The 57,671-nt window shown below is 64.6% G+C and carries 49 protein-coding genes and 3 pseudogenes (1 of these 52 running past the window's edge); 23 read left to right on the forward strand and 29 right to left on the reverse strand.

All coding sequences use genetic code 11. The features are described 5' to 3' along the window. Nucleotides 1-33 precede the first annotated feature (33 nt). From NFI08_RS00005 to dctP, 3 genes are all read right to left on the reverse strand, one after another. Nucleotides 34-423 (reverse strand): DUF4168 domain-containing protein, encoded by a 390-nt coding sequence (locus NFI08_RS00005; protein WP_108132478.1) that lies wholly within the window; start codon nt 421-423, stop codon nt 34-36. Between the two features lie 292 nt (nt 424-715). Continuing rightward, on the reverse strand, nt 716-2,911 hold the full coding sequence (locus NFI08_RS00010; protein ID WP_349586248.1) for a TRAP transporter large permease subunit: 2,196 nt from the start codon (nt 2,909-2,911) through the stop codon (nt 716-718). A gap of 93 nt (nt 2,912-3,004) precedes the next feature. Further along, nucleotides 3,005-4,174, reverse strand: a complete 1,170-nt coding sequence (gene dctP, locus NFI08_RS00015; protein ID WP_083970293.1) for a TRAP transporter substrate-binding protein DctP — start codon at nt 4,172-4,174, stop codon at nt 3,005-3,007. Between the two features lie 674 nt (nt 4,175-4,848). Between dctP and NFI08_RS00020 the strand changes: the two genes are divergently transcribed. Then, complete coding sequence (locus NFI08_RS00020; protein WP_108448279.1) at nt 4,849-5,721, forward strand: DMT family transporter; 873 nt, start codon at nt 4,849-4,851, stop codon at nt 5,719-5,721. A gap of 16 nt (nt 5,722-5,737) precedes the next feature. Here NFI08_RS00020 and NFI08_RS00025 read toward each other — a convergent pair whose 3' ends face one another. The 8 genes from NFI08_RS00025 to doeA form a co-directional block, all read right to left on the reverse strand. Further along, a complete protein-coding gene (locus NFI08_RS00025; RefSeq protein WP_108132476.1) occupies nt 5,738-6,550 on the reverse strand; it encodes a DUF1206 domain-containing protein in 813 nt (270 codons plus the stop codon). Between the two features lie 61 nt (nt 6,551-6,611). Next, nucleotides 6,612-7,571, reverse strand: coding sequence for a cyclodeaminase (locus tag NFI08_RS00030; protein WP_349586251.1), 960 nt, complete (start codon nt 7,569-7,571; stop codon nt 6,612-6,614). A 58-nt stretch (nt 7,572-7,629) separates the two neighbouring features. Further along, nucleotides 7,630-8,664, reverse strand: a complete 1,035-nt coding sequence (eutB, locus tag NFI08_RS00035; RefSeq protein ID WP_108132474.1) for a hydroxyectoine utilization dehydratase EutB — start codon at nt 8,662-8,664, stop codon at nt 7,630-7,632. Nucleotides 8,665-8,940: 276 nt separating this feature from the next. After that, a complete protein-coding gene (locus NFI08_RS00040; protein WP_045992026.1) occupies nt 8,941-10,350 on the reverse strand; it encodes an aminotransferase in 1,410 nt (469 codons plus the stop codon). A gap of 109 nt (nt 10,351-10,459) precedes the next feature. Next, the gene (locus tag NFI08_RS00045) at nt 10,460-11,929 is read right to left on the reverse strand and encodes an NAD-dependent succinate-semialdehyde dehydrogenase (RefSeq protein WP_349586254.1); all 1,470 of its coding nucleotides are present in this window, start codon (nt 11,927-11,929) and stop codon (nt 10,460-10,462) included. 245 nt (nt 11,930-12,174) lie between these two features. Further along, nucleotides 12,175-12,660: an Lrp/AsnC family transcriptional regulator gene (locus NFI08_RS00050; protein WP_045992028.1), complete on the reverse strand. Its 486-nt coding sequence runs from the start codon at nt 12,658-12,660 to the stop codon at nt 12,175-12,177. A gap of 114 nt (nt 12,661-12,774) precedes the next feature. Further along, on the reverse strand, nt 12,775-13,788 hold the full coding sequence (doeB, locus tag NFI08_RS00055) for a N(2)-acetyl-L-2,4-diaminobutanoate deacetylase DoeB (RefSeq protein ID WP_045992029.1): 1,014 nt from the start codon (nt 13,786-13,788) through the stop codon (nt 12,775-12,777). 132 nt (nt 13,789-13,920) lie between these two features. Further along, on the reverse strand, nt 13,921-15,120 hold the full coding sequence (gene doeA, locus NFI08_RS00060) for an ectoine hydrolase DoeA (protein WP_108132472.1): 1,200 nt from the start codon (nt 15,118-15,120) through the stop codon (nt 13,921-13,923). Between the two features lie 210 nt (nt 15,121-15,330). On the opposite strand from doeA, the gene ehuR reads away from it, so the two are divergent. Together ehuR and NFI08_RS00070 are read left to right on the forward strand one after the other, a co-directional pair. Further along, nucleotides 15,331-16,737, forward strand: a complete 1,407-nt coding sequence (gene ehuR, locus NFI08_RS00065; protein ID WP_045992031.1) for a MocR-like ectoine utilization transcription factor EhuR — start codon at nt 15,331-15,333, stop codon at nt 16,735-16,737. Nucleotides 16,738-16,768: 31 nt separating this feature from the next. Then, nucleotides 16,769-17,713, forward strand: a complete 945-nt coding sequence (locus NFI08_RS00070) for a 2-hydroxyacid dehydrogenase (protein WP_349586258.1) — start codon at nt 16,769-16,771, stop codon at nt 17,711-17,713. Nucleotides 17,714-17,879: 166 nt separating this feature from the next. Here the strand turns inward: NFI08_RS00070 and yghU are convergent, their stop codons facing one another. From yghU to NFI08_RS00095, 5 genes are all read right to left on the reverse strand, one after another. Further along, a complete protein-coding gene (yghU, locus tag NFI08_RS00075; RefSeq protein WP_349586260.1) occupies nt 17,880-18,755 on the reverse strand; it encodes a glutathione-dependent disulfide-bond oxidoreductase in 876 nt (291 codons plus the stop codon). A 178-nt stretch (nt 18,756-18,933) separates the two neighbouring features. Beyond that, nucleotides 18,934-19,692 carry an SDR family oxidoreductase gene (locus NFI08_RS00080; RefSeq protein ID WP_045992034.1) on the reverse strand — a complete coding sequence of 253 codons (759 nt, stop codon included), beginning with the start codon at nt 19,690-19,692 and terminating at the stop codon, nt 18,934-18,936. Between the two features lie 122 nt (nt 19,693-19,814). Further along, nucleotides 19,815-20,921 carry an alkene reductase gene (locus NFI08_RS00085; protein WP_349586264.1) on the reverse strand — a complete coding sequence of 369 codons (1,107 nt, stop codon included), beginning with the start codon at nt 20,919-20,921 and terminating at the stop codon, nt 19,815-19,817. 285 nt (nt 20,922-21,206) lie between these two features. Continuing rightward, nucleotides 21,207-21,791 carry a TetR/AcrR family transcriptional regulator gene (locus tag NFI08_RS00090; RefSeq protein WP_108132469.1) on the reverse strand — a complete coding sequence of 195 codons (585 nt, stop codon included), beginning with the start codon at nt 21,789-21,791 and terminating at the stop codon, nt 21,207-21,209. 138 nt (nt 21,792-21,929) lie between these two features. After that, nucleotides 21,930-22,487: a DJ-1/PfpI family protein gene (locus NFI08_RS00095; protein ID WP_045992037.1), complete on the reverse strand. Its 558-nt coding sequence runs from the start codon at nt 22,485-22,487 to the stop codon at nt 21,930-21,932. 175 nt (nt 22,488-22,662) lie between these two features. Between NFI08_RS00095 and NFI08_RS00100 the strand changes: the two genes are divergently transcribed. From NFI08_RS00100 to NFI08_RS00130, 7 genes and pseudogenes are all read left to right on the forward strand, one after another. Beyond that, a complete protein-coding gene (locus tag NFI08_RS00100; protein WP_108132468.1) occupies nt 22,663-23,352 on the forward strand; it encodes a hypothetical protein in 690 nt (229 codons plus the stop codon). 348 nt (nt 23,353-23,700) lie between these two features. Continuing rightward, nucleotides 23,701-24,627, forward strand: coding sequence for a LysO family transporter (locus NFI08_RS00105; RefSeq protein ID WP_108132467.1), 927 nt, complete (start codon nt 23,701-23,703; stop codon nt 24,625-24,627). 143 nt (nt 24,628-24,770) lie between these two features. Next, a complete protein-coding gene (locus NFI08_RS00110; protein ID WP_231498612.1) occupies nt 24,771-25,898 on the forward strand; it encodes a LacI family DNA-binding transcriptional regulator in 1,128 nt (375 codons plus the stop codon). Nucleotides 25,899-26,046: 148 nt separating this feature from the next. After that, nucleotides 26,047-27,486, forward strand: coding sequence for an ATP-binding protein (locus tag NFI08_RS00115; protein WP_222515957.1), 1,440 nt, complete (start codon nt 26,047-26,049; stop codon nt 27,484-27,486). After that, nucleotides 27,483-28,190: a response regulator gene (locus NFI08_RS00120; protein ID WP_045994066.1), complete on the forward strand. Its 708-nt coding sequence runs from the start codon at nt 27,483-27,485 to the stop codon at nt 28,188-28,190. The genes NFI08_RS00115 and NFI08_RS00120 overlap by 4 nt, the downstream gene beginning before the upstream one ends. 191 nt (nt 28,191-28,381) lie before the next feature. Then, nucleotides 28,382-28,785, forward strand: a pseudogene (locus NFI08_RS00125) (type II toxin-antitoxin system RelE/ParE family toxin). Beyond that, the gene (locus tag NFI08_RS00130; RefSeq protein ID WP_108132465.1) at nt 28,766-29,086 is read left to right on the forward strand and encodes a helix-turn-helix domain-containing protein; all 321 of its coding nucleotides are present in this window, start codon (nt 28,766-28,768) and stop codon (nt 29,084-29,086) included. Before NFI08_RS00125 ends, NFI08_RS00130 begins: the two are co-directional and overlap by 20 nt. Before the next feature lie 280 nt (nt 29,087-29,366). Here the strand turns inward: NFI08_RS00130 and NFI08_RS00135 are convergent, their stop codons facing one another. Next, nucleotides 29,367-30,890, reverse strand: coding sequence for a DUF3360 family protein (locus tag NFI08_RS00135; protein ID WP_222515958.1), 1,524 nt, complete (start codon nt 30,888-30,890; stop codon nt 29,367-29,369). Nucleotides 30,891-31,181: 291 nt separating this feature from the next. Here NFI08_RS00135 and NFI08_RS00140 point away from each other — a divergent pair, with 291 nt between their 5' ends. After that, a complete protein-coding gene (locus NFI08_RS00140; protein WP_349586273.1) occupies nt 31,182-32,081 on the forward strand; it encodes a helix-turn-helix transcriptional regulator in 900 nt (299 codons plus the stop codon). 27 nt (nt 32,082-32,108) lie between these two features. Here NFI08_RS00140 and NFI08_RS00145 read toward each other — a convergent pair whose 3' ends face one another. Together NFI08_RS00145 and NFI08_RS00150 are read right to left on the reverse strand one after the other, a co-directional pair. Then, nucleotides 32,109-32,705 (reverse strand): LysE family translocator, encoded by a 597-nt coding sequence (locus NFI08_RS00145; RefSeq protein ID WP_349586276.1) that lies wholly within the window; start codon nt 32,703-32,705, stop codon nt 32,109-32,111. Between the two features lie 10 nt (nt 32,706-32,715). Beyond that, entirely contained in the window at nt 32,716-32,937 is a 222-nt protein-coding gene (locus tag NFI08_RS00150) for a hypothetical protein (protein WP_349586279.1), read from the reverse strand. Between the two features lie 47 nt (nt 32,938-32,984). On the opposite strand from NFI08_RS00150, the gene NFI08_RS00155 reads away from it, so the two are divergent. From NFI08_RS00155 to NFI08_RS00165, 3 genes are all read left to right on the forward strand, one after another. Continuing rightward, nucleotides 32,985-33,611 carry a hypothetical protein gene (locus tag NFI08_RS00155; protein ID WP_045994070.1) on the forward strand — a complete coding sequence of 209 codons (627 nt, stop codon included), beginning with the start codon at nt 32,985-32,987 and terminating at the stop codon, nt 33,609-33,611. A 416-nt stretch (nt 33,612-34,027) separates the two neighbouring features. Next, nucleotides 34,028-36,073 carry a choline BCCT transporter BetT gene (betT, locus tag NFI08_RS00160; RefSeq protein ID WP_045994071.1) on the forward strand — a complete coding sequence of 682 codons (2,046 nt, stop codon included), beginning with the start codon at nt 34,028-34,030 and terminating at the stop codon, nt 36,071-36,073. Between the two features lie 176 nt (nt 36,074-36,249). Continuing rightward, nucleotides 36,250-36,597: a DOPA 4,5-dioxygenase family protein gene (locus NFI08_RS00165; protein WP_045994072.1), complete on the forward strand. Its 348-nt coding sequence runs from the start codon at nt 36,250-36,252 to the stop codon at nt 36,595-36,597. A 3-nt stretch (nt 36,598-36,600) separates the two neighbouring features. On the opposite strand, the gene phnX is transcribed toward NFI08_RS00165, so the two are convergent. The 3 genes from phnX to exaC all read right to left on the reverse strand — a co-directional run bounded on the left by phnX (nt 36,601) and on the right by exaC (nt 40,321). Then, a complete protein-coding gene (gene phnX / locus NFI08_RS00170) occupies nt 36,601-37,434 on the reverse strand; it encodes a phosphonoacetaldehyde hydrolase (RefSeq protein ID WP_349586284.1) in 834 nt (277 codons plus the stop codon). Between the two features lie 148 nt (nt 37,435-37,582). Continuing rightward, nucleotides 37,583-38,611, reverse strand: a complete 1,029-nt coding sequence (gene adhP / locus NFI08_RS00175; protein WP_108448261.1) for an alcohol dehydrogenase AdhP — start codon at nt 38,609-38,611, stop codon at nt 37,583-37,585. A gap of 189 nt (nt 38,612-38,800) precedes the next feature. Beyond that, nucleotides 38,801-40,321: an acetaldehyde dehydrogenase ExaC gene (gene exaC / locus NFI08_RS00180; protein WP_045994075.1), complete on the reverse strand. Its 1,521-nt coding sequence runs from the start codon at nt 40,319-40,321 to the stop codon at nt 38,801-38,803. A gap of 147 nt (nt 40,322-40,468) precedes the next feature. On the opposite strand from exaC, the gene NFI08_RS00185 reads away from it, so the two are divergent. From NFI08_RS00185 to NFI08_RS00195, 3 genes and pseudogenes are all read left to right on the forward strand, one after another. Continuing rightward, nucleotides 40,469-41,167 (forward strand): response regulator, encoded by a 699-nt coding sequence (locus NFI08_RS00185; RefSeq protein ID WP_349586289.1) that lies wholly within the window; start codon nt 40,469-40,471, stop codon nt 41,165-41,167. Nucleotides 41,168-41,517: 350 nt separating this feature from the next. After that, nucleotides 41,518-45,303 carry a DUF6531 domain-containing protein gene (locus tag NFI08_RS00190; RefSeq protein WP_349586292.1) on the forward strand — a complete coding sequence of 1,262 codons (3,786 nt, stop codon included), beginning with the start codon at nt 41,518-41,520 and terminating at the stop codon, nt 45,301-45,303. 57 nt (nt 45,304-45,360) lie between these two features. Then, nucleotides 45,361-45,627: pseudogene (locus tag NFI08_RS00195) on the forward strand (transposase); the annotation flags it as partial. A 12-nt stretch (nt 45,628-45,639) separates the two neighbouring features. Here NFI08_RS00195 and NFI08_RS00200 read toward each other — a convergent pair. Beyond that, nucleotides 45,640-46,797 (reverse strand): IS30 family transposase, encoded by a 1,158-nt coding sequence (locus NFI08_RS00200; protein WP_349586295.1) that lies wholly within the window; start codon nt 46,795-46,797, stop codon nt 45,640-45,642. A gap of 47 nt (nt 46,798-46,844) precedes the next feature. Here NFI08_RS00200 and NFI08_RS00205 point away from each other — a divergent pair. The 6 genes and pseudogenes from NFI08_RS00205 to NFI08_RS00225 all read left to right on the forward strand — a co-directional run. Further along, a pseudogene (locus tag NFI08_RS00205) lies at nt 46,845-47,738 on the forward strand (IS3 family transposase); the annotation flags it as partial. An 87-nt stretch (nt 47,739-47,825) separates the two neighbouring features. Next, the gene (locus NFI08_RS22835) at nt 47,826-48,011 is read left to right on the forward strand and encodes a hypothetical protein (protein ID WP_502881047.1); all 186 of its coding nucleotides are present in this window, start codon (nt 47,826-47,828) and stop codon (nt 48,009-48,011) included. A gap of 4 nt (nt 48,012-48,015) precedes the next feature. Further along, nucleotides 48,016-48,300 carry a hypothetical protein gene (locus tag NFI08_RS00210; protein ID WP_349586298.1) on the forward strand — a complete coding sequence of 95 codons (285 nt, stop codon included), beginning with the start codon at nt 48,016-48,018 and terminating at the stop codon, nt 48,298-48,300. A 50-nt stretch (nt 48,301-48,350) separates the two neighbouring features. Continuing rightward, complete coding sequence (locus tag NFI08_RS00215) at nt 48,351-48,857, forward strand: RHS repeat-associated core domain-containing protein (protein ID WP_349588732.1); 507 nt, start codon at nt 48,351-48,353, stop codon at nt 48,855-48,857. Then, complete coding sequence (locus NFI08_RS00220) at nt 48,854-49,237, forward strand: hypothetical protein (RefSeq protein WP_349586301.1); 384 nt, start codon at nt 48,854-48,856, stop codon at nt 49,235-49,237. The genes NFI08_RS00215 and NFI08_RS00220 overlap by 4 nt, the downstream gene beginning before the upstream one ends. 246 nt (nt 49,238-49,483) lie before the next feature. Next, nucleotides 49,484-50,470 (forward strand): IS481 family transposase, encoded by a 987-nt coding sequence (locus NFI08_RS00225; RefSeq protein ID WP_349586304.1) that lies wholly within the window; start codon nt 49,484-49,486, stop codon nt 50,468-50,470. Nucleotides 50,471-50,654: 184 nt separating this feature from the next. Here the strand turns inward: NFI08_RS00225 and NFI08_RS00230 are convergent, their stop codons facing one another. The 6 genes from NFI08_RS00230 to ptsP form a co-directional block, all read right to left on the reverse strand. Further along, entirely contained in the window at nt 50,655-52,067 is a 1,413-nt protein-coding gene (locus NFI08_RS00230) for an ATP-binding response regulator (protein WP_349586307.1), read from the reverse strand. Continuing rightward, complete coding sequence (gene nosP / locus NFI08_RS00235; RefSeq protein WP_213229170.1) at nt 52,051-53,256, reverse strand: nitric oxide-sensing protein NosP; 1,206 nt, start codon at nt 53,254-53,256, stop codon at nt 52,051-52,053. Before nosP ends, NFI08_RS00230 begins: the two co-directional genes overlap by 17 nt. Before the next feature lie 97 nt (nt 53,257-53,353). Then, nucleotides 53,354-53,926, reverse strand: coding sequence for a putative antibiotic biosynthesis monooxygenase (locus NFI08_RS00240; protein WP_204248979.1), 573 nt, complete (start codon nt 53,924-53,926; stop codon nt 53,354-53,356). Between the two features lie 409 nt (nt 53,927-54,335). Beyond that, nucleotides 54,336-56,099 (reverse strand): PTS fructose-like transporter subunit IIB, encoded by a 1,764-nt coding sequence (locus tag NFI08_RS00245; protein WP_349586312.1) that lies wholly within the window; start codon nt 56,097-56,099, stop codon nt 54,336-54,338. Then, complete coding sequence (locus tag NFI08_RS00250) at nt 56,096-57,097, reverse strand: 1-phosphofructokinase family hexose kinase (protein ID WP_045994078.1); 1,002 nt, start codon at nt 57,095-57,097, stop codon at nt 56,096-56,098. Before NFI08_RS00250 ends, NFI08_RS00245 begins: the two co-directional genes overlap by 4 nt. After that, a protein-coding gene (gene ptsP, locus NFI08_RS00255; protein ID WP_349586315.1) for a phosphoenolpyruvate--protein phosphotransferase crosses the window boundary here: on the reverse strand, nt 57,094-57,671 show its 3' end. Its footprint extends 2,311 nt past the window's final position; the window shows 578 of its 2,889 coding nt (coding positions 2,312-2,889); the start codon falls outside the window, past its right edge; the stop codon is at nt 57,094-57,096. Before ptsP ends, NFI08_RS00250 begins: the two co-directional genes overlap by 4 nt.

Genomic DNA, 57,671 nt, shown 5'->3' on the forward strand with positions numbered 1-57,671 from the left:
CAGTCTCTTTGACTGGCGAGAGTGGCGGTCAGCTCACGACTGCGCCATCTCCTGTACGCGCTTCATCATGTCCGGGTTCTGCTGGATAGCCTGACCGATAGCGTTGAAGGTCTCGACCTCGAGCCCGCTCTGCTGGACGGCTTCGACCATCTTCTGGTTGGCCTCGGTACGCACATCCTGCTGGGCCTGCTGGCCTTCGGCTTCCTGCAGCTGCTGGGTGTAGTCCTGAGAAATCGCGGCGATCTCCTTGGAAGCGTCGGCGAATTTCTCGAGCTGGGCATCAGAGAAATTCTGCGCCTGAGCGGCAGCCTCGACGTCAGCGTTGCCTGACGCCTGCGCGTTTGCTTCCTGGGCATGGGCGGTGGCGCTCATCAGACCAGCAGAAAGCAGGGCGGCGGTGATCAGGGCGGTGAATCGTTGCATGAAGTCCTCCAGGAGGTGGTTGAGAATTCGTCAATCGCTCGCACAGTGTGACGACGCAGTTGCATGAGGGTTCCCCACAATCGTGTTACGAAATGCAAGCCATTTTCGCCTCCGCGTCGCCGGTCGGCGACAACCGCCAGAGGCCACGGCAGGCCATGGGGATAAGCGTCATGATACGCCACGCAATTCTTCGGCGAAGCACCGAAAAAGGCGTGTTGCCTGCCACTGCTGAACATCTTGCAAAAACGCCTCCGGCCAAGTCGGCCGGAGGCGTTGTCATGACACCGCCCGACTAGCCGTAGGCCAGGTTGGGCAGCCAGGTGACCAGCGCCGGGAACATGATCACCAGCAGCAGGCCCACCGCTTGCAGCGCAAGGAAGGGAAAGGACGAGCGGAAGATCTGGCCCATGGTGATATGCGGCGGACACACCCCCTTGATGTAGAACAGCGCATAGCCGAACGGCGGGCTGAGGAAGGACATCTGCATATTGACCAGGTAGATCACCCCGAACCACAGCGAGACGTCGGCGGGGTCCACCCCGGGCAGGCCAAATACCCCGGTGAAGTCCAGCCCCTTGATCAGCGGTACGAAGATCGGCACCGCCAGGAGCAGGATACCGACCCAGTCCAGGAACATCCCCAGCGCCACCAGCAGCACCATCATCAGCGCCAGCACCGCGTAGGGGCCAAGCCCTGCCCCGGCGATCAGCTCCTGCACGAAGGTCTGGCCGCCCTGCAGGATGTAGAAGCCGACGAAGATGCTGGCACCGAAGATGATCCACATGACCATGGCGGTCGCCACCAGGGTGGTCATGCAGGCGGCGTGCAGGTTGGGCCAGGTCAGCCGCTTGTGCATCGCCGCCACCACCAGCGCACCGAAGGTGCCGATACCCGCCGCCTCCACCGGGGTCGCCACCCCGGTGAAGATGATGCCGAGCACCAGCAACACCAGGGCGATAGGCGCCAGCATATTGCGCAGCAGGCGCAGCTTCTCGGCGGTGGAGACCCGGTCTTCCTCCGGCATCGGCGGCGCCACCTTGACGTTCAGGGTGCCCCTTAGCCAGCAGTAGAAGGCGTACATGCCGGCCAGCAACAGGCCGGGAATCAGCGAGCCCAGGTAGAGCTCGCCCACCGACTGCTGGGCGATGACGCCGTAGATGATGGCCAGGATGGACGGCGGGATGAGGATACCCAGGGTCCCCCCGGCCATGATCGATCCCAGCGCGATCTCGGGCTGGTAGTTGCGCTTGAGCATGGCCGGCAGCGCGATCAGGCCCATGGTCACCACCGCCGCGCCGATCACCCCGACCATGGCGGCCAGCAGCGTCGAGGCGATGATGGTGGCGATCGCCAGGCCCGCCTTGAGACCGCCCATCCACTTGTAGACCACATCGAACAGCTCTTCGATGATGCCGGCCTTCTCCAGTACCGAGGCCATGAAGATGAACAGCGGAATGGCCGAGAGCTGGTAGTTGGTCATCATCGGGAAGATGCGCGAAGGCATCAGGTTCAGCATGTGCTGATCGCCCACCAGGTAGAGGAACACCACCCCCAGACCGCCGGTAACGAAGGCCAGCGGTAGCCCCGCTACCAGCACCACCATCAGGGTGCCGAACATCAACAGGGTCAGCGCGCCGATACCCACCGTGGACAGCGAGTTCTCAAGGCTGAGCGCCAGGCTCTCGTAGTCGGTCAGGGCGATATTGACGATTTCGTGGATGGTGTAGGCGCCGAGGATCACCGCCAGCACCACCAGACTGCTGGCAAACACCGTCGATCCTTCGTGGTGCTCGCGGTGGTGACGATAGGCCTGGAGGTCCTTGATCAACTGCGCGATCCCCTGCAACAGCAGCAGCAAGGCACCGAAGAACAGCATGAACTTGACCGGGAAGTACTGCACCGCCCATTCGGTGAAGGACACCTCGTTGGCGTAGCTGTCACCGAACCACCAGACGTCGCTGACCGACTGCGAGAAGAAACGCCAGCCGGTGGTCAACAGCGCCAGGGTGAAGATGAAGAAGAAGATCGAGGTGACCAGGTCCAGCGCGGCCTTGTTGAGCGGCGCCGCCCGCTGGTAGAGGATATCGACGCGCACATGCCCGCCCTCGCGCAGCGCGAAGGCACCCGCCAGCAGGTACTGCATGCCGAACATCAGGGTCATCGACTCGTGAGCCCAGTTGGTCGGCGAGTTGAAGGCGTAGCGCAGCACCACCTCGTAGGTGAACACGAAGGGCGCGATCAGCGACCAGTAGGCCACGTAGCGCCCGGCAAAGCCGGAAATGCGGTCGATGCCGCGGGTCACCACATTGCCAGGCGCTGCGTAGGCCTGTTCGCTCGTCGCGACGGGGGTCTCGGCGGTATCGCCACCGCTCACCTCGCCACCCCGGCGGAAGCTTCGATCCACCAGCAGCATCACGATCAGCGGCAGTCCTGCCAGCACCGCCCAGTAGAGCCAGTGCGGCAGAACGAAATCAATCTGTAGATTCATTGACGCTCCTCCGCTGGTCGCCTGGCTTTTCGCCAGGCGACCACGGAATATTCATCGACGTCGACCGGGTCGCCCCGGTCGACACGTGCAGGCCTAGGCGTTGAGCTCGAAGTCCTTGATGTCCTCTTCGGTGATCAGTGCCACCGACGGATCGAGCATGGTGTTGAGGTGGGCACGGAACAGCTTGGCCGCGTCCGGATCCTTGTTGGCCCATTCGAACCACAGCGGGATCGCGGCGTCGCGGAAGCGGTCGGCGTCGTCCTCGGACAGGTGGATGATCTCGACGCCCTTCTCGCGGTACTTGGGCCAGGCCTCGGCGTTGGCCTTCTGGATGGCGGCGTAGTGCTCGCGGGAGTAGGCCGCGACCAGGTCGTGCATCAGGTCCTTGGTCTGGTCGGACATGCGCTCGTAGACCCGGCGATTGACCGCGATATCCATCAGGTCGACCGCCTGGTGCAGACAGGGAGTCGAGGGCGGGCCCATGATGATGTAGTCGGTCACCTGCCAGAAGCCCAGCTCGAAGTTGACCGCCGCACCGGTGTAGTCGGCGGCGTCGATGGTGCCCTTCTCCAGCGCCGGATAGACCTCGGAGCCCGGCAGCAGCGTGGTACGCGCACCGATCTTGGCGAAGGTCTCGGCGACGATACCGCCGGGCATGCGGATCTTCACCCCTTCGAAGTCATCGAAGCTTCTCAGCGGTACCTTGGAGTGGATCAGGTTGAGGTCGTGGTGGACGTAGCCCAGAAGCTCCTGACCCTGCTTGCGGTAGAGGTCCTTGGCGATGCCGAAACCGCCGTAAGCACCGAACATCATGTCCCACTGGTGGGGTACCGACAGGCCCATGGGATAGGCGGTGAGAAAGACCCCGGCGGGCATCTTGCCCGGCCAGTAGACGGTGAACCAGTTCTGGCCGTCGAGCACGCCGTTGCGCACCGCGTCGGCTACCTCGAAGGCACCGGCCACGGCTCCGGCCGGGAACGGCTCGATGGTGACCTCGCCGCTGGTGGCCTCGGCGACGCCGGCGGCCCACTCCTCGAAGATGCGGTAGCCGGTGGTGCCGGGCTGCCAGGATGACTGCATGCGGATGCGGATGCCCTGCTGAGCCTGAACGTTGCCGACCCAGGGTGCCGCCACCGCGGCGGCGGAACCAACCGCAGCAGCCTTCAGAAAGCGGCGGCGGTCCGGGGTCGCGATGCGTTCAGACAGGGAGGCCGTTGGCGAGGCCGTATCAAGGTCTTGCTGGGGCTTGTCTAGCCGGGACATGGCATAACTCCTGGTGGATCGGTGCGGTCTCGATCTGCCGCACCCGGTGTGTTGTTGTTGTCGATCCATGGCATCGTCATGAGCGCTCGAGGCACTTTCGCAGCAAGCTAGGCCCACCTGTTGCAAGCGATTTGCGCCGCTGCGCTCTTGAGCCGGGCGTTGCCCGTGCGCGTCCTTGCGAGGACCTCCTCGGGGCATGAACGGGACATCGCTTCGATGCAAGCGAGGCGTCCCCCTCCCGGGGCGTCATCGAAAAGAAAGCTAGCGAAAAGGCCCCCGGCGGCCAACGGCCCCATTCAACGCAACCTGTCTGCATTATTGGTCTGACCAGCGGCCATTTCGCCTATAAACTGCGCAAAAACAAGCATCGGCGTGGTCAGACCAATCTCACTTTCCCTCCACGACCTACGACCAAAGCACGAGAGCAACGCTTGGCAATCCCCTCCTTGAGGGAGGCGGGATAGGGCATCATGATTGAGCGATCGCCCTGCCGATGACATGAACCACAAGGAAGTCCCCGCGATGCCACCCTTAGTGATCACCGCCCAGCCCCCGCTTGCCGCATCGTGTGTCGGGTGGCCGCTTACCGCAGCTTTTGTCGGGTGCCCGCTTACCGCACCTTGTGCGAGGTGCCCGTGAGCCGCCCCGCCCTGCCGTCCTGGCTGTTGCCTGCCATGCCGCTGGTGTTCGTGGTGCTGTGGAGCACCGGCTTCATCGGTGCCAAGTTCGGCCTGCCCTACGCCGAGCCCTTCACCTTCCTGAGCATTCGCTTCGCCGCCACCCTGGCGCTGCTGGTCCCCATCGTCTGGCTGACCCGCTCGGCCTGGCCGTCGAGTCCCCGTCTGTGGGGGCATGTGGCGGTGTCCGGCTGTCTGGTTCACGGCGGCTACCTGGGCGGCGTGTTCTACGCCATCAGCCTGGGCATGCCGGCGGGACTGGCGTCCCTGCTGGTGGGGTTGCAACCCTTGCTGACCGCTGCGCTGGCGGGCCCCCTGCTGGGCGAGCGGCTGTCTGCGCTGCAGTGGATGGGACTGGCCCTGGGGCTGGCCGGGGTCAGCCTGGTGCTGGGAGGCAAGATGGACCTGTCGGCGCTGTCCTTCGAAGGGTTTGGCTGGCCGGCGCTGGCCTGCACCCTGGTGGCGCTGGTGGGGATTTCGCTGGGGACGCTGTACCAGAAGCGCTATTGCAGCGGCATGCCGCTGCTCGGCGGCACCGTGGTGCAGTACCTCGGGGCGCTGGCCTTGCTTGGCGCCGGCAGCCTGCTGCTGGAAACCCGCGAGGTGGAGTGGTCGCTGACCTTTGTGCTGACGCTGGGCTGGCTGGTGCTGGTACTGTCCATCGCCGCCATCATGCTGCTGATGATGCTGATCAAGCGTGGCGAGGCGTCCCGCGTCGCCAGCCTGTTCTACCTGGTGCCGCCGGTCACCGCGGTGGAGGCCTGGTGGCTGTTCGATGAAGGGCTGCCGCCGGTATCCCTGATCGGCATGGCGCTGGCCATTGCCGGCGTCGCCCTGACCGTGCGGGCCAAGAAGCCCCGGGCGTCCTGAACGGCCGCTTAAAGCGCTACACTTTCACCTTGCGAAAGCGGGCATTGATGACGCAGTAGGTACCGTAGTTCATCAGTCCACCGGCCACGGCGGCGAGCAGCCAGGGGCCGAAGGGCTGGGCGGCCAGGGTATCCAGGGTGCCGCCGAGCCCTTCGGCCTTGGCGGGATCGACCTGCCAGGCGGCCACCAGCAGGAAACTGCCGATCAGCGCGAACACCAGCCCCCTGGCGGCCAGCCCCCAGCGGCTGAGGCCCGAGGCCAGATCACGCTGGCGTTGGCTCATGTCCTGCTGACGCCAGCGATTGAGATAGCTGCGCGCCAGGGCGCGCCACGACTGGCGCAGCCCCACGCCGATAAAGATCGCCCCCAGGATCGCCACCAGCCAGACGCCACCGGGGTGCGACATCAGCATGGCGGTGCGCTCCTCTGCGCCGCCGGTGGTCTCCTGGGGATCGTCCAGCAGCTCGACACCATACCAGCCGAGACTTGCGTAGATACCACCGCTGATGACCAGCGCCAGGCGGGTACCCAGGGCCTTCCAGCTACGCCCCCGATGCTCGACATCGAACAGCCCCTGCAAGCCCCGCCAGGCGGCGTAGGCGTAGAGCCCCAGCACCAGGGCCCCCAGCATCAGGGTGCCGAAGGGCTGGCGAGCCAGGTGCGCCAGCGCCTCCTTGGTGCCAACGTTGTCGCCGCCAAGGCCCGCAGCGCCGAGTGCCGCCAGCACGCCGATCAGCAGGTACACCAGCCCCTTGGCGGTATAGCCCAGGCGGGCGATGATGACGATCAGTCGGCGCCGGTGGCGCAGCAGGCACTGCAACGAGGGCATGGGGGCTCCTGTCGGGATTAGGGTCCCCCATCCTCCCCAAAAATGCCTGATTCGGCAAAGCCTATCGTGCCGAATCCTCAGCCGACAGACGCGTCAGGGCGAACCCGGCGATGGCCGTGTCCTGGACACCGGTACCGGTCAGGTCGCATACCGTGATGGTGGCGTCCGACAGCCGCAGACGCTCGCCGCGGGCGATGACCGCGCCCAGTTCGTGGACCTTGAAGGGCACCTCGCGACCGACAAGGGCCTTGAGCTCGCCGTTGGACTCGCTCTGGGGCCGGGTATCGCAGACGAAGGCGTCCGCGCGGGTCAGCACGCTCTCGGCCAGTTCGCGCTTGTCGGGACTGTCGGAGCCCATGGCGGTGACGTGGACGCCCTCCGGCAGGTCCGCCGCCTCGAGGATCGGCGTCTGCGACGGCGTCGTGGTGACGATGATGTCGGCCGCTCGGCAGGCCTCGCGCACGCTGTCGTGGACGGTGACCTCGAGACCCGCAGCGCGCATGCGGGTAGCGTATTCCTCGGCGGCCTGGGACCTTCGCGCCCAGACGTCGATGGCGGTGATGTCGCGCACCAGCCGCAGCGCCTCGACCTGCTTGACCGCCTGCTCGCCGGCCCCCAGCACCGCGACCCGGCGGCTGTTCTCCCGCGACAGGTGCTTGGCGGCGATGGCGCCGGCCAGGGCGGTACGTACCATGGTCAGGTAGCCCTCGTCGAACAGCACCGCATCGACCAGCCCGGTGCGCGCGGAGAACACCATCATCAGCCCGTTGAGGCTTGGCAGCCCCAGCTTGGGGTTGTCGAAGAAGCCGGGGCTGACCTTGATGGCGAAGCGCTCGTTGCCACGAATATGGGCGGTCTTGACGTCGACCTCGCCGTTGGCCTCCTCGATGGCCATGGACAGGATCGGCGGTTGCACCACCTCGCCACGGCCCAGGGCGGCGAAACCGGCTTCCACCGCCGCCAGCGCGTCCTGGTCGATGGCGACCGCCTGGCTGATCTGCTCACGCTTGTAGAGTTGCATCCTTGGCTCCTGATCGGGTTGTTGCTGGGCTTGTCTGTCGGTTGGTGGCCTTGACGGTCTATCGCTGGCCTTGACTGGCGCAATCCGCCGCCAGGCGGCGCGCCTGATCGAGGGTATCCAGTGACACCCCGTTGCCGGAAAGCACCAGCACGACCCGCTCCCCCTTGACCTCGAGGTGGCCCTCGGCCAGTGCCGCCAGTCCCACGGCGGCGGCGCCTTCGACCAGCAATTTCTCGCTTTCGAGCATGTCCACCATGGCCTGGGCGATGGCGCCTTCCGACACCTGACAGTGGTCGTCCATCACCGCTTCGACCAGCGCCAGGGTGCAGCGGTTGTCGAGGCCGATGCCGCCGCCCAGCGAGTCGCCCAGGCTCTCGACCTCTTCCACCGCCACCGGCTTGCCGGCCTTGAGGCTCTCGCACATGGCCGCCCCCGCCGACAGACTGACCCCGCTGATTCTGGCCTGGGGTCGAACGCCCTTCAGCGCGGCGCCGATGCCGCCGAGCAGACCACCGCCGGACAGCCCGACGATGACCCGATCGACCCGCGGCAGGTCCTCGAGGATCTCGATGCCGATGGTGCCCTGCCCCGCCGCGATCAGCGGATCATCGAAGGGGGGAATCAGCGTCATGCCCTCTTCCTGCACCAGCCTCGCCACCTCCTCGAAGGCCTCGTCCTGGCTGGCGCCGACGCGACGCACCTCGGCACCGAGCGCCTCGATGGCAGCGACCTTGTTGGCCGGCACCAGCCGCGACAGGCAGATCACCGCCGGCACCCCCAGGCTGGAGGCGGCGTAGGCCACGGCGCGGCCATGATTGCCGGTGGACGCGGTGGTGACGCCCTGTGCCAGGGCCTCGCGTCCATGGCGCTCGATCAGTGCGGCGATCATGTTGGTGGCACCGCGCAGCTTGAAGGCGCCGGTGGGCTGCAGCGTCTCGAGCTTGAGATAGACCTCGGCGTCGAAGCGTTCGGACAGGGCCCGCGACAACACCAGTGGCGTGCGCGTTACCTGACCGGCGATGCGTCCCCGGGCCTTGAATATCTCGTCCAGGGTCACGCCGTGACTCGGGCAAGGGGGTGAATCCACCTTCATGACCTTCTCCTTGAACTCATATCGTGAAGACCGGTTGCCAAGGCCGGGAGGGCAGGCCCTGTCGGCGGTTCGGCGCTCGCCTACCTGTTCCGCGCTCGCCTATCTGTTCCGCGCTCGCCTACCTGAATGAAAACCGACAGGGGCCGCCTCCTTCAAGGAAGCGGCCCCTTTTGCACCTGCCAAGGTGCGGGCGTCAGGCCAGACACCGGCCTGGACTTGGACCAACCATCGGACCAGGCATCGGGCCAGGTATCAGACCAGGCATCGGACCAGGCATCAGGCCGTCTGCAGTACGCCTTCCTTGACCAGCTCGTCGGTGACCTTGTTCACCGCACGCTCGGCGCGGGCAACGATCTCGTCGACCTCGTCACGGGTGGTGACCAGCGGCGGCGCGAAGCCGAGGATGTCCCCCTGGGGCATCGCCCGGGCGATCAGGTTCTGCTCCAGCGCAGCGGCGGCGATGCGTGCACCGACCTTGTGGCTGGGATCGAAGGGACGGCGAGTCTCCGGGTCCACGGCGAATTCCAGCGCCGCCAGCATGCCGACGCCGCGGGTCTCGCCGACAATCGGGTGGTCGCCGAAGGCGGCCTGCATGCGGCTCTGCAGATAGGCGCCGGTATCACGGGCGTTGCCGGTCAGGTCCTCGCGCTCGATGATCGCCAGGTTGGCAAGGGCAGCGGCGCAGCCCAGGGCGTGACCGGAGTAGGTCCAGCCGTGGCCGATCGGGCCAAGCTCGCTGGTGCCCTGCTCCAGCACCTGCCACACGCGATCGCCGACGATCACCCCGGACAGCGGCTGGTAGGCGCTGGTCAGGCCCTTGGCGATGGTGATCAGGTCGGGCTTGATGCCGTAGGCATGGCTACCGAAGTCGGCACCGATACGGCCGAAACCACACACCACCTCGTCGGCGATCAGCAGGATGTCGTACTTGTTCAGTACCGCCTGGATCGCCTCCCAGTAGCCTTCCGGCGGCGGCACGATACCACCGGTGCCGAGCACCGGCTCGCCGATGAACGCCGCCACGGTGTCCGGGCCCTCGGCCAGGATCATCTCTTCGAGCTTGGCCGCGCAGTGGGCGGAGAACTCGCGCTCGCTCATGTTTTCCTGCTCGGCGCTACGCTGGTAGTAGTGCGGCGCTTCGGTGTGCAGGATGCCGGCCATGGGCAGGTCGAACTGGTCGTGGAAGGCCTTGAGCCCGGTCAGCGAGCCGGTGGCGAGACCGGAACCGTGATAGCCGCGCTGACGCGAGATGACCTTCTTCTTCTGCGGACGGCCAAGCACGTTGTTGTAGTAGCGCACCAGCTTGAGCTGGGTCTCGTTGGCATCGCTGCCGCCGAGGCCGTAGTAGACCTTGGACATGCCGGGGCCGGCGAGCTTGAGGATCTGCTCGGACAGGGCGATCTGCGGCTCGTTGGAGTGGCCCACGTAGGTGTGGTAGTAGGACATCTCCAGCGCCTGCTGGTAGATGGCCTCGGCCACCTCGGTACGGCCGTAGCCGATGTTGACGCAGTACAGCCCGGCAAAACCGTCGATGAACTCGCGACCGTCCTTGTCGACGATGTTGATGCCCTTGCCGCCGGTGATCACGCGGCCCGGTGCGTCGCCATGGGCGAAGTCACGCAGGTGGGTGGAGGCGTGGAAGGTTACCTTGCGGTCGCGGTCGATCAGGTCCTGATGGGTGCTCATCTCGTTTCCTTTTTTTCCTTGGACCGCCCTCACCGGGAGGGCGGCGTCATCTGTTCATCGAAAGGTGGCCGGCCCGCTGTCGGGCCGGCGATCACTGCCGCTCAGGGCATCAGCTGCCGGAGACGGAGCCCAGGGCGCCGAGGCAGTAGTACTTGGTTTCCAGATACTCGTCGATGCCGGTCGCGCCGCCTTCGCGGCCAAGGCCGGACTGCTTGACGCCGCCGAAGGGCACCGGCGGGCCGGTCATCTTCACCGAGTTGACCGATACCATGCCGAACTCCAGCGCCCGCAACAGCTTCCAGATGCGGCGGATATCGTGGGTGTAGACGTAGGCGGCAAGACCATACTCGGTATCGTTGGCCAGGGCGATCACCTCGTCGTCATCGCGATAGGCGGTGACACCGGCCACCGGCGCGAAGCACTCCTGACGCCACACCTGCATGTCCTGGGTCACCCCGGTCAGCAGCACCGGCATGAAGAAGTTCTCGCCCGGCGCCTGGGACTGGTCCCCGGCCACCAGGGTGGCACCCTTCGACAGGGCGTCATCCACCGTGGCGCGGGCATTTTCCACCGCCCGGCGGTGAATCAGCGGGCCGAGATCGACTTCACTTTCCATGCCGTTGCCCACGGTCAGCGCGGCCATGCGCTCGGTAAAATGCTCGATAAAGGCGTCGTGGATCGACTCGTGGACCAGGATACGGTTGGCCGCCAGGCAGTCCTGACCGGCGGTCTGGAACTTGGCCGCCACCGCGGCCAGGGCCGCATCCTTGGGGTCCATGTCGGGGCCGATGATAAAGGGCGCATTGCCGCCAAGCTCCATGGACACACGCTTGACCGTGGGCGCCGACTGTTCGAGCAGCAGGCGGCCGACCCGGGTCGAGCCGGTGAAGGATACCGCCTTGACGCGATCCTCGGCGCACAAAAGCGAGGACACCTGGGCGGCGTCGCCCAGCACCACATTGAAGATGCCCGCCGGAATACCGGCACGCTCAGCCAGCTCCGCCAGCGCCAGCGCCGAGAACGGGGTCTCGTTGGCCGGCTTGACGATCACCGGACAGCCGGCGGCCATGGCGGCGGCAGCCTTGCGGGTGATCATCGCCAGCGGGAAGTTCCACGGCGTGATCAGAAGCGCAATACCCACCGGCTCCTTGATGGTGCCCAGCGCCGCATTGGGGATGTGGCTGGGGATGGTCTCGCCGTAGGTACGCTTGCCTTCCTCGGCGAACCAGCGCACGAAGCTGGCGCCGTACTCGACCTCGCCACGGGCGTCGGGCATCGGCTTGCCCTGCTCCAGCGTCATGATGGTGGCCAGATCCTCGCGATGAGCCTGCAGCAGGTCGTACCAGGCCAGCAGCCGCTCGCAACGCTCGTCGGCGCGCAGGGCCCGCCACTGGGCAAAGGCCTCGTCGGCGACGTCGACACTAGCGCGGATCTGCTCGGGCTCGAGCAGCGGGATATGGCCGATCACCTCGCCATTGGCGGGGTTGACCACCGCTTCCTCGCGGCCTTCGTCACCGTGGGTCCACTTGCCGCCGATGTAGGCGTACTGACGAAACAGGCGCGGATCGCTGAGTTTCATGACACTACCTCCCCATGTGTGTCCCGCCGCAAGGTCAGGGGTGCGGAACACGAAAACGACGTCATGGCCAGCGCCATGTACTGCCGTCATGGTAAGGGAGAAGCCAGGGTCGGACTTTTTGAAGCGCCCGTCTGTCGATGGCGTTTTTTTTGTCCAGGCCCGCGAAAACGCGGTTTTTTCTGCAACGCCTGTTTTAGCAAAAACCTGCAAGCCGACAGGAACTTCCGGGCCTGTGCCGGTGACACTCAGAGCGCCCCGTTGGCCAGCTCGTCGATATCGACTCCCTCGCGAGGAGCCTTGACCGTCTTGGTGACGATATAGGTGAAGTAACGCTCGATGCCGACATCCGAGGTCAGCCAGTCGTCGATCAAGCGCTGGTAGGCGTCGATGGTCTCGGACTCGACCTTGATCAGGTAGTCGACTCCCCCGCCGACCGCCACACACTCGGTGACCGCGTCGGTGGCATGCACCAGCGACTCGAAACGCTGGAAGCTCTCGGCATTGTGGGCCTTGAGTTCGATCTGAACCCACACCGGGGTACGCCGGACCAGGGCGCTTGCGTTGATCCGTGCGCAGTAGCCTTCGATGATGCCGGCCTTCTCGAGGCGGCGGACGCGCTCCCAGCAGGGGCTCACCGACAGGTTGATGGCCTCGGCCAGGCGGGACTTGGTGATGCGGCCGTCGCGGGACAGGATGGAGAGGATCTTGAGGTCGTAGCGGTCGAGTTTCATGGCCGGGTTTGTGTGGTTGAACGGGACCGCCCCGCGAGAGGCGCTCGGCGGGGCGCTGATAACGAGAAACGGCGGGCGGGCTCGGGCAAGACGGTATCCCGAGCCCTGGCCCGTTCAGTCGCCCAGGGTCTCGACCACCTCGGCGATGACGGCGATGGTGTCGCCCATGTTCACCTGGGCGGGGAAGCGTCGAGCCGCCAGGATACCATCACGCTCGGCACGGTACTCGATCGGCTCGGCGCCGCTGCGGGTCATGTCGTAGACCCGGGCGATCACGTCGCCCTTGGCAATGCTGTCGCCGAGGGCGTAGGTCAACTCCAGAAGCCCGGTGTGCTCGCTTTGCACATAGCAGCTGGCATCCGGCATATCGAGATAGACCTGGGTCTCGGGCATGGCCACCTCGCCGTCCTTGAGCCCGAAATGGATCAGTACATTGTCGATGCCGCGCTCGGTGATGGCCAGGCTCTCCGGCGTGGAGGTGCCGCCGCCCCCGAGTTCGGTGGCAATGAAGATCTTGCCCTGGTTCTCCACCACGGTATCGAACAGCGCCGCGGCGTCCAGCTCGAACATCATCATCGCATAGGGCGCGCCGAAGGCCTTGGCCCCTTCCAGCGCCTGACGCTGCTGTTCGGGGTTGTCGAGCACGTGGGAGGCGCCGAAGGGAATGATGTCCAGGGTGCGGCCGCCGGAGTGCAGGTCCAGCACCACGTCGGCCATGGGCACCATCTCCCGGGTGAAGTAGTCGGCGATCTTCTCGGTCACGCTGCCGTCCGGGTCACCGGGGAAGCTGCGGTTCAGGTTGCCACCGTCCATCGGCGAGGTGCGACGGCCGACCTGGGCCGCCGGGGTGTTCATCATCGGTACGATGATCACCCGTCCCTTGACGTCTTCGGCCTTGAGCGAGGTCGAGAGCTTCTGCAGCGCGGTGATCCCCTCGTACTCGTCGCCGTGATTGCCACCGGTCAGCAGGGCGGTGGGGCCTTCGCCGTTGGCGATCACGGTCACCGGGATCATCACCGCGCCCCAGGCGGACTCGTCGTTGGAAATGGGCAGTTTCAGAAAGCCGTGCTGCACACCCTGGGCGTCGAAGTCGACGGTGGCGGAGATGGGGCTCTTGCGCTTGCTCATGGTGACTCCAGAAACAGGGACAACGGTCAGATTGGATTGTAGTGTTGATGGGCAACGTCGGTCACCGAGGGCCGATCACATGGGGCTAATCAACAGCGCCTGGTCGACAAGCCCTGCTCAGCCGACCCCGGTCTACTTGACGAACAGCTGTCGCGGAAACTCCGCCAGCGGCTCGGCGCCATTTTCGGTGATCAGGATGCTCTCGGTGATCTCGAGCCCCCAGTCGTCCATCCACATCCCGGGCATGAAGTGGAAGGTCATGCCCGGTTGCAGGATGGTCTCGTCAGACGGACGCAGACTCATGGTGCGCTCGCCCCAGTCAGGCGGGTAGCTGATGCCGATGGGATAACCACAGCGCGCACCGCCTCGGTCGAAGCCGTACTTGTCCATGGCCGCGCCGAGCGCCAGGGCGATGTCCGCGGTCCGGTTGCCGGGCTTTGCCACGGCCAGGCCTTTCTCGATGCCTTCGAGCAGCGCCGACTCGCCACGCACGAAGTCCCGTGGCGGCTTGCCGAGAAACACCGTGCGCGACAACGGGCAGTGGTAGCGCTTGTAGCAGCCGGCGATCTCGAAGAAGGTGCCCTCGCCTTCGCGAAAAGGCGTGTCGTCCCAGGTCAGGTGGGGGGCAGCCGCGTCGCTGCCGGTGGGCAGCAGCGGCACGATGGCGGGATAGTCGCCACCGTAGACGCGCCCTTCGCTGTCGGTCCAGCCCTCGATGCCGACCCGATAGATCTCGGAGACCAGCTTGGACTTGGCAAGGCCCGGCTCGATCATCTCGAGGATGCGCGAGTGCATGCCCTCGACGATACGCGCAGCGATGCGCATGTACTCGATTTCACGCGGTGACTTGATCGCCCGACACCAGTTGACCAGCGCGTTGGCATCCTGGAAGCGCGCGTGGGGCATCTCCTTGATCAGGCTCTGGTAGGCCTTGGCGGAGAAGTAGTAGTTGTCCATCTCCATGCCCACGACCCCTTCGCACCAGCCGCGATCCGGCATGATCGACTGTGCCAGATACTCCATCGGATGCATCTCGGGATTCTGGACATAGTAGTCGGGGTAGTAGGTGATATTGTCAGGGTCCATCCAGCAGGTACGCAGGGCACCATTGCTGTCCTGACGTCGTCCGTACCACACGGGCTCGCCTTCGAGCCCCACCAGTACGCACTGATGGACATAGAACGACCAGCCGTCATAGCCGGTCAGCCAGGCCATATTGGAGGGATCGCTGACAATCAGCACATCGATGCCTCGCATGGCCATCTCGGCACGCACCTTTTGCAGGCGCTGAGCGTATTCCTCACGAGTGAACGGCAGGGATACCTGAATCATGAAACCACTCGCCACACAGTGTCATCACCGAAAAACCGGACTCATTGGAGTCCGGCGCGCCCTTGAAGCGACATTGCATCCCCTGTAGCGTGCTGACAGGTCACAATTGTCATGAGAAGCTCTTAACAACGTCATGACAATGACTGATCAATGCCGTCTTGCTGATACTAGCACTACGAATAAGCTACCGGTCAAAGGCTTTATTGGATCATGACAATTGACCTGCTGCCATATCTGGATGATAGCCAACCCAAGTATCTTGCGATTGCGCGGGCACTTTCTCGCGCGATCCGTTCCGGTGAGCTTACGCCAGGCACCCGGCTGCCGCCCCATCGACAGTTGGCGGAGCACATAGGCGTCAGCGTCCAGACGGTGTCACGGGCCTATTCACAGGCAGAGAAGATGGGCCTGGTGCAGGCCAGGGTCGGCAGCGGCACCTGGATCAACGCTCTCGATGACAACCGCGAATCCGCCTACCTGAGGGCCGGCGAGCCGCGAACCGAACAGGCGGTGATCGACCTGTCGATCGCCCATCCGGTCTGTCCCCCAAGCCATGACCAGCACTTTCGCGATGCCCTGAGAACGCTGGCCGACAGCGCACATCCCGACGTCTTCACGGCCTGCCGGCCGATCGCCGGCCTGCCCCATCAGCGCGAACGCGCCAGCTGGTGGCTGAACGAGCGCCTGGGCATGCCCGGTGAAGCGGACGACCGCATCCTGACCAACGGTGGCGCCCACGGCATCATGCTGGCGATTTCCAGCGTGGTACAGCACGGCGACCTGGTCCTGACCGAGGCACTGACCGACCATGGCCTGATCGCTTTGTCGCGCACCCTGGGCTTCCAGCTGCGTGGCGTCACCATCGATAGCCAGGGCATCGTACCCGACGCCCTCGACGCCGCCTGTCATCGCTTCAAACCGCGCGCCGTGTGCCTGACCTCGTGCCAGCTCAATCCCACCGGGGCCACCCTGGACGAGAGGCGCCGCGACGAGATCGCCGCCATTCTGGAGCGCCACGGGGTGTGGCTGATCGAGGATGACGTCCACACCCTGCTCGAGCCCGAGCCGCTGATGCCGATCAGCGCGCGCATCCCTTCCCATGCGTTCCACGTCACCAGTCTGACCAAGGCCACCCTGCCTGGGCTTCGCGCCGGCTATCTGACGGTGCCTCGCAGTCAGCTGCACCACACCCTGCCCCGCCTGCGGGCGACCTCCTGGATGGCCACACCGCTGTGCTTCGAGGTCGCCAATCTTTGGCTGGAGGACGGCACTATCGAGCGCATGGCACAGCAGCAACGCGAACTGCTGGCAGAGCGCCAGCAGCTCGCCGCACGCATCCTGCACAGCCATGGCAGGGCCTCCCGCCCCACCAGCCTGCACGTCTGGCTGTCGCTGCCGGGTAGCTGGCGGGCCGAGGAACTCCAGCAGCTGGCCGAACAGGAAGGGGTGGCCATCACCACCGCAACCCCCTTCATGGTCGAACAGAGTCCGGCGCCACGCCGAGTGCGCCTGAGCCTCGGCGCGGAGCCCGAGATCGAACGTCTCGAGGACGGCCTCAAGCGCCTTGCCAGCCTGCTGGATGACGCTCCGCCGCCCATGATGCAGATTGTCTACTGAACCCCATTCATTCGACCGGAGCGGAATTGTCATGAAGGTGATCGTACACACCGACCAGGCCGACCAGTGGCAGCAGGCGCTAAGCGAGCGGCTGCCCCAGGCCACCATCTGGAAGAGTCAGGAGGCCGACCGCGAACAGCGCGCCCAGGCGGACTTTCTGGCGGCCTGGAAGCCAGACGAGACGCTGCTGCGGGAGTGCACCGGACTCAAGGGCATCGTCAACCTGGGGGCCGGCGTCGACGCCCTGCTCGGCAACCCGGCCCTGCCTCGCGACGTTCCCATCGTCAAGTTGCGTGACGCCGGCATGGCCGAGCTGATCGCCGATTATGTGCGTTACGGTCTTTTCCACTTCCAGCGCGACTTCGACCGCTACGCTCGCCAGCAGCAGCAGTGCGAGTGGCGTGAGCACGAGGTGATCGACAAGCCGGACTGGCCGGTGGGCGTGCTCGGCCTCGGCGCCATCGGCGCCAAGGTGGCCCGGGCCATCGCCGCCGATGGCTTCCCGGTGCTCGGCTGGAGTCGCTCGCACAAGGACATCGACGGCATCGAATGTCTGAGCGGTGACGAAGGGCTCAACCGGCTCCTGTCGCGGGTGAAGACCCTGGTGCTGCTGCTGCCCGATACCTCCTCGACCCGCCACATCATCAACGCCGAGACACTCGGCAAGATGCGCGAGGGAGCCAGCCTGATCAACCCCGGGCGCGGCACCCTGATCGACGAGGATGCCCTGCTCGCAGCGCTGGGCGACAAGGACCAGCGCCAGGAAGATCGCCTCCGGGGCGCGCTGCTCGATGCCTTCCCGACAGAGCCGCTGCCGGAATCCAGCCCGCTGTGGCGCCACCCGCGGGTCATCGTCACCCCTCACATGGCGGGACCGACACCGTTGAGCGAAGCGCTCGATCAGGTCGCCGCAAGCCTCGACGCCCTGGACAAGGGCGAGGATATCGAGACCGTCGACCCCGACGCGGGCTACTGACCCAGGAGCCGGCAAGTGCCAGCGAGGGCCGGTAAGGAACGAGGCGGCGATCGTCTCGCGTTCCAGGCCCGACCCCGGATCAAGCCCCAGATTGATTCACAAAAAAAGGGCGCCTCCTCGGAGGCGCCCTTGTCGGTGCTGAAACGACAGATTGTCGTTCAAAGGATCAAGCGCCGTCGCCGATCTTGTCCTGGGTACGCAGTTCGAAATCGCTGGCGTCGTGACGCTCGTGGAGCTGCTCTTCGGGCTCACCGAAGGTGCGGTTGACCATGCGTCCACGCTGTACCGCCGGGCGCGCATCGATGGCCTTGGCCCAGCGCTGGACGTGCTCGTACTCGTGCACGGACAGGAACTCCGCCGCGTCGTACAGACGCCCCAGGGCGAGCTGGCCGTACCAGGCGAAGGTCGCCATGTCGGCGATGCTGTACTCGTCACCGGCCAGGTACTCGTGCTCGGCCAGATGACGGTCGAGCACGTCGAGCTGGCGCTTGGTCTCCATGGTGAAGCGGTTGATCGGGTACTCGTACTTTTCCGGCGCGTAGGCGTAGAAGTGGCCAAAACCACCACCCAGGTAGGGAGCCGAGCCCATTTGCCAGAACAGCCAGCTCATCGCTTCGGTACGCGCCTTGTGCTCGGTCGGCAGGAAGGCGCCGAACTTCTCGGCCAGGTAGAGCAGGATCGAACCCGACTCGAAGACCCGGGTCGGCGGCGTGGTGGTGTGGTCCACCAGGGCCGGAATCTTGGAGTTGGGGTTGATCTCGACGAAGCCGCTGGAGAACTGGTCGCCCTCGCCGATACGGATCAGCCAGGCGTCATACTCGGCCTGATCGTGGCCCTGCGCCAGCAGTTCCTCGAGCAGGATATTGACCTTGACCCCGTTGGGCGTGGCCAGGGAGTAGAGCTGTAGCGGATGCTTGCCCACCGGCAGCGCCTTGTCGTGGGTCGCACCGGCGATGGGACGGTTGATGCTGGCGAAATGGCCGCCACTCTCACCTTCCCACTTCCAGACCTTCGGCGGCTGATACTCGGCATCGTTGCTCATGATGTTCCTTCTCGTTGAGTGGGGCACCACCCGGCACCGCCGGGCTCATTGATGCAGTAAAGATACACAAGCCTAGCGAAAAATAGCGTCAGACGAAGCACCTTGGAGCGACCTGGCGTATTGCGCCGCGGCCGGACTGGCGTCTCCCGGGATGGCGACGCCAGTCGAACGCCAGTCCTTACAGCTCCTGGCGAGTGGGGCGCAGGATCAGTTCGTTGACGTCGACGTCCCCCGGCTGCTCTACCGCAAAGGCGATCGCCCGCGCCACTGCATCGGCATCGATGGCCAGGGTGTAGAGCTCGTTGACCCCCTCGGCGGTCTCATCATCGCTGATCGTCCGGGTCAATTCGGTGTCGATCGCGCCAGGAGAGATATTGGTCGCGCGAATCTCGCCATTGGATTCCTGACGCAGGCCCTCGGTCAGCGCCTTGACCGCGAACTTGGTCGCGCAATAGACCGACGCGGCGGGGAACACCACATGCCCGGCGACCGAAGACAGGTTGATCACGTGGCCTTCGTGCTGTTCGCGCATGGTCGGCAGCACCGCGGCGATACCGTAGAGCACGCCCTTGATGTTGACGTCGACCATCTGCTCCCACTCGTCGACCTTGAGCTTGTCCAACGGCGAAAGCGGCATCAGCCCGGCGTTGTTGACCAGCACGTCGATACGCCCGAATTCGTCGCGGGCGAGCTTGGCCAGGGCCTCGACCTGCTCACGGCTGGTCACGTCGGTGACACGGTAGACGGCCTGGCCACCGTCAGCCTTGATGTCGTCGCACAGTGCCTTGAGGCGGTCCTCGCGACGTGCGCCCAGCACCAGGCGGGCGCCACCCTTGGCCAGGCGCTTGGCGGTGGCCTCACCCAGTCCACTGCTGGCACCGGTGATGATCACGACCTTGTCCTTGATACCGTCGGTATTCAGGTTGTTCACGTCCATGCTGTCCTCCTGTCGGGCCTCCAAGGCCCCTTGAAATGTTCCAGATCGATGACTGTGGCAAGACGGCGAACCGCTTGGCCGTCATCGAGAAAGGCTGTCATCGCGCCAGCGATCTTCACGCGCTAGCGATCTTCGAGAAACGGGTAGTCGGTATAGCCCTTTTCATCGCCGCCGTAGAAGGTGTCGTAGTCCGGCTCATTGAGCTCTGCTCCGCGACGGAAGCGCTCCGGCAGGTCCGGATTGGCGATGAAGGGGCGCCCGAAGGTCACCAGATCGGTCTTGCCGGCGGCGATGCGCTCACGCGCTTCCTCCGCGGTGTAAGCGCCATTGGCGATATAGACACCGCTGAAGCGCTCGCGGATGGCGCTGATGATCGACTCGGGGCGACCGTTCTCGTGGTTGCCCTGGAAGGAATCTTCCACGACCTCGAGGTAGGCGATGCCGATCTCGTCGAGCGCGGCGGCGAAGGCCGGGAAGGTCTCCTCAGGCTTCTGGTCGTGGACATCGTTGAAGCTGCCGGTCGGACTGATGCGTACCCCGACACGGCCCTTGCCCCAGACATCGACCACCGCACGCACCACTTCGAGAGGCAGTCGCAGGCGGTTTTCCAGGCTGCCACCGTAGGCATCGGTGCGCGCGTTGCTGTCGGACTTAATGAACTGATCGAGCAGGTAGCCGTTGGCGGCGTGCACCTCGACGCCGTCGAAGCCGGCTTCGCGAGCGTTTATCGCCGCCTGGCGGTACTGCTCGACGATGCCTGGAAGCTCGTCGGTGTCGAGCGCACGCGGGGTCGGCACCTCGACCATGCCGGACTCGGCGCTGATGAAGGTCTTGGCGCCTTCAGGCTTGATCGCCGAGGGCGCCACCGGGTCGACGCCACCGGGCTGCAGCTCCGGATGCGAGATTCTTCCCACATGCCATAGCTGGGCGTGCATACGGCCGCCGGCGTCATGCACGGCGTCGGTGACACGGCGCCAGCCAGCGATCTGCTCCTGGCTATGGATGCCCGGGGTAAAGGCGTAACCCTTGCCCTGGGGCGAGATCTGGGTGGCCTCGCTCAGGATCAGGCCCGCGCCGGCCCGCTGACGGTAGTACTCGACATTCATCGCCTGGGGCACGTCCCCCGGTTGGGCCGCGCGGGAGCGGGTCAGCGGCGACATCAGCACCCGGTTAGGCAGGGTGATGTCACCGAGGATCTGCGGGGTAAAGAGGGGATCTTGCTCGCTCATGGAAATCTCCTGTCGTGAAGCTGATACCACGAGGCGCTGCGGCCTCAGCGAGGATGCACGGCTAAACGGTGGCTGGCGCTTCGTTGGCTCGTCGCCAACGGCTGCCCAAGGTGTTCGACTAACGTTTTAGCGAATGTTCAGCCCTCACCGTACAACCCATGCATCACATATCAAGCAGTTTTGTACAAAAATAGCGGGTTTTATAGACCAGTCTATTATTACTTAGGGCCAAGAAAACGGCAGGGGAATAGAGGACCCACCCTGCCACGCCTTCACCTCGATGCGTTAGCGTTTGATACAGGCCAGTAACGTATTCTCGAATTCGGTCAGTGGCTCACAGGTTCTGGCCATCTTGGAGCGCAGCAGAGCCCCCTGCCAGCCCGCCAGAATAAAGGCCGCCATGGCCTGGGGCGTGATGTCGTCACGCACGCTGCCGTCGGCCTGGCCTTCCTTGAGGCAGCTGGTGAAGTAGCCTTCCCAGCGCTTGAAGATGGCGTCCAGGGCATCGCGCAGGCAATCGCTCTGGGATGACATTTCCTGGCCGAGGGTACCGATCAGGCAACCCCGGGTGTGGCCGCACTCGGCCATCGCCTGGCGCACGTCTTCAAAATAGTGGCGCAGGCGCGCAACGGGGGCGTCGTGGGAATTCACCAGCAGCGCCTGGAAGCGCTCGTCGTAGTCTTCGGCGAACACCTCGACCACGGCAAGGCCGAAGGCCTCCTTGCTGGAGAAGTAGTGGTAGAAGGAACCCTTGGGCACGCCAGCAGCCTTGAGCACCGTATTGATGCCCGTCGCCGTATAGCCGTGCTCGGCAAAGGTGTTCATGCCGACCTGTATCAACAGGTCACGTGTAGGAGCCTTGGTTGTCATGCCCCAGACACTAGACCAGTCGTCTAGTCGTCGTCAAGTGGCTTTCTGCCAAGAGCCCAGCGGCCAGGTTTCCAGGGGGACTGGACTCACTCCTGGCCTGGGCCTGTACCCAGGCCAGAAGGGGCCGGACTGGCGGGCCTACAGCAATTCGTTGAGCTGGCGCAGCCACTCCGGGTGCGCGGGCCAGGCCGGCGCGGTCACGAACTTGCCGCAGGTGATGGCGTCGGTCACTTCGATGTCGACGAATTCGCCACCCGCCAGGCGTACCTCGGGGGCGCAGGCGGGATAGGCCGAGATACGATGTCCAGACAGTGACACCGCCGCCGCCAGAAGCTGGGCGCCGTGGCAGACAGCGGCCACCGGCTTCTCGCTGTCGACGAAGTGGCGCACCACTTCCAGCACGCGCTCGTCCAGGCGCAGGTACTCCGGCGCTCGCCCACCGGGGATGACCAGGGCGTCGTAGTCGGCCAGGGTGATGTCGGCGAAGGTCTCGTTGAGCGCGAACAGATGCCCGGCCTTTTCGGTGTAGGTCTGGTCGCCCTCGAAGTCATGGATGGCGGTCTTGACCTTGTCGCCTTCCTTCTTGTCGGGGCACACCGCATCGACACGATGCCCCATGGCCTGCAGCGCCTGGAAGGGCACCATGATTTCGTAGTCCTCGACAAAATCTCCCGCGAGCAGCAGCAAACGTGCCATGTGGCAAACTCCTTGGTCATTGAGGGGCGGCGCAGGGTCATGATGGCGACCATGCTGTAATGCAGCGTAACCACTGGACCGTGCTTCTGCCAGCCCGCCGGGGAACCTTCAGGGCGCACCGGCCTCCCAAGGTGACAGCTCGTTTCCATATGCCACTCAAGCAGCGGACGCTACTATGCCCAGCAACTCCATCGCCTACCGCTCGCCGTCTCTTCGCCCGCGCCTCGCGGCGGGGCTGCTATGGCTACTGTTCTTGCTGCCGTTTGCGGCACAAGCCGCATCGATGGCCAGCTTCGATGCCCGCTACCACCTGTCGGTGGATGGCTGGCCCGATGCCACCGTGCATCATCGGGTGTACCGCGAAGGCGATCACTGGCGCAGCGACATGCGCGCCCAGGTGGCCATCGCCGAAGGTCAGGAAACCGCGCGCTTCGCCGAGAACGGCGACGGCTTGCGTGCGCTGGGCTATTCCAGTGGCTATCGTCTGCTGGGCATCGGCAAGAGCTACCGACTGGACAACCGTCAGCTTCAGCGTCACCCCGACCGTCAGACCGCACTGGTGGATCTGTCACGTAGCGTCCAGCGAGAGCGCTGCGCCAGCGGCTGCGAGATTCACTATCTCGATCACAAGGGCGACATCGAGACCCTGGTCGCAAGCCCTCTGCCCACCGCCGCCATCGACGTGAACGGGCGCATGGTGGACGCCCTGCGGGTCCGCCTGGTCGAGCCCGGCAAGGACGACCGCCACATGGTCGTGGCCTTCCACCCGGACCTGCCCGGCCTGCTGCTGGGAGTGGACTACATCAAACGCGGCGAGCGGGTCAGTCGGCTGAGCCTGACCTCCTTGGCCACTTCCAACAACTGAAGCTGCTCCGTCTCTCCCTTCCTCGGGCGCCTTTTTGCGCGCTTGGTCAGGCGCTCGTTCAGCCGCCCTGCCTCACCACCATCCGGCCTTCCGCCCCGCCGAGGCCGGCGGCTCGTTGCCAGGATGCCTTGTCGGCGTCCGGGGTAAGGCGCCGATCTTGCCGACCACTGACGCTTTGGTCGTCTTTTCTCCCTTGTGAAACTTGCATAGAGTATTTCGCTTTTGGTCGCGCCGTTGACCACCGATTTGTCCTGCTCATCCTCGACGGACGGGCTCACGAGCGCAGCAATTCATCGATGCGGTGCCTGACCGACACGCACCGCCTCCATCGAGCAAGGAAGTTCGTTCATGTTCACCGGTCTGTTGATCGTGCTGCTGCCGCTGGTGCTGGGCTATCTGGTACCGGTACGCCGCGCAAGCGTCATGGCCTGGATCAATCGCGGCGTCAGCGCATCGATCTACCTGATCCTGCTGTTGATGGGGGTGAGCCTGGCGGGCCTGCCCGACCTGGGCACGCAGCTGTCGCGCATGGGCGGTCAGGCGCTGTTGCTGTTCGTGGTCATCTCGGCCTTCAACCTGGCCGCCCTGTGGTGGCTGTCGCGTCGACTGCGCCTGGACCTTGGCGAAAAACGCGTGATCGACGGCGCCCCGACCAGCAAGCTGGCGGCCATGGCGGGTTCGTTGTCACTGGTCGGGGTGGTGATCGCCGGACTGGTCATCGGGCTGATGCTGGTGGGACGCTGGGGAACGACGCCCTTCGAGCTGGCGGAACACCTGGCAGAATGGGTGCTCTACGTACTGCTGGCGCTGATCGGCTGCCAGCTGCGCAACTCCGGCATGCCGCTCAAACAGATCCTGCTCAATCGTCATGGCCTGTTCATCGCCGTGACCCTGGCGGCAAGCTCGCTGGCCGGGGGGCTGGCCGCGGCGCCGATGCTCGGGCTCGCCTGGAACGAGGGCCTGGCCATGGCCTCGGGCTTCGGCTGGTATTCGCTGTCCGGCATTCTGATCGGCGAACACCTGGGGCCGGCCCTGGGCGGCGTCGCCTTCTTCAACGACCTGACCCGGGAACTGCTGGCCTTCGTGCTGATTCCGCTGGTCATGCGACGCTACGCACCCCTGGCGATCGGTTATGGCGGTGCCACCTCGATGGACTTCACCCTGCCGGTGATCCAGCAGCACGGTGGCGTGCGCTGCGTGCCCATCGCCGTGGTCAGCGGCTTTATCCTGTCGCTGCTGTCACCACCACTCATTTTGTTTCTGGTCGCCCTATGATGCCGGATCACGACAACCACTCATTCAGCGCTTTATGGAAGCACTATGATGCCGGGTCGCAACAACCACTCATTCAGCGCTTTATGGTAGCGCTGTGATGCTGGAATAAGATGCCCGGTGGTGCTGCCAAGCCGTGACGCCCGGTGGCCCAGCGCTTTATGCTGTCGAGTGCACGCAGCAAGGAAGACAAGCCCGTGGTGAATCCTGAGGACCGCCCCATCACCCTGAAGAATCTGGCCCAGCGACTTGGGGTCTCTACGGCCACCGTCTCCAACGCCTTCAATCGCCCCGATCAGTTGTCTCGCGCCCTGCGCGAGCACATCCTCGAGGAGGCCCGACGCCTGGGCTACCGCGGCCCCGACGCCAGGGCCCGCAGCCTGCGTACCGGGCAGTCCCGCATCGTCGCGGTGGTGCTGGCAGAGACCCTGACCTACAGCCTCAACGACGCGGTTTCAAGCGAGCTTCTGACCGGCATCACCGAGGTGCTCGACGCCCACGGGCACACCCTGCTGCTGCTGTCGGGACGTCAGCCCGAATCTCCCCGTCACGCCGACGCACTCTGTCACCCGGGCTCCGCCAGCATGGCCGACGGCTTTGTCGTCTATGGTCTGATGCCCGGGGATCGGCTGATCAACGAGCTGCCGGCCCAGCGTCCACTGGTCGGGGTGGATTTCCATATCGATGCCCGCCCCACCGTCCATATCGACAACGAACCGGCCTGCCACGCCATCGCCTGCCACGCACTGAAAAAACGTCCACGGCGGGTCGGCATCCTCAGCCTGCGCTTGATCGATGAATCCTATAATGGCCCGGTGAGTGCCGAGCATCGCTGTCTCGATGCCCATCGCACCATCACCCGCTCGCGCCTGGACGGTTTCCACCGCGCCCTGGACGAACACGACATCGACCCCACCAGCGTCCCGGTGTGGAACATCGACGAGAACACCCACGCGGTCTGCGCCACGGTGATCGAGGAGATCCTCGACCTGCCTGCAGAACAGCGCCCGGATCTGCTTTTGTGCATGTCCGACCGCATCGCCCTGACCGTCCTGACCCTGGCCGAACAGCGTGGCATCCGCGTCCCCGAGGACCTGCGCCTGACCGGCTTCGACGGTATCGAAGAAGGCCAGTACCGAGCCCCACGACTGACCACCGTGCGCCAGGACAGCATCGAGAAGGGGCGCGTCGCCGCGCGCATGGTGCTGGGTCTGGAACCCGCCGAGAACCGCCTATTGGGAACGCGACTGCTGATCGGGGAAAGCTGTCCCTGACGGTATGACCGCTACGGACTGAGGTGAACGCTCGACTCATCCGTCGGCGAAGGCTGCACAAAGGTTTCACCGTTATTGGCGCCTTTTTGGCGCCGACGATGGCATGCTGTGTTCATCTTTTTCGCCATTTCGGTCAAGGAATCGTCGCATGTCCGCGAAACGCCTGTTTCGCCCGGCCTTCTCACGTCTGGGTCTGAAGCTCTTCGTCATCATCCTGGTGGTCAATGTGGCCATCGCCGGGCTGGTGTTCGTGGCGATTTCGCGCAGCCTCGACCAGGGCTTCATCGAGTACCTCGACCGCTCCCAGACCCAGCGCGCCGAGACCCTGGCGGAAGGCCTCGGCGAGGCCTGGGCGCGACGCCAGAACTGGCAGTGGCTGCGCCAGTCGCCGCGCGCCTGGCACCACCTGGTACGCCGCCAGCTTTGGCCCGGCGACAACCTGCCGCCGATGAGCATCGAAGGCGACCTGGGCGACCCCAGGGACTTCGTGCTCCATGACGAAAGCGGCCTGCCGGTGATCGGCCTGCCCCCGGACAAGGACGACATGGCCGCCGAGCTGCGCTGGCTGCCGGTGATGAGCGCGGGCCGCCAGGTCGGCACCCTGGGCTATCGCCCGCCGGAGCAGTTAATGGCACGCATGGACCGGCTGTTTCTGGCCCAGCAGCAACGCAACCTGACCATCATCGTCATCGCCCTGGCGCTGACCTCGCTGCTGCTGGCCGCCGCCCTGTCCTGGTGGATGGGCCGACGCGCCCGCGGCATGGCAATGGCCACCCGCCGGCTGACCGAGGGCGACTACAGCATCCGCCTGCCGGAGCGCGGTCGCGACGAGCTGTCCAGCCTGTCCCACGACTTCAATGTGCTGGCGGAAACCCTGGAAGCCAGCCGCGAGGCACGTACCCGCTGGGTTTCCGACATCGCCCATGAGCTGCGTACCCCACTGGCGGTGCTGCGCGGCGAGATCGAAGCGATGCAGGACGGCATTCGCGCCCTCGACCAGGACAACCTGCGCTCGCTGTCCCAGGAGGTCGGCCAGCTAGAGCGCCTGGTCGCCGACCTGCGCCTGCTGTCCCAGAGCGACGCCGGCGCACTGGAAGTCCAGCTCGCACCGCTGGACCTGGGCGAGCAACTGGCCACCCGGCTGGACGAAGCCGAGGGCTGGCTTGCCGATCATGGCCTGACCCTCGAGCACGATATTCAGGGCCCGGCGTGGATTCGCGGCGACCTGCAGCGCCTGCGCCAGCTATGGAACAACCTGATTGACAATACCTGCGCCTACACCCAGGCGCCGGGGCGACTCAAGGTATCGCTGCGGCGTGAGGCCGACGACTGGGTGCTGCGCTGGGAAGACAGCGCCCCCGGGGTACCGGTCAACGAACTGCCGCGGCTGACCGAACGCCTCTACCGGGTGGAAGGCTCGCGCAACCGCTCAAGCGGCGGCAGCGGCCTGGGGCTGTCCATCGCCACCGCCCTGGCCCGCGCCCACGACACCGACATGCGCCCCTCCCCTTCCGAGCTTGGCGGGTTATGCTGGACCCTGCGTTTTCCGGCCCTGCCGGACCATCAGCAGCACGAGGACGATGAATGAACGACACCGACGCCAGTCTCGACGACATCCTGATCGTCGAAGACGAACCCAAGATCGCCCGTCTGGTGGCGGACTACCTGGAGGGTAGCGGCTACGCCACCCACCATATCGACCACGGCGACCAGGTGGTCGGCTACCTCAGCGAGGCCGAGTCACGCCCCAGCCTGGTGCTGCTGGACCTGATGCTGCCTGGCACCGACGGCCTGACCCTGTGCCGCGAGATCCGTCAGCGCTGGCCCGATATCGCGGTGGTGATGCTGACCGCCCGAGTCGAGGAGGTCGACCGCCTGCTGGGCCTCGAACTGGGTGCCGACGACTACATCTGCAAGCCGTTCAGCCCGCGCGAGGTGGTCGCCCGGGTCAAGGCTGTGCTGCGCCGCAGCCAGGCACACCAGCAGGACAGCGAAGCCAACCACGACCTGGTGCTGGACGAAAGCGGCTGGCGCGCCCTGGCCGACGGTCAGGACCTTGGCCTCACCGCGGTGGAATTCCAGCTGCTCAAGGTGATGATGCACTCGCCGGGTCGAATCTTCGCCCGCGAGCAGTTGATGGATCACATGTACCGCGACCACCGCATCGTCTCCGAGCGCACCGTGGACAGCCATATCAAGAAGCTGCGCAAGAAGATCGCCGATATCTGGCCCGAGCGGGAGATCATCCGCTCCGTCTACGGCGTCGGTTACAAGTACCAGCCGGAAGAGTGATCCTCGGGGCTGCCTGTCATGGCAGCCGTCCCCCGGCAGCTGGACATCGTCCGGCCGCTCTGCCTTTCTCTTTTTCTGCTTGATGCCCCGCGTCTTATGCATCGAAAAGGAGACACTGCCCTGCAACGCCCTGCTGCAGGCAGGACAGTTGCTGCGGGCCGCATGATGTCACACTATGTAGTACACTACGAATGGCAAGGACACGGCCGGTGAGGATCTTCAAGAACGCCTGGTTTGAACGCTTCACCAGAAAACAGAAACTTGACGCCGCCGCGCTGCGCGACGCTATCCAGCGAGCGGAACGGGGCTTGATCGATGCTGACCTGGGCGGAGGCGTGATCAAGCAGCGGGTAGCTCGTCCCGGGCAAGGCAAGTCAGGCGGCTACCGCACGATCATCCTCTACCGCCAGGCACACCGAGCCTTCTTCGTTTACGGCTTCGCCAAGACCAACAGAGCAATATCAGCGACGAGGAAAAGGTTGCGTTCAAACGGGCCGCCCAACACATCCTCGAGCTGTCAGAAGAGCACCTGGTCGAGTTGATTCATAAGGGGCATTTTTTGGAGGTGGAAGACGATGGCGAAGAAATACCGTAGCGAAGCGATGGCGGCGATCCATGAAACCATGGAAGCTCTGCACGAGGTAGGCGCCGTCGACAAGCAAACGATGCGCGACTTCGATGAGAGCTGCCTCACCACTGTAGAAATGATTTCCCCCGACGCCATCAGAGCGCTGCGCGAGCGCGAAAATCTTTCTCAGTCTGTCTTCGCTCGCTACCTCAACGTCAGCAAGAACCTGGTCTCAGACTGGGAGCGCGGCGTGAAGCGTCCTGGAGGGCCCGCGCTGAGGCTACTGGCAGTCATCCAGAAAAAAGGCATTCAGGCCATCGCTTGCTGAGCGCGCCTCTCCATTCCTGCCGGTGGAAGGGCCACTTGCGTGGAGAGGCGAATCGAGCTCCGTACTCAGGGGGCCGCCATATATCACGTTGTGCCCTCTGTCACGCTGCCATGGCCGTAATCGAGAGCCCCTTCTAACTGTTTCGCCTCGACTGACGGCAGGCCCGAAGATTCAGTTGCCAGCACCAAGCAAGCCGGTCGGCGAAGTGTCTCGACCGACTCACCGATAACGCAAGAGGCCGCCCTTGGGCGGCCTCTTGCGTATTGCGCTTTCTGTCTATCTAGAACAGCGCGGGAATCCCGTACTGTCCCTCGAACATGCCCACCGCCAGCATGGCGAACAGACACACCCCCAGCACCGATGCGGGGATGATCAGGCGGTCGGCCAGCGACAGCCGAGTGGCGCGTTCGCGATCACCGATCCAGCCGTTGTTGTCGAGCAGCATGGTCACCGCCCAGGCCAGCACCGGGTTGGTGACCGCCGCGGCGAACAGGCAAACGCCGGCGGCCTGGGCGTCGCGGCTTTCCTTGATCATCTGCACGCCGGCCTCGAGCATCGGCAGGAAGACTCCGACCAAAAGCGCCACGCACATCACCGGCGGCCACACCGCCACGTCCATGGGGAAGCCGAGGATGGCGATGGCGATGGTCAACAGCCCCAGCAAAATGGCGCCGGCGGGAATCGGCCGCTTGGCGATGGCCGCCGGGATCATATAGGTGCCCCAGGACGAGGTGATATTGCCACCGCCGAGGGCGGTACCGATCACCTGACGCAGCGAGCACATCGTCATGGTGTCGTCGACGTCCATCAGTACCCGATCGGTACCCTTGGGATAGTTCATCTCCTGGAAGATGCGATGACCGAGAAAGTCCGGTGACCACATGGCAACCGCCAGGATCGCGAACGGCAGCGAGGCGATGAAGTGCTGCATGTTCGGCAGCCCCAGCATCCAGCCGTGGTCGGTGCTGCCCCACCAGTAGCTGGGGCTGAGCGGCGGCAGGCCGGTCTCGGTGGTGAACTCGAGATCGAAGCCCGCACCCAGCGCCAGCGCCACCACCAGGCCGGTGACCGCGCAGGCGGGAATCGCCAGCCAGCGCTTGCCCAGCCGCGCCAGCACGGCGTACAGCAGGATATTGACCGCCAACACCACCAGGGCGACGTAACCCATCTCGCCCTCGAGCCCCATGCCCCACGCCTTGAGGCTACCGATCTGGCTCATGGCGCCGGAAAAGCCGAGAAAGATCAGCAGACCACCGGCGGTGCCCTGGGAGGTCAGGTTGACCAGGCGCGAGCCGCCCTTGACCCAGGAAAGGCCGAGGCCGAAGGCGCCGATCCACAGCGCCAGGGCCAGCGGGTGGGCACCGGCAAGGGCCATGCTGGCGATCAGCGGAATCATCGGGCCGTGATTGCCGGCCAGGTTGGCACGCGGATTGAAGATACCTGAGCCCAGCACGCAGAACAGCAGGACCGGCAGCAGCATCTCCAGGCGCGAGACGGCGATGGCGAACTCGCGCCCCAGGGTGACATCGGGCCAGGCGGCGGACAGGCCATTGGCCCAGGACATCATCACCGCCGAGTACATGGCGATGATGCCGATGGTGCCAGCGATGGCCGGTACCAGGTCCTCGAGTTCGAAGTGGAAGTCCCGGCCGATCAGATTAAGACCATAGCGCCGGGGACGCATGATCTTGAGTTCATGCTCGAGGTAGTCGGAACGGCTGGCAAATTCGCTGGCATCGCGGTGCATCTCGCGATAGCTGGGGGCCTCGCCGGCCTCCCGGGTGGACGTCACGGTGTCTGTCATGAGGATCTCGATGTCTGAGGTGACGCTGCTGTCCGACGCCGAGCCAAGTCCCCTTGACCGTTCGTCGAATTGACAGCGCGCCTTGAAAAAAGATGACAGACCTTAACAATGCCCCCCGCGGGCCTCGTTGACGGCTATCAGGCTTTGGCCTCGCCAAGGGTTGTGACGCCAAAAATGCCTGACAAACTCCCCTCTCCCTTGATCCAGCGCAGGCGTCTCTTGCCTGGCATCCCAGGATGGACGAGAGTGAAGACCTCGACGCAGCCACGGCGTCTTGCCAGGAAGACCGTCATGCCCCCCAGGATCGCTGCCAGCTTTTCCCGCTATCTGCGCGACCCGCGGATGCCCCAGGTCGAGGCGCGCCGAGTCAGGGGCGGGCACCGGCTAAGCCACGCGCCCCACAGCCACGACACCCACTCGCTGGGCGCGATCGCCCAGGGCCACTCGAGCTTCCTCAACCGCCACCGTACCCTAGAGGTGCGCCAGGGAGACGTGGTGCTGATCAACCCCGGCGACGTCCACGCCTGCAACGCCTTGAGCGAGCGAGACTGGGGCTACGACATGCTCTACCTGGACAGCGCCTGGCTGACCGAGCGCTGCGGCCTCGACGGCGATGACGGTGCGGTGTTCTCGGCACTGACGACGCAAGACGCCGCCCTTCACCAAGTCATTCGCGTCGCCACCGACGCCCTTGCCGATGGGGATGCCAGCCTGCTTGAGCGCGAGACCGTGCTTGAGCGGCTCGCCGAGCGCCTGACAGGCCTGCTCGACCTGCCGGCGCAAGGCGAGGCAGAACACGGCGCGCCTCCCGAGCGACTGGTGCGCGCCTGGGAGCGTCTTCACGACGACTGGCAGCAAGAGCTGCGCCTGGACGACCTCTGCGCCGCCGCCGAGTGCCGCGCCACCAGCCTGATTTCGGGCTTTCGACGTCACTATGCCACCACGCCCCATGCGGCGCTGATCGACCTGCGCGTGCGTCACGCCAGGCAACGACTGCGACGGGGCGATCCCATCGCTGCGGTCGCCAACGACTGCGGCTTCGCCGACCAGGCGCACCTGCAACGCACCTTCAAGAAGCTGCTGGCCACCACTCCGGGGCACTATATCCAGAGTCATATGCAGGATCAGATGCAGGGTCAGATGCCAGGCCCGTTGAAGGGTCAGATTCAGCACCTTAAGCAGCGCGCCTGACCGTCGGACCGGTGCCCGCAAGCTGCCTCACAGCAGCATCAGCGCGCCACTAAAAATCAGCAAGGCCGCCAGCAGGCGCTGGAGGACCCGCCGTCTTGCCTCGCACGACAGCCAGCCCCGGGCGTGTCCACCAAGCCACGCCCAGCCGATGGCGCTCGCCAGACAGACGCTGCCCCAGACCAGGGTGAAAAGCGCGATATCGACGCTTTCCCGTCCCGCCGTGAACAGTCCCAGCCCTGCCAACGAGGCGATCCAGGCCTTGGGGTTGAGCCACTGCATCAGCGCGCCGGTGGCGGGCCCCGGCGGTTCGCGCCGCTGGTCCGTGCCCCAGTCGCCTGCGTCCGTCAACAGGCGCCAGGCCAGGCAGGCCACAAAGCTCAGGCCCGCCAGCCGCACCAGCCACTGAAGCCCGGGCAGCGCCAGCCAGACACTCCCGAGCCCCGCGGCGAGCAGGCCCAGCAGCAGGGTAAAACCGCCGCTGGCACCCACCACCAGGGGCATCGCTCGGCGCCAGCCGTGACCCACGCCGGTGGACAGGATCAGCAGGTTGACCGGGCCCGGCGATATCGAGGCCACCAGCGAGAAGGCAAAGATCGCCAGCAGTTCTTCCAGAGAAAACGTCATCACACATGCCTCACAGGATGGCGTTCCAGGCTGACGCGATGACGCCCTTCGGTATTGAAGAAAATTTCACCGGCGCCGACTCCTCGGCCTCGGCTCCACTGCCCCGCCGAAAATTCGAACCCTGCGTTGCACAAACTCGTCTGCGCTTGCCGCTTCTCTGCACATTGGCTGCATCAGCCTTGCACGAGCCAGGGTCAAGATGGATCACGTCAACAAGGGCATCGCCCGCCATAACGCCACGTCCTGTGACGAGGCATCAACGCTGAAGGAAGTCGACCCATGAAAATGACATTTGCCCGCAAGGCCCTGCTGTCCGCCGCTGTCTCTGCCGCCCTGCTGCCGGTCGCCATGACCGCGACGGCCTCGCCCGACCGCCCCGAAGGCCCGCGCCACGAAGGGGGCGAGATGCGCGCCGAGCTGTTTGACCGCGCCGGCATCGACGCCGAGACCCGCGAAGCCCTGAAGCAGGCCGCCATGGAGCACCGTCAGGAGATCAAGGAACTCAACGACGATTTCCGCGAGCAGCGCATGGAAATCCTCGGTGAAGACGGTGTCGCCGCCCTCGAACGTGCCCGCCACGAGCTGCGCGAGGAGCGCATCAACGCCCTGGTCGACAAGTGGGAGCTGTCCGACGACGAGCGCGAAGCGTTCAACGCCGCTCGCGAATCTTTCAAGGAAGGCGCCGAAGCGCTGAAGGCCCAGGAGTTCGAGAACCCCGAAGCCCGTCATGACGCCTGGCGCGAACTGATGTCCTCCACCCGTGACCAGCTGGCCGAGATCCTCGACGAGCGCCAGCTGCGTGAACTGAAGCACACCATGATGCCGGGCCACGGCGACCACCCGCGCGGTGGTCCGGGTGAGCACCGCGCTCATGGTCCCGACAAGCATCACGCCCCCGAGGCCTGATATTGACGCCCTCGGTTCGGCCATAGGCGCCGACCCGGGAGACCAGAAAGCCCCGTACCAACGCGCCATGTCCGAGCCTCGGGCATGGCGTTTTCGTGCGCCCCCTGCCCGCCGTTTCTCCCCCTCGGGTTGAAAGATGCTCCCCATCTCTGTATTTTATTGAACGTTCAATCAATAAAATAACCGCGCGCCCCTGGCCGCGGTGGGTCGCCCAGACCCTTCGCAAGAGCCGCCAACAGGTACCGAGCCACGACTCGGCCACTCCGCCATCATCATTTTGTTAATTGGTCGGTCAATTAACAAAATGGCGTAACGCTCACGGAAGCAGCATCAGGATGCCAGGATGGCATCGTGGAGAACGGCGATAGCCTCGCCGGGCAGGCTCTGTCTCACTTCATCCTCGAGGGAGCACGTGCATGTCACATCACGAGAGCGCCTCCCGCGATCGCCTCAACCCCGTCGTCTTTCACGGCGCGGTAGCCGGCATCGTGGTCTTTCTGTTCTTCACCATGACCTTCACCGAACGGGCCGGTGCCCTGTTCGACAGCGGTCTTGCCTGGGTCAACGACACCTTCGGCTGGTACTACATGCTGGCCGCCGTGGCCTATCTGGTGTTCGTGCTGGTCATCAGCCTGTCCCGGGTCGGCAACATTCGCCTCGGCCCGGACCACTCGCGCCCGGAGTTCTCGCTGCTGTCATGGGCCTCGATGCTGTTCGCCGCAGGCATCGGCATCGACCTTCTGTTCTTCTGCGTGGCCGAGCCGCTGTCGCACTATCTGACGCCCCCGGACATGGCCCCGGAAAGCGCCGCCGCCCTTAGGCAGGCGGTGCCCCAGACCTTCCTCCACTGGGGCCTGACCGGCTGGGGCATGTACGTGCTGATGGGCATGGCCCTGGCCTACTTCAGCTATCGCCATCGCCTGCCGCTGGCCATCCGCAGCGCCCTCTATCCGCTGTTGGGCAAGCGCATCTACGGCCCCATCGGCAATGCCGTCGATATCACCGCGGTGATCTCCACCGTGTTCGGCATCGCCACCAGCCTCGGTATCGGCGTCATCCAGCTCAACTACGGCCTGAGCTTCATGTTCGGCGTACCCGAAAGCCTGTCGACCCAGGTGGTGTTGATCGTGCTGGTGGTGATCCTGGCGACCATCTCGGTGGTCACCGGCGTCGAGAAGGGCATTCGCCGGCTGTCCGAGTTCAATATGCTGCTGGCCGCCGCCCTGCTGCTGTTCGTGCTGTTCCAGGGTGACACCCTGGCGCTGCTCAACGCCCTGGTGCTCAACGTCGGCGACTACTTCAGTGGCTTCGTCGGCAAGAGCTTCGACACCTACGCCTTCGCCGGCAGCGACGCCCAGCAGTGGAAAGGCTGGTGGACCATCTTCTTCTGGGGCTGGTGGATCGCCTGGACACCCTTCGTCGGGCTGTTTCTGGCGCGCATCTCGCGCGGGCGCACCATTCGTCAGTTCGCCCTTGGCGCCCTGCTGATTCCGCTGGGCTTCATGATGGCGTGGATGTCGATCTTCGGTAACGCCGGTATCGACATGGTCGCCAATGACGGCCTGGCGGTGCTCGGCGAGCAGGCGCTGGCCACTCCCCAGACCACCATCTACACCTTCCTCGAGCAGTACCCCTACATCGGCGTCACCGCCTCGGTGGTCACCCTGCTCGGAGTGGTATTCTTCGTCACCTCGGCGGACTCCGGCGCCCTGGTGCTGGCCAACTTCACCTCGATTCTGCGTGACGTCAACCACGACGCGCCGATCCGCCTGCGCATCTTCTGGGCGGCGGTGATCGGCCTGATTACCATCGCCCTGCTGATGGCCGGCGGCCTCGACGCCCTGCAAAGCGCGGTGGTGATCACCGCCCTGCCGTTCTCGCTGGTGATGTTCGCCATCATGGTGGGACTGGCCCGGGCCCTGCGCACCGAGAAGGAAAAGGCCGACGCGCGCAAGCTGGTCGCGGCCAGCGGCGAAGGCGGCAACTGGAAGGAACGCCTGGATCGGGCGCTGGACACCTCCAACCGCGCCGGTGCCGAGTCGACCATGGAGCACGCCCTGCGTCCGGGCCTGAAACAGTTCGTCGAGGAGCTCGAGCGTCGCGGCCAGTCGGCCACCCTGAGCGAAGAGCAGATCGAGGGCGAACCGCTGCCGCGGCTGACCCTGCAGGTAGACTTCGAGGAGATGCAGAGCTTCGTCTACCAGGTCCGCCCCCATCGCATGCGCACGCCGAGCTTCCTGCCGGCGGACGATGACTACTACCTGCGCCTGGACGTGCATCTGGCCGAAGGCGGCGTGGGTCAGAACCTCAATGGCTACACCCGGGGTCAGGTCATCGATGACGTGCTCGGCGAGTACGAACGCCACCTGCAGTTCCTGGCGATCGCCCGCCAGGGCACGCCGACGCCGGCCATGCCGGGCTTTATCGGCGAGCCACCCCAGGGCACGACCCAGGAACCCTGAGCGTGAACCGGCAAGGTCGTCACCGACGACGCCGGAGCAAGTGACAGCGGCGGCCCCAGGGCCGCCGCTTTGGTATGTAACGCTGGTGGGCAGGCGGGCGTGACACCGCGATTGCCATGCATCGCCAGGGACGCGATCCTTGTCGACGTCATCAGCAGAGCGCCCAGGAGAGTCCCATGCCCGACGTCGAGCAGATTCGCTACTACCACGCCCACCTCTACTACGACGATGCCGAAGGGCTTGCCCAGGCCAGGACCCTGGCCGAGCAATGCCAGTCGCGCTTTGCCGTTCAGGTGGGGCGTTTTCATCAACAACCGGTGGGGCCGCATCCGCGCTGGAGCTGCCAGCTATCCTTCGCGGCCGAGGCCTTCGGCGAAATCGTGCCCTGGCTCGCCATCCATCGGGGCGAGCTGGACATCTTCGTGCATCTGGGCACCGACGACGACCTCTTCGACCATACCCAGGGCGTCATCTGGCTGGGACGCAGCCACGCACTCGACCTGTCCGTTTTTTCCCCGAGCTGACCTTCACGAGGCCTGGGGTCGCTCGCCCCGGGCGAGCCGAGCCGCGATCTGATCCAGCACACCGTCAAGCTCGGCGACGCTTGCGATCAGGTAGTGGGGGCGACAGGCGCTCAGTCGCTCGGCTACGTGGCGCCGGCGCCGCTCGAGCGCGTCCGGCGGGGTCGCTTGGTAACCCTCGAGACCCAGCCCCATGGCGTTGCCGGTATCGGTCACCGCCACCGTCCACATGCCGGCGGCGCGCCCCTCCTCGATGCCGGGAGCGGTATCATCGACCTTGACGCAAGCCGCCACATCGCCGATACCGAGCGCCACCACATTGGCCAGCGCCTGAGCCGGCCCGGGTCGCCCGCGCACCACCTCGTCACCGGCGACGGCGTGGTCCACCTCGAGCCCCGCCTGGCGCGCCGCACGGCGCACCGGCGCCAGCACCTCGGCGGGATAGCCGGAGCAGGAACCGATCTTGAGTCCTCTGCCCCGCAGCCCCGCGAGACATTCCCGGGCGCCAGGAATCGGCGCGGAATGCTCGGCCACCTTGGCCACCTGCAACGGCATGAACCGCCGATAGAGCACGTCGACGTCCTCGTCGCTCGGCGAGTGGCCACAGGCCTGGCGAAAACGCTCGGCGATGTCGGGCAGATCGCACAGGGCGCGGATATGATCCCACTTGCTCATGCCCATGGGGCCACGGGCTTCGTCGAGGCTTACGGCCACACCGATCTCGGCGAACACCTCGACAAACACCTGGGTCGGGGCGAAGGAGCCAAAGTCGACCAGGGTCCCGGCCCAGTCGAAGATGACGGCCTCCAGGGCCAGGGGGGCGTGACGTTCGGTACTCATGCGGTCGGCTCCTTGCGGGTTCGAGATGCCATGGATGGTGCCGCGACACCAGCGTAGGCAAGGATGACAAGGACATCACATCAAGATGACAGGGCGGCGACACCCGGTGTCGCCGCCCTGCTGTATCGACCGCTGCTGCTCAGTCAACTTAGCCCTGCATATCGAGCACCACCCGGCCCTCGATCTTGCCATCGATCATGCGGCCGAAGATGTCGTTGATATTGGCCAGACGGTCGGTGGACACGGTGGCCTTGACCTTGCCTTCACCGGCAAAGTCCAGCGCCTCCTGAAGGTCCTGGCGGGTACCGACGATGGAGCCTCGCACGGTGATGCCGTTGAGCACGGTATCGAAGATCGGCAACGGGAAGTCTCCCGGCGGCAGGCCGTTCAAGGCGATGGTGCCACCACGCCGGACCATGCCCTGGGCCTGTTCGAAGGCCTTCGGCGAGACCGCCGTGACCAGGGCCCCGTGGGCGCCGCCGATGTCCCGCTTGATCGCCGCCACCGGGTCCTCCTTCAAGGCGTTGACGGTGACCGTGGCGCCGAGCCGTCGTGCCAGCTCCAGCTTGTCGTCGGCCACGTCCACCGCCGCCACGTTCAGGCCCATGGCCACGGCGTACTGCACCGCCATATGGCCAAGACCACCGATGCCAGAGATCACCACCCACTGCCCCGGGCGGGTATCGGTCATCTTCAGGCCCTTGTAGACGGTGACACCGGCGCAAAGTACCGGGGCAATCTCGACGAAGCCGACGTTGCTCGGCAGATGGCCGACGAAGCCGGCGTCGGCGATGGCGTACTCGGCGAAGCCACCGTTGACCGAGTAGCCGGTGTTCTGCTGGGACTCGCACAGGGTCTCCCAACCGCCCAGGCAGTGCTCGCAGTGGCCACAGGCGCTGTACAGCCAGGGAATCCCCACCCGATCGCCTTCCTTGACGTGGTTGACGCCCTCACCCACCGCGGCGACTTCGCCGACGCCTTCATGGCCGGGAATAAATGGCGGATTGGGCTTGACCGGCCAGTCGCCGTGGGCGGCGTGCAGGTCGGTGTGGCAGACCCCGGAGGCGGCGATCTTGACCAGAACCTCGCCCCTGGCGGGGCGCGGCACCTCGACCTCCTCGAGGGTCAAGGGCTGACCGAACTGACGAACGACGGCGGCTTCCATGGTGCTTTGCATTGTTGTGCTCCTTGCCCTGATCCGGGCAAAAAGGGTCTCGGTCCGCCCGCTATCAAGGAAGGACGGTACAGAGGAGAAAGGTGTCCGGGGACACCCGGTGAACGGGCGTGGCGCTGAGCAGCAAACGGCGTCAGGCCACTGGGGTGAAGCTTCCCGGGCCCGGTGGTACCGGGCCCGGATCGACTCCCTTTAGAAAAAACCGAGGGGGTTGGTGTCGTAGCTCACCAGCAGGTTCTTGGTCTGCTGGTAATGCTCGAGTGCCATCTTGTGGGTCTCGCGACCGACGCCGGACTTCTTGTAGCCGCCGAAGGCGGCGTGGGCGGGATACTGGTGGTAGCAATTGGTCCATACGCGACCGGCCTGGATGCCACGCCCCATGCGGAAGGCCACGTTGATGTCACGACTCCAGACGCCGGCGCCAAGGCCGAATTCGGTGTCGTTGGCAATCGCCAGGGCTTCTTCTTCATCCTTGAAGGTGGTCACCGCCACCACCGGGCCGAAGATCTCTTCCTGGAAGACGCGCATCTTGTTGTTGCCCTTGAGCAGCGTCGGCTCGATGTAGTAGCCGGTGTCCAGATCGGCATTGAGCTTGGCCTGGTTGCCACCGGTCAGGAACTCGGCGCCTTCCTCCCGGGCCACGTCCATGTAGGACATGATCTTGTCGAACTGCTCCTTGGAGGCCTGGGCGCCGACCTGAACCTCGGTGTCCAGCGGGTTGCCACGCTTGATGGTGGTGACCCGCTCCATCACCTTGGCCATGAACGGCTCGTAGATGCTCTCCTGGATCAGCGCCCGCGACGGGCAGGTGCACACCTCACCCTGGTTGAAGAAGGCCAGCACCAGCCCCTCGGCGGCCTTGTCGATGAACTCCGGCTCGGCGTTCATGATGTCGGCGAAGTAGATGTTGGGCGACTTGCCGCCAAGCTCCACGGTAGAAGGAATGATGTTGTCGGCAGCGCACTTGAGGATGTGCGAGCCCACCGGGGTGGAACCGGTGAAGGCGATCTTGGCGATGCGCTTGCTGGTGGCCAGGGCCTCCCCCGCCTCGGCACCGAAGCCGTTGACCACGTTGACCACGCCGGGAGGCAGCAGGTCACCGATCACCTCCATCAGCTTGAGGATCGAAGCCGGGGTCTGCTCGGCGGGCTTGAGCACCACGCAGTTGCCGGCGGCCAGCGCAGGCGCGAGCTTCCAGGTGGCCATCAGCAGCGGAAAGTTCCAGGGGATGATCTGGCCGACCACGCCCAGTGGCTCGTGGAAGTGATAGGCCACAGTGTTGGCGTCGATATCGGCGGCGGTGCCTTCCTGGGCACGAATGCAGCCGGCGAAGTAGCGGAAGTGGTCCACCGCCAGCGGAATATCGGCGTTCAGGGTCTCGCGCACCGCCTTGCCGTTGTCCCAGCACTCGGCCACCGCCAGCGCCTCCAGGTTGGCCTCGATGCGCTCGGCGATCTTCAACAGGATATTGCTGCGCTCGCCAGCGGAGGTGCGTCCCCAGGCCGGCGCTGCCCCATGGGCGGCGTCCAGCGCCTTGTCGATATCCTCGGCACCGGAGCGGGGAATCTGGCAGAACACCTGGCCGTTGACCGGGCTTACGTTGTCGAAGTACTGACCCTTGACCGGAGCGACGAACTCGCCGCCGATATAGTTACCGTAGCGCTCGTCGAAGCTGACCACCGCGTCGGGCTGTCCGGGGTTGGCGTAGATCATGGCGTGTCTCCTTGGAAAGGATGTTGTAGTTGTCTGCCACTCCAGTCTTGGTCAGGAACCTGGCTTGCGACATACTGCCCTGGCAGGAGAGCGCCTCCTCCTTCGGTAGGAGACCGACCAAGGACACAGACAACCGGGACGCCAGACATGCACAGCCTGATGGTGGCTGACGATCACCCGCTCTTTCGCGACGCCATTGCCGCGGTCATTCAATCGGGCCTGCCCGGCACCGAGCTGCGCGAGGCGGACTGTTTCGCCGCGCTGGCAAGCGCCCTCGACGCCGACGACGACGTCGACCTGGTGCTGCTGGACTTGAATCTGCCTGACGCCTCGGCCCTGGACGGACTGCGTGAACTGCGCCGGGCCTTTCCGGCGGTGCCGGTGGCGGTGCTGTCGGCCGAAAGCGAGCGCGCCACGGTACTCGGCGCCCTGGATCTAGGTGCCATCGGCTACCTGCCGAAGTCCACGCCACGCCCGGACCTGCTGGCGGCGATCAAGCAGATCCTGGACGGCCAGATCTATCTGCCCGCCGAGATCATGCGCCGCCCGGCCGAGGCCTCGAGTGCCCCGCCTGCGACGCAGGGGGCGACACAGGGGGTGACGGGTCCAGCCGATGTAGGCGCGCTCGAGCAGTTGACGGTCAAGCAGCTCGAGGTGCTGTCCCTGCTGATTCGCGGCGCCTCCAACAAGGTCATCGCCCGCGAGCTCGATATCGCCGAGACCACGGTCAAGACCCACGTCTCGGCGATCCTCAAGAAGCTTGGCGTCGGCAGCCGTGTTCAGGCGATCCTGGCAGCCGACGAGTCCACCCTGCTGGCCTGCCTGGCCAGGCGGCGGGCGCGCTGAGTGACCAGGGGGAGCCCACAGATCGCTTGACCTGAATCCACTCCCCGCCTGCCCTGCCCTACGACGCGCAATTCCGCAACGCCGGTAGCCGACCGCACCGGATGCCCCCGCGATCTCACGCTATTCGGGCACATCTTGGACGACATGGATGTTTCTGGCGTAAGCCCCCTCTGAAAGCACCTTCCGCCTGCTGTCCCGGCCTCGCCTCGCCAGTAGGATCCTCCAGAGTCGGACCACGGCGTCGTTCAGGGAGGATCCACCGTGCCATCTACCCTCGTTCCTTCATCCCCATCTCATGAGCTGCCATCGGTATCTGGCGACCAGCCAAACGTGACCGGAGGGCACTGAGGATGGATGACGGCATGATCCCCGGGCATCGGCCCTTCCCCACCGAGGCCATCGCGGACACCGGCCAGCGCCCGGCCGTGCCGACCGAATTCACCGCCGATGAGCACGGGGGCGGCCTTATCCCCCTGAGGGAACAGCTCAACCATCGCCGGGTGATCACCGCCGAGCCCTACAGCGAAGGCGAGACCCCGGAAGCCGTGATCATGATGGACGTGGAGGAAGGTTCCGTCACGGTACTCGACGTGGTCGTCCAGGCCGCCTACATGCTGCCGGTGGTCGGTAACGTCATGGCCATCGGCGACGTCGCCCGCGACGTGGTTGACCTCGATGGCAACGACGCAGACGGCACGCCGAACTACCAGAACGTCTGGCTCTGGGCGGTGCTGGTGATCGACGCCATCGGTCTGGTGCCCGCCTTTGGCAACGCCTCCCGCCCTATCCGCGTGGGTACCCGCGAAGGCATACAGGCGTTTGCCCGCGGTGAAGGCGTCGACATCGCCGCAGATATCCTGCTCAACATGGCCGGCGGTGCGGCGATGGATTTTCTGGCAGAACTCGACTCCAAGCTCGAGGAACAGAAACCGAAGCTGTTGCGCGAAATTGACACCATCGTCGGCAAACTCGCCGAGTTCATCAACAACCCGGTCGATGCCGCCAAACAGCTCAAACTGATCGACGAGAACCCCGAGTGGTGGAACCTTCTCGAGAAAGGCAAGCGTGTCGTATTCATTGCCTTTGACCGCCTGCTCGAGGCCTTTGGTGACGACCGTCAGCGCCTCATCGCCTTCCTCGGCCAGCTCGGCGGGATGGCCAGGTCCATGGTCAACGCCGGGTTCGAGCGCCTGTTGCCGATGATACGCGACCTGGCCCAGGCGACTCGCCGCCGGTCGTCGCAACGTGGGGACGTCAATCACCAGGGCACCGCCGTCACCGGCCAACGTACGGTCCACTACCTGTCGGCAGACAATCGCCAGACCACCCGCCACGAAGCCGAGCCAAGCGCCACTCCGGCCGGCTGCGTGTGCTCGCTGCATCGCCCCACCCCCACCAGTCCCAACCCTGTGGACTATGTGATGGGTGACGAGAACCTGTGGCACACCGACTTCAGCGTACCGGGGCTGATCGACGTCGAATGGACCCGCTACTACCGCTCCAGCATCGACGAACTCGATGACAGCGAGCTGGGCGCCCGCTGGAGCAGCCCGTTCCATACCCGCTTCGAGGCCCAGGGCGAGCAGTTGACCTTTATCGACAGCCTGAACCGCGCCCTGCCCATCGCCCCCCTCGAGGTGGGCGGCAGCCGCTTCCTGCCGCGTGAAAGCGTGACCCTGGAACACCCCGACAGCGAGCACTACCGGCTTCACTACCTCGACGGCAGTCAGGAGCTCTACCGCCGCATCGGCGAGTCCGGGTGGGGCGAGCGCGTCCACTTCCGCCTGGTCGAGCAGCGCGAGCGCGACGGCCGCGCCCTGCACCTGAGCTATCGCCAGGGCCGACTGGACCGCCTGACCGACGGCGCCGCCCTGCTGCTGCGCTTTCACTACAGCAGCGCGGGGCTGCTGGCCAAGGTGGTGCGCCACTATCCCGGGGCGGGCGTCACCAAACCCAACGACGAAGCCGCCGAGGCGCACGAGCCCGAGGTGCTGGTCCGCTACCAGCACAGCGCCGACGGTGATCTGATCGAAAGTCGTGATATGCGCGGCTACACCCGCGAGTACCAGTACCAGCACCATCTGGTCACCCGCTACACCCACCGCAGTGGCCTGGCGGTGGAGCTAGAGTGGGACTGGCCGGGCAAGGCCGAGGGCGCCCTGCCCGCCGCTCACGACGCGCGCTGCGTACGCAACCGCCTGGAAGACGGCAGCGAAGACACCCGCTTCGAGTACCATCGCGGCCTGTGGTACACCCGCGTCACCGACGCCGACGGCGTGGTGACCTTCTACCGCTACAACTATCACAACCAGATCGAGTCGATCACTCACCCCTTCCACCCGGCGCTGGGCAGCGAGCACTGGCGCTGGGACGAGCACGGCCGGCTGATCCGCCATATCGACGGCGAAGGACGCACCACCCACTATCGCTATGACGACCAGGGCCGGCTGATCGAGACGGTCGACCCCCAGGGCCTGAGCACCCGCATCGACTACGACGACCAGGGCCTGCCGATAAACGTCACCGAACCTGACGGACGCGAACGCTCGCTACGCTTCGATGAACGCGGCCTGCCGCTGCAGGAAATCGCCCCGAGCGGGCGTGTCACCACCTTCCGTCACAACGCGCGCGGCCTGCTCACGGCGATGACCGACGCCGCCGGCAACACCTATCAGTACCGCTGGAACGACCAGGGTCAGCTGACCAGTGCCAGCGACTGTTCACGCAAGACCACCCAGTTTCGCTACGACCACCGCGGCTGGCTGATCGAGCGCCGTGACGCCGCCGGGCATCGCACCTATTACACCCGTGACGCCACCGGCCTGCTGTTGAGCGTCGAGCACCCCGACGGCGCCATCGAGCACTTCTCCCACGACAGCGAAGGCCGGCTGACTCAGTATCTCGATCCCACCGGGCAGCGCACCCGCTATCGCTACAATGGCAAGGGCCAGCCGATCGAGCGCCGCGACCCCATGGGCCAGCGTTTCGCCTACCACTACGACCGCCTGCTTCGGCTCTCGGCGCTGACCAACCAGAACGGCGACCGCTGGCAGTTCCGCTATGACGGCGGTGGACGATTGATCGAGGACACCGGCTTCGACGGGCGCACCCGCCACTACCGCTACGACGATGGCGGCGCCCTGATCGAGCGCCGCGAAGGCGAGCTGGTCACCACCTTCACCCGCGACGCCATGGGCCGGGTGCTGGAGCGCGAGAGCCAGCGACCGGGCCAGCCCGCGCTGACCACCCGCTACGGCTACGACCCGCTGGGACGCCTGACCCGCGCGGCCAGCCGCCACAGCGAGACGCGCTTTCACTTCGACACCGCCGACAACCTGATCGCCGAGGTGCAGCGTCATCAGCTGCCCAACGGCGGTGACTACTCCAGCGTCACCCGCCACACCCACGACGCCCTGGGCAACCGCGAGACCACCACCCTGCCCGACGGCCAGACCCTGGCCTGGCTGCGCTATGGCTCCGGCCATGTCCACGCCATGACCCTGGACCAGCGCGAGCTGATGGCCTTCGAGCGCGACGACCTGCATCGCGAGGTGCGCCGCCACCAGGGCAGCCGCGAGGTCGAATCACGCTTCGACCCGCTGGGACGCCTGATCGAGCAGCACATCCGCACCCTCGAGGACGCTGTCGAAGACAGGCCCCGACACCCCACCGTCAGACGCCAGTGGCACTACAGCGCCAACGGCCTGCTCAGCCAGGTGGACGACAACCTGCGCGGCACCACCCGCTACGGCTACGACCCATTGGGCCGGCTGCGCCAGGCAAGCGCCCCCGGCCTCGAGGAAGTGTTCGCCTTCGACCCGGCCGGCAATCTGGTCGATCCCGCGCCGCCAGAACGAACCAGCGAAAACGGCAGCAACACCCCGCCCTCCGAGGCCACCCGCTGGCGACGCGAGCGCCCCCGCGATCACCTCGACCACGGATCCGAGGAACGCATTCGCCTCGATTACCCTGGCGCACCGGCCAGCCTGTCGCCGGCCATGGGCAACCTGCTCAAGCGCTACGCCGGCACCCACTACCACTACGACGCCAGCGGCAACCTGACCCGGCGTATCGCCCCCAGCGGTGAGACCTGGCACTACCAGTACGACCCCGAACATCGGCTGATCGAGGCCTGATCTTGCCCACCAACAGTGGACACCCCGTTAAGGCAGTACACTGAACGAGGTGACCCCATGGCAAGGCAAGCAACGTCGATGAAGAAGACTCGCACCCGTTACTCCCAGGTCTACAAGGACGAGGCCTTGGCACTCGCTGACCGTGTTGGTACCAGTGCCGCCGCCCGCGAGCTGGGTCTTCAACCCAGCCAGCTCTACCAATGGCGAGCCAAGGCTCAGCAGCAGCAGAGTGCCTCGGCTCGCGAGCAGGCCTTGGCGGAAGAGAACGCGAGGCTCAAGCGTCAGCTGGCTGAGAAGTCGGAAGAGCTTGAAATCGCAAAAAAAGCCGCCTTGCGCTCAACCGGTCAATGCAACGGTGGTGGATAAGACTTCGGCAGGTGTCTTGTATCCCAGCGTTTTCCTGGGGCGCTCGTTAAGCCGCATGGCCACCTGATCAAGGTCTTGCTGGGTGAACGTGGATAGATCTGTCCCTTTTGGGTAGTACTGTCTTAGCAGGCGGTTGGTATTCTCGTTGGTTCCCCGCTGCCATGGGCTCTGAGGGTCGCAGAAGTAGACTTGAATATCGGTCGCAACCGTGAAGTCCTTATGTGCCGCCAGCTCTGTGCCCCGATCCCATGTTAGAGATCCTCTCAGACCAGCCGGCAGCCGCTGGGCCTCTCTTATCAAGCCAGCGATCACACTGGTCGTATCCTTGCCATCCACCTGAACTAGCATGGTGAAGCGAGAGTGACGCTCGACCAACGTAGCAATGTGGGAATTTCTGGCACCGGTGATCAAATCTCCTTCCCAGTGCCCCGGAATCGCCCGGTCCTCCGCCTCTGGAGGACGTTCTCGGATGGGCACCGCATCCCGGATCTGTCCGCGCGGCTGACTCGTAGCAAGCTTGGAGCGGCGCATCATGCGCTTATAACGCAGATGCTGCATCAGTTCCTTCTTCAGTACACCGCGCGCTTGGATGTAAAGGCTGCGGTAAATCGTCTCATGTGACACCTGCATGCGCCGGTCTCTCGGGAAACGGAGTTTCAGCCAGCCCGAGATCTGCTCAGGAGACCACTGTAGTGCAAGCTTTTCCGCCACGAGCTGCCGCAGTTCGGGGACAGTTGCCAGATGGCACACCTTAGGGCGTTTGGCATGCTCCCATGCAGCCTCATCAGCAGTACTGGCCCGATACCGGTCGCGTCCTCCATGGCGAGCGACTTCCCGGCTCACCGTGGAAACAGAGCGCCCCAGCTGCTGGGCGATTCGCCTAAAGGACTGACCAGTGGCGATACCACGGGAGATCGTCTCCCGCTCAGCTAGGGTCAAGTGCCGACTGGATCGTGAACGAGGGTGCGGTGCGATACCACCGCTGGTGGACAGAACACGATGTACCGACCCTGGATGCTGACAAAGTAGCCGACTGACCTCACTTAACGATTGACCTGCTTGCCACTGCTCCCAGAGTAACTGCTTCTGGTTTGCGGAGAGTCCTCCTGGCCGTCCTCGTCTTGCCATATCGTTCCCTGTCGAGTGGCTGTGTTGCGATGACCAGTTGAGCGTACCGCGGTGTACTTCGCGAAAAGCCTGAAGTGAAGTACGCCTTCATCGAGCAGCATCGTCAGGCCTTCAGCATTCAACGGATGTGTGCGTTTCTCGGTGTCGCCCGCAGCGGCTACTACGCCTGGCGACTGCGGGGAGGTGTACCCTCTCCTCGCCGCCGCCGGCAAGCGCTCACCGATCAGCGCGTGGCTCAGGCCTTCGAGCAGGGCAAGGGGCGCTCAGGCGCCCCCAGGCTGACCCATGACCTGAACGATGCTGGCGTAGCCATCTGCCTCAATACCGTGGCTGCCAGCCTCCGTCGGCAAAACTTGCGGGCGAAAGCCGCGCGTAAGTTCAAGGCCACGACGAACTCACGGCATGGCCTGCCCGTCGCACCGAATCTGCTGGAGCAGGACTTCAGTGCTACGGCGCCGAACCAGAAATGGGTCGGCGACATCACTTACCTGGCGACTGGTGAGGGCTAGCTCTACCTGGCGGTACTGATTGACCTGTATTCACGCAAGGTGATCGGCTGGGCGATGAGCGAGCGGATGACCGCTGACCTGGTCGGCGACGCGCTTCAGATGGCGCTGTGGAGCCGCAAGATGCCCAAGGGCGTCATCGTGCATAGCGACCGTGGTAGCCAGTATTGTTCGTCCCTGTACCAGTCGTTGCTGACCCGGCACGACCTCCGGTGCAGCATGAGTGCCAAGGGCAACTGTTACGACAATGCCTGCGCCGAGAGCTTCTTTCACAGTCTCAAGGTCGAGGCCATTCACGGCGAGCGACTCACGACCCGAGAAACCATGCGACGGCAGGTGTTCGAGTACATTGAGTTGGACTACAACCGGCAACGCAGGCACAGCGCGATCGGGATGATCAGCCCAGAGGCCTTCGAGGCTCGAATGATCGCTTAGACCGGTGTCCACCAGTGCTGGGTAAGATCAATAGCGTACCTGATCGATCAGGTGTTGCACTTGCTCATTGAGACCGCCCCTCAACCTATGGAAGGTAAGGGAGCATATGTTGATCCTGAAACGGGAGTACAACGTGTCCTGTGCCACACGAACTGTGAATCACCACACGCTCATGTCAACAACGTTCAAGGGCAACGCCTAGACATTAATGGTTCCGTAGTACCTCCAGAGTCTCCTGAAGCCCACTTACCAATCAATCTTTCAAACCGGTGATTAAATGCATGACTGGACTATTGTAAAAGTAATTGCGGAATGGCGCACCGGCGAAATTGAGATAGAATTAATTTCTCCTTGTGGAGAGATCGAAATATTAAGAGCACACAAGTTTAAAAACTTGAAAATCCCAAGAAGAAGTGAGTGGGGAGAAAGTGTATCAGTTAACAAAATCAGTGGACCTAAAAATACCGGAAACGGGAACGTCTATTTCTCAATGGAGATACAATCCGGTGACATTATTGAATTTGAAGCTGAAACGATCACACTTCCAAAGCTGGATTCATAAAATAACTGCAGCACTTTGGACCACGAGGTAGAGGCAGTTAAGGCCAGTACCTGGATGAAGAAACCGGGCTGCACTACAACCGCCATCGGTACTATGATCCAGAGACGGGACGCTTCACCACCCAGGATCCCATCGGCCTGGCCTGCGGCGAAAATCTGTACATGTACGCCCCCAATCCGACAGGATGGGTGGATCCGCTGGGGTTGAGTAGGGACAATGGGTGTAACTGTCCTGATTCGGGGGTTCCTCGGAGGGGTTACCACAATGAGACCTACAGTAATAAACCTGTCAAACCAGAGGACGCAACAGACCGATGGGATGAATTTTTGGGTCCGGGACCTCACACTGATATTCATCCACGAACGGGTGCTCCCGACCGCGATAGAATCGTATCTTCAGATGGTGCTCGCAGTATCCGTTACGGTTCCCATGAAATGAATAGCTCCTCCACCAAACATCATTATCACGAAGAAATCTGGACGCTGGGTACAGAAAACAATGTTATGAATGTAGATAACACTGTTATTAGGGTTCCACAGAGAAAGACATCGCGATGAATGTAAAAATCGAAGAGATCAAAGTACTCAATAAAAATACTTTTGTTAACTTTGCCAGCCCCTTAGGAAGAGGGAAGGCTATTTGGCTGGGAAATATGCCAAGAAAAAACGAACATTATGATGTTGAGATAGATATTGACGAGAAACTCTGGTGGGGATCGACAATACTTGGAGCAAACTCAAAACAACCAAAAATAAAGGAAGGAAAAGATAGTATTGAGCTAACTGGGGAGGTGGTGGCAATTGAAGAAGATGGACTATTAATTGTATCCATTGGGGGAAGTCTAATATTTGTGGAAACAGATTTAGAAAAAAATCCACACAAACCGTTCGTGACAATGAGAACACATCATTTAACCATGCATGACAGCAACTATTAATTGCAATATCTATTATATTGCCAAGCGGCCAACAACCCCCACCTTCTGCAACTAAATAGGGCTCTTCGTCGTTGGATGTGGAATGCAACCGGGAAAATATCGAGAGCTCATAACGCCTCCACCGACTAACGCACCCGCTATTGGCTCACTCTAACTGTGGTGTCTCGGATGTTCAATTGACCAAAAGGAGCTATCCTTTGATAGCCGCCCGAGGGCTTCTCCGTCAGTTCATCCAGGAGCATTGCCATGGAGATCAAGCTTCATAAGCAAGCCACTACAACCCCGAAGATTCGCGCTGAGATCCAGGCGGCTCCTGCTCACATTACCGATACGGCGCTGGCGGAGCGTTTTGGTGTCAGTGACATGACGATACGTCGGTGGCGGCACCGCGATGACGTCTATGATCGCCCCCACACCCGTCACAACCTCAAGGCAACGCTCAACCACGAGCAGGAAGAGGTGCTGATTGCGGCACGCGAATTCCTTCGTCTCGGGCTCGACGACCTGCTCGTCGTCGCCCGGGAGTTCTTGCATCCCACGCTATCCAGAGCGGCGCTCCACCGGATGTTGAAACGCCGCCAGGTGCCCACCTTGGCCCAATTGGCTAAGAGGGATCAGGAGGGCAAGAAGGAAACGCCCAAGCCCTTTCGAGACTACGAACCGGGCTACCTCCATATCGATATCAAATATCTGCCGCAGATGCCTGATGAGACGCAGCGCCGCTATCTGTACGTTGCCATCGACCGAGCTACGCGCTGGGTCTATCTGGAGCTGCGCTCCAGCCAGGCGGCAAGCGATGCTGAAGCGTTTTTCCATCGGGTCGTTGAGAAGGCCCCGTTCAAGGTCCAAAAGGTGCTGACGGACAATGGCAAGAGCTTCACGGATCGCTTCACCTCTGGTGGAGAGCGCAAGCCCACCGGACAGCATCCGTTTGACCAGGCATGTGCAGAGCACCACGTGGAGCACCGCCTGATTCGACCGGGCCACCCTCAAACCAACGGAATGGTCGAACGCTTCAATGGCCGTATCAGTGACGTCTTGGCGACGCGTCGCTATGTCTCCGGAGAAGACCTGGAGCAAACGCTAAAACGATACTGCTGGCTGTACAATCATCACATCCCGCAGAAGGCATTGAAGCACCAAGCCCCCATTTCAGCGATGAAAGACTGGCAGAACAGGCGTCCTGAGCTATTCACCAAGCGTGTAATTAATCATCCGGGACCTGACATCTAACGACAGGCGGCAAGGGCCAGCCCATCGCGCGCCGCGAATGCGAGCTGGTCACCACCGACACCCGCGACGCCACAGGCCAGGTACCAGAGCGCGAGAGCCAGAGACAGGTCCTGCCCACCCTGCCTGGCCAGGCGACGGGCGCGCTAGCAGATAACGAACATCTCGCTGACCAAGGCAAGACGACTCAACCGGCGTCGAGCAGGTGTATCAGTGCCTGACGCAGGCGCAGGGGCTTCAGCGGCTTCAGTAGACAGGGGAAGCCAAGCTCACGACAACGCCGCTTGATCTCGGCGTCGTGATTGGCGGTGATCAGTATCGGGGCCAGGTCTATATGAGAGCAGGCCAGGCGCTGGGCCAGGGCCAGACCATCTTCTTCGTCGCTGGACAGGTGGTAGTCGATCATCACCACCGTTGGCGACTGCCTATCCATGCCCTGTGTCTCGTGACGCTCGGCCAGGCTCTGTTCCAGTTCAACCACTCGCGACGCCAGGCGCGCCCGACATCCCCAGCCACCCAGCAGCGCGCTCATGCCCTCGAGGATGGCGGGATCGTTGTCCAGCACCCACACCTCGGTACTCTGCAGCTGCCGCGTGCCGGCCTGCTGCAGGGTCGAGGCCGACGGGGCCACCGCACGCGCCGGGCGAGCGCAGGGCACGCTTACCGAGAACTGGGCGCCCTGGCCGGGTCGGCTATTGAGGGTAATGGGATGATCGAGCAGGCGGGCGATGCGATCGACGATGGCAAGCCCCAGCCCCAGCCCGCGCTCCTGCCCCGGGGCTGCGGCGTTGCCGCGGCGAAACTCCAGAAATATCTCGTCGCGCCGAGCCTCGTCGATGCCCGGGCCGGTATCCCCCACCAGGATCTCGAGCCAGTACTGCTGGCCTAACCGACGTCTGCGACAGCCGAGCAGCACCCGCCCCGACTCGGTGTAGCGTACGGCGTTGGACATCAGGTTGCGAATCACCCGGGCAAGCAGCGCCAGGTCGGACTCGACCCAGGCAGAACTCGGCACATAGCGAAACGCCAGCCCGCGGGCGCCGGCCATCTGACGAAATTCCTCGGCGAGCGCATCCAGCAACTGCGAGACGGCGAAGGGGGCCACATCCGGGGTCAGCACTCCGGCATCCAGTCGCGAGATGTCGACCAGGGTCCCCAGCAGCAATTCCACGTCGCTGAGCGAGCGATCGATACGCTGCACCAGGCGGCCGGATTCTTCCGGCAGCTTTCGCTCTTCCAGGGCGCTGGCAAACAGCCGCGCGGCGTTGAGCGGCTGCAGCAGGTCATGGCTGACCGCCGCCAGGAAGCGGGTCTTGGAGGCATTGGCGGCCTCGGCGTCGCGCCGAGCCTCCTCCAGACGGGCATTGGTTTCGGCCAGTTCATCCAGGGTTCGGTGCAGGGTCTCGGTACGCTCGCGCACCTGCTCGGCGAGCAGCACCGCGTGCTCGAAGGCACCATAGGGTGCCCCGCCCGCCCCGGCGGACTCGACCCGCTCGATCAGCGCCTGGCAGATCCGGCGTAACCGATGGTTTTCCTCCAGCAGTTCCTGTTCCAGTGCACTGCTGGCGCGATCCTGCCTTGGCTCACCGACCAGATCCAATCGCCACCCCCGTGAAGGTCTGGTTGATATGCATGCCGTGGTGCTGCTCGCCGTAGGTGTTGAAGCCCACCACCGAGGCCCTGGAAAGTCGCTCGGAGGCGTCGCCGATCTGCGCGAGCGCCTCGAACTCCAGCCGTCTGAGAAAGCAGTCACAGCCGATGATCAACTGCGGTTTCCCCAGCCGGCGCTGAAGGCCCCCCAGGGTATCGTCGAGGGCCTCGAGAATCGGCGTGCCGGCCATGGCGGTCAGCACGATGCCGGTCTCCACCGCGCAGTAGAAGCTGAGGCTACCGTCGGCGTTGGCACGCTGGATCGAGCGGACGTAATAGGCGTCGCCCAGCTTGACCGCCAACGGGTGGCGGGCAAACACGCCCTCATCGAGCTCGCTTGGCAAGACCCCGACCAGCCGGGCGTACTCGTCCACCGCGGGCAGGGCATTGAGCTCCAGCACACGCCGGCCCGCAGGGTCGGCGCGGGTGACCACCAGCTTGTCACGGCGTGCCGCCAGGTGATGGGTCGAGAACACCTCGAAGGGATGGTGGGTGGTGATCAGCACCACCACCGCCGCCGCGCTGTGAAAGCGCCCACCGGCAAACACGTGGGTATGCGCCAATCGGTTGTCGTCCCCGGCCGAGCCACCGAAGCTCGGGATACCTCCCAGGGCGGCGTCCAGCGTGGTCAGCACCTGCTCTTCGCTGGCCGACAGCCCATCGAGCAGGGTCAGCGCGAAGGCCTCGCCATCCAGATGCCCCCTGGCGGTGGCAAGAAGCGACTCCACCCGACGCTGGGCGTCGATCAGGGAGACGCTCTCGAGGTCCTCGAGCAGGGTGGTGGCCACGCCAAAATGACGGCGATCGAACCCGATGGCGACGATGGACCCGCGCTCGTACCCCAGCGGGGTGATCTCACCCGCCGTGGTGCAACCCGCCAGCGGCAGCCCACCGAAGGTCGACTCCAGGGCCTGGGCCAGGGGGTCCAGCGCGTATTCGGCGCTGACGAAGAACAGCACGAAACCCAGGTCGGGATGATAGAGCTCGTGATGCAGCTCACACGCCGCCTGTTCAGCCTTGGGGTGGCGGCTGGCCGCCACCTTGAGTCCCAGCGACGCAAGCTCTTGTTGTTCTGGTGTAGGGCGCTCCCGCGCGGTGATGTCGCCTTCCACGCGGGGCGCCGTGCTCGCACTGCCCATGGGCTGTCCTCAAGATCCGCGGCAACGCCGCATGACCTGAGTGTAGGCGCGAGCAGTGGCCAGACTCAATGCGAGCCGGGAGGGCCGCCTGTCAGCCTCAGCTGCGGCGCAGACGCAGGCTCAGGCGAGCGCCACGTCCAGGCGGCGCCTGAAGCCAGGGCGCCAGCAGGCGGGTAGACAGGGGGATGAAAAGGAACACCATCACCGGGGTCAGCATCAGGGTGCTGGCGAGTACCCGAGGAACCAGCGGCAAGGTCGCCAGGGTATCGCCCAGCAGCCACTGGAACATCAGCGACACCGGGAAGAACGCCAGCCAGATGGCGATCGCCTGCTTCCAGCGCGGCGGCACCCTGGGGCCGGGGCTGGTGAACCAGCTGTCGAGTCCCAGGGCACGCCGCTCCTGGGGGGCCTCGAACAGGCCGGCACCACGCTCGAGCCAGGCACGGCGCGAGGCGGAATGCTCCCAGCGTGCGAGGGTATCGGTGTCCTGAAAGCGAAAGATGATCTGATACTCGTCGTCGCCGGGGGGCGGCGCCAGGATGCCGGAGCCGAGATAGCCGGGAAAGTCCGCCGCCAGCTCGCGGCCTTCATCGAGCCACAGGGTGAAGTCGCGGTAGCGTCCACGCGCCACGCGGCGGGCCACCATGAGAGTCACGGGTTCGCTTGACATGGGATCTCCTCATCAATCGGACGTACCGCCTCGTGCCAGCTCGCGCCGACTTTCGCCGGCCTTCACAAGAAAACGGTCGTCCTTGTCAGGCCCCGGGTGGGGGCCGCCTGGGCCCGGTAAGGCCCTGTCCCGGCTGAGGTGGGGTCGCCACCTGCTCCGGGTCCTGCCTAGCATGAGGCAAGAAGCGCGCCATTATGCCATGCGCTCGGAATTTTTCCGTCTTTTTACTGAGAATCCAGCAAAATACCAGTCGATCATTTCGTTAAAGGGTCAAGAACAAAAAAAATGGCCCGACCTGTCAGGCCGAGCCATTGAGCAATACCCTTCATCGTGCACCAGTGAGAGGCACCCAGGGCGCCACCTGCACCTTGCTGGCCGTCAACCGCCGGTGAGTGCCGAGCCCCCCATATCAGGCCCCCTCGCCCACCGGCATGGAAGCTGCCTCGCCGCGCTTGATGGCGGCGTAGCCGAGCCCGGTCACCAGCGAGCCCGCGACGATCGCCAGCAGGTACCACAACACTGGAGTAATCGCATTTGGAATCAACAGCACGAATACGCCGCCGTGGGGGGCCATCAGCTTGGCGCCCACCAGCATCGAGATGGCTCCGGTGATGGCGCCGCCCAGCATGCTGATGGGAATCACCCGCAGCGGGTCCTTGGCGGCGAAGGGAATCGCGCCCTCGCTGATGAAGCACAGCCCCAGCACGAAGGAGGCCTTGCCGGCCTCGCGCTCGGGGTCGGCAAACTTGCGCCCGGCGACGAAGGTGGCGATGCCCATGCCGATCGCCGGCACCATGCCGGCGGCCATGATCGCCGCCATGGGGGCGTAGGTCTCGGAGGCGAGCAGGCCCACCCCGAAGGTGTAGGCCGCCTTGTTGACCGGTCCCCCCAGGTCGAAGCACATCATCGCCCCAAGCAGAATCCCCAGCAGCACCGCGTTGGTGGAGCCCATGCTCTCGAGGAAGGCGGTCAGTGCCTCGAGCACCCCGGCCACCGGCTCACCGACCACATAGATCATCACCAGACCGGTGACCAGACTCGCGACCAGCGGGATGATCAGGATCGGCTTGAGTGACTCGACGCTGGAAGGCAGCTTGACGTAGCGGGTCACCGCCTTGGCCACGTAGCCGGCCAGAAAGCCCGCCAGGATACCGCCGATAAAGCCGGCACCGATGTTCGACGCCAGCATGCCGCCGATCATGCCCGGGGCGATGCCGGGGCGATCGGCGATGGAATAGGCGATGTAGCCAGCCAGCACCGGCACCATCAGGGCGAAGGCGGTGCCCCCACCGATCTCCATCAAGGCGGCAGGCAGGGTGCCCTCCTCCTTGAAGGCCTCGATGCCGAAGACGAAGGACAGCGCGATCAAAAGGCCCCCGGCCACCACCATGGGCAGCATGAAGGACACCCCGGTCAGCAGGTGCTTGTAGACGCCCTTCTCCTTGAAGCTCTTGGCGGACTCGGCCCTGGCACCGCCATCCGCGCTTTCCACCTGGGCCTCGACCAGCGCTGCCTCGATGGTCTGGCGCGACTTCTTCAAGGCGTTGCCGGTGGACGTACGGTAGATCCGCTTGCCGGCAAAGCGGGTGGGATCGACCTCGATATCGCAGGCCAGGATGACCAGATCCGCCTGGGCGATCTCGTCGTCGGTCAACTGGTCCTGAGCGCCCACCGAGCCCTGGGTCTCGACGCGTACCTGATGGCCGAGCCCACGCCCGGCCTCGGCCAGTGCCTCGGCGGCCATGAAGGTGTGGGCGACCCCGGTGGGACAGGCGGTCACCGCGACGATGCGCGCCTCGTCGCTGACGTCTGCAGCCACGGGGCCATTCCCTGAAGCGCTGGCCGCCTCATCGTTGAGGGGGGTAAACACCTGGGCGTCACGGGCCGCCCGCTCGAGAAAGTCCGACGGGTCGCTCAGGGCATCTTCCAGGCTGCCACGATACAGGCGCTTGCCGCTGAAGCGGTGGGCCCCGGCGATGGGTTCGCCCACCGCGATCACCAGCTCGGCCGCGGCCAGGGTCTGGTGGGACAGGGTCTCGACCGGCGCCAGGCTCGAGTGCACCTCGGTGGAGAGCTGCCAGTCCTTGGCCTCGGCGGCAGGGGTCAGGCGCTGGGCGGCCAGGTAGCTCGTGACGCTGCCGCCGGGGCAGGTCGTCAACAGGATCACGTTCATGCAAGTACTCCCCGGGCTTCGACGTCATTGAGGCGCCGCACCCTGGTGTCGGAAAGAAGGTCGGTGAAATCGGAGGCGTCGGCCCGGCCCACGCCGGTGTGGCGCACCGCCTCGGCGGACAGCGCCGTGGCAAACCTCAGCGCCTGTTCCACAGGCGCCTCGCACAGCACGCCGTGCAGCATGGCGGCAAACAGGGTATCGCCGGCACATACGGTATTGGCCACCCTGACCGCAGGAGGCAGCGACTGCCACAGGCCATGCGGACCCAGCCAGGTCACACCGTCGGCACCGGCGGAAATCAGCACGTCGCCGACGCCGGCGGCGTAAAGCTCAAGGGCTGCACGCTGAACGTCGACGTCTGTTGCAATGTCACGATCCGCCCAGTCGGCCAGCTCCTCCAGGTTGGGCTTCACCGCGTCGGCCCCCGCCTTGACCGCTGCCTTGAGCGCCTCGCCGCTGGTGTCCACCCACACGGGTACGCCGGTGGCCTTGATCCGAGTGATCAGTTCGGCCAGCGCCGAAGCGCCGACTCCCGGTGGCTGGCTGCCGCCGATCATTACCGCGGCGGGGCGCAGCGCAGGCGTCGTCAGGCGCGCCTCGATGGTGGCGATCAGGCGCTGCCAGGCGTCGGCATCGACGCTGAGTCCCGGCGCATTGATATCGCTGACGCGACCGTCGGCCTCGCTCAGCTTGGTGTTGATGCGGGTGGCGCCGGGCAATCGCACAAAGGCGTCCTCGACCCCCATCTCGGCGAAGGCATCGATGAAGGGCGAGTCGTTGTCACTGCCCAGAAATCCGGTGACACAGACCGGGTGGCCCAGGGCGGCGAGCACCCGCGCCATGTTGACGCCCTTGCCGGCGGCGGTCAGCTCGACTGACTCGGCGCGGTGCAGCGCACCTGGCGTCAGCCGGTCCACAGCGACAGACAGGTCCAGCGCCGGGTTGGCCGAAATGGTCAGCACCGGTGGCTTGACGGCATTGCCGGATATCTCGCTCATTGGTTCGCCTCCAGCTCTCTGCGCACGTCCCGGGCGGTGGGAGCGGCCAATGCCAGGGCGGCGAGTTCCCGGGCCCGGGTGGTGGAGACCGACGCCAGGCGTGCCTTGACCATGGGTACCTGGCGGGCGCTCACCGACAGCTCGTCGATGCCGAGGCCAACCAGCACCGGAATCGCCTGGCGGTCGCTGGCCAGCTCACCGCACACGCCGACCCACTTGCCATGGGCATGGGCCGCCTGGACGGTCATCTGGATCAGCCGCAGCACGGCCGGGTGCAGGCCGTCGGACTCCCCGGAAAGCTCAGGATGACCACGGTCGATGGCCAGGGTGTACTGGGTCAGGTCGTTGGTGCCGATGGAGAAGAAGTCGACCTCGGGCGCCAGGCTCGGCGCCAGCAGCGCGCAGGACGGCACCTCGATCATCACGCCCAGCTGCAGGCGGTCGCCGTCTCGGCTGACGCCGAGTTCGCGCAGCACCTCATCGAAGATCGCACGGGCGGCGCGGAACTCATCCAGGTCCTTGACCATGGGCAGCATGATGCGCAGCGGCCGGCCGTCGGCGGCCTTCACCAGGG

This window comes from Halomonas sp. EF61 (assembly GCF_040147045.1).
GTDB classification, from domain to species: Bacteria; Pseudomonadota; Gammaproteobacteria; order Pseudomonadales; family Halomonadaceae; genus Halomonas; species Halomonas litopenaei.

Bases quoted from the DNA above. Each gene is read 5' to 3' on its own strand.
- NFI08_RS00005 (WP_108132478.1), bottom strand. From the start codon at position 423: ATGCAACGATTCACCGCCCTGATCACCGCCGCCCTGCTTTCTGCTGGT.
- NFI08_RS00010 (WP_349586248.1), bottom strand. From the start codon at position 2,911: ATGAATCTACAGATTGATTTCGTTCTGCCGCACTGGCTCTACTGGGCG.
- dctP (WP_083970293.1), bottom strand. From the start codon at position 4,174: ATGTCCCGGCTAGACAAGCCCCAGCAAGACCTTGATACGGCCTCGCCA.
- NFI08_RS00020 (WP_108448279.1), top strand. From the start codon at position 4,849: ATGCCGCTGGTGTTCGTGGTGCTGTGGAGCACCGGCTTCATCGGTGCC.
- NFI08_RS00025 (WP_108132476.1), bottom strand. From the start codon at position 6,550: ATGCCCTCGTTGCAGTGCCTGCTGCGCCACCGGCGCCGACTGATCGTC.
- NFI08_RS00030 (WP_349586251.1), bottom strand. From the start codon at position 7,571: ATGCAACTCTACAAGCGTGAGCAGATCAGCCAGGCGGTCGCCATCGAC.
- eutB (WP_108132474.1), bottom strand. From the start codon at position 8,664: ATGAAGGTGGATTCACCCCCTTGCCCGAGTCACGGCGTGACCCTGGAC.
- NFI08_RS00040 (WP_045992026.1), bottom strand. From the start codon at position 10,350: ATGAGCACCCATCAGGACCTGATCGACCGCGACCGCAAGGTAACCTTC.
- NFI08_RS00045 (WP_349586254.1), bottom strand. From the start codon at position 11,929: ATGAAACTCAGCGATCCGCGCCTGTTTCGTCAGTACGCCTACATCGGC.
- NFI08_RS00050 (WP_045992028.1), bottom strand. From the start codon at position 12,660: ATGAAACTCGACCGCTACGACCTCAAGATCCTCTCCATCCTGTCCCGC.
- doeB (WP_045992029.1), bottom strand. From the start codon at position 13,788: ATGAGCAAGCGCAAGAGCCCCATCTCCGCCACCGTCGACTTCGACGCC.
- doeA (WP_108132472.1), bottom strand. From the start codon at position 15,120: ATGATTCAGGTATCCCTGCCGTTCACTCGTGAGGAATACGCTCAGCGC.
- ehuR (WP_045992031.1), top strand. From the start codon at position 15,331: ATGACAATTGACCTGCTGCCATATCTGGATGATAGCCAACCCAAGTAT.
- NFI08_RS00070 (WP_349586258.1), top strand. From the start codon at position 16,769: ATGAAGGTGATCGTACACACCGACCAGGCCGACCAGTGGCAGCAGGCG.
- yghU (WP_349586260.1), bottom strand. From the start codon at position 18,755: ATGAGCAACGATGCCGAGTATCAGCCGCCGAAGGTCTGGAAGTGGGAA.
- NFI08_RS00080 (WP_045992034.1), bottom strand. From the start codon at position 19,692: ATGGACGTGAACAACCTGAATACCGACGGTATCAAGGACAAGGTCGTG.
- NFI08_RS00085 (WP_349586264.1), bottom strand. From the start codon at position 20,921: ATGAGCGAGCAAGATCCCCTCTTTACCCCGCAGATCCTCGGTGACATC.
- NFI08_RS00090 (WP_108132469.1), bottom strand. From the start codon at position 21,791: ATGACAACCAAGGCTCCTACACGTGACCTGTTGATACAGGTCGGCATG.
- NFI08_RS00095 (WP_045992037.1), bottom strand. From the start codon at position 22,487: ATGGCACGTTTGCTGCTGCTCGCGGGAGATTTTGTCGAGGACTACGAA.
- NFI08_RS00100 (WP_108132468.1), top strand. From the start codon at position 22,663: ATGCCCAGCAACTCCATCGCCTACCGCTCGCCGTCTCTTCGCCCGCGC.
- NFI08_RS00105 (WP_108132467.1), top strand. From the start codon at position 23,701: ATGTTCACCGGTCTGTTGATCGTGCTGCTGCCGCTGGTGCTGGGCTAT.
- NFI08_RS00115 (WP_222515957.1), top strand. From the start codon at position 26,047: ATGTCCGCGAAACGCCTGTTTCGCCCGGCCTTCTCACGTCTGGGTCTG.
- NFI08_RS00120 (WP_045994066.1), top strand. From the start codon at position 27,483: ATGAACGACACCGACGCCAGTCTCGACGACATCCTGATCGTCGAAGAC.
- NFI08_RS00130 (WP_108132465.1), top strand. From the start codon at position 28,766: ATGGCGAAGAAATACCGTAGCGAAGCGATGGCGGCGATCCATGAAACC.
- NFI08_RS00135 (WP_222515958.1), bottom strand. From the start codon at position 30,890: ATGACAGACACCGTGACGTCCACCCGGGAGGCCGGCGAGGCCCCCAGC.
- NFI08_RS00140 (WP_349586273.1), top strand. From the start codon at position 31,182: ATGCCCCCCAGGATCGCTGCCAGCTTTTCCCGCTATCTGCGCGACCCG.
- NFI08_RS00145 (WP_349586276.1), bottom strand. From the start codon at position 32,705: ATGACGTTTTCTCTGGAAGAACTGCTGGCGATCTTTGCCTTCTCGCTG.
- NFI08_RS00150 (WP_349586279.1), bottom strand. From the start codon at position 32,937: ATGGCGGGCGATGCCCTTGTTGACGTGATCCATCTTGACCCTGGCTCG.
- NFI08_RS00155 (WP_045994070.1), top strand. From the start codon at position 32,985: ATGAAAATGACATTTGCCCGCAAGGCCCTGCTGTCCGCCGCTGTCTCT.
- betT (WP_045994071.1), top strand. From the start codon at position 34,028: ATGTCACATCACGAGAGCGCCTCCCGCGATCGCCTCAACCCCGTCGTC.
- NFI08_RS00165 (WP_045994072.1), top strand. From the start codon at position 36,250: ATGCCCGACGTCGAGCAGATTCGCTACTACCACGCCCACCTCTACTAC.
- phnX (WP_349586284.1), bottom strand. From the start codon at position 37,434: ATGAGTACCGAACGTCACGCCCCCCTGGCCCTGGAGGCCGTCATCTTC.
- adhP (WP_108448261.1), bottom strand. From the start codon at position 38,611: ATGCAAAGCACCATGGAAGCCGCCGTCGTTCGTCAGTTCGGTCAGCCC.
- exaC (WP_045994075.1), bottom strand. From the start codon at position 40,321: ATGATCTACGCCAACCCCGGACAGCCCGACGCGGTGGTCAGCTTCGAC.
- NFI08_RS00185 (WP_349586289.1), top strand. From the start codon at position 40,469: ATGCACAGCCTGATGGTGGCTGACGATCACCCGCTCTTTCGCGACGCC.
- NFI08_RS00190 (WP_349586292.1), top strand. From the start codon at position 41,518: ATGGATGACGGCATGATCCCCGGGCATCGGCCCTTCCCCACCGAGGCC.
- NFI08_RS00200 (WP_349586295.1), bottom strand. From the start codon at position 46,797: ATGGCAAGACGAGGACGGCCAGGAGGACTCTCCGCAAACCAGAAGCAG.
- NFI08_RS22835 (WP_502881047.1), top strand. From the start codon at position 47,826: ATGGAAGGTAAGGGAGCATATGTTGATCCTGAAACGGGAGTACAACGT.
- NFI08_RS00210 (WP_349586298.1), top strand. From the start codon at position 48,016: ATGCATGACTGGACTATTGTAAAAGTAATTGCGGAATGGCGCACCGGC.
- NFI08_RS00220 (WP_349586301.1), top strand. From the start codon at position 48,854: ATGAATGTAAAAATCGAAGAGATCAAAGTACTCAATAAAAATACTTTT.
- NFI08_RS00225 (WP_349586304.1), top strand. From the start codon at position 49,484: ATGGAGATCAAGCTTCATAAGCAAGCCACTACAACCCCGAAGATTCGC.
- nosP (WP_213229170.1), bottom strand. From the start codon at position 53,256: ATGGGCAGTGCGAGCACGGCGCCCCGCGTGGAAGGCGACATCACCGCG.
- NFI08_RS00240 (WP_204248979.1), bottom strand. From the start codon at position 53,926: ATGTCAAGCGAACCCGTGACTCTCATGGTGGCCCGCCGCGTGGCGCGT.
- NFI08_RS00245 (WP_349586312.1), bottom strand. From the start codon at position 56,099: ATGAACGTGATCCTGTTGACGACCTGCCCCGGCGGCAGCGTCACGAGC.
- NFI08_RS00250 (WP_045994078.1), bottom strand. From the start codon at position 57,097: ATGAGCGAGATATCCGGCAATGCCGTCAAGCCACCGGTGCTGACCATT.